The organism is Herbaspirillum sp. CF444 (genome assembly GCF_000282135.1).
Classification (GTDB): Bacteria; Pseudomonadota; Gammaproteobacteria; order Burkholderiales; family Burkholderiaceae_D; genus Herbaspirillum.
Window position 1 is genome coordinate 1 of sequence record NZ_AKJW01000015.1, and the last position, 56747, is coordinate 56747.

56 protein-coding genes (1 of these 56 running past the window's edge) are annotated in these 56747 nt (G+C 59.3%); 40 read left to right on the plus strand and 16 right to left on the minus strand.

The window, feature by feature from the left end; genetic code table 11:
- Positions 1-118: 118 nt before the first annotated feature.
- From PMI16_RS02405 to PMI16_RS02445, 9 genes are all read left to right on the plus strand, one after another.
- Positions 119-985 (plus strand): branched-chain amino acid ABC transporter permease, encoded by an 867-nt coding sequence (locus PMI16_RS02405; RefSeq protein ID WP_007876048.1) that lies wholly within the window; start codon positions 119-121, stop codon positions 983-985.
- Between the two features lie 33 nt (positions 986-1018).
- Positions 1019-2068 (plus strand): branched-chain amino acid ABC transporter permease, encoded by a 1050-nt coding sequence (locus PMI16_RS02410; protein WP_007876050.1) that lies wholly within the window; start codon positions 1019-1021, stop codon positions 2066-2068.
- The gene (locus PMI16_RS02415) at positions 2065-2778 is read left to right on the plus strand and encodes an ABC transporter ATP-binding protein (protein ID WP_007876052.1); all 714 of its coding nucleotides are present in this window, start codon (positions 2065-2067) and stop codon (positions 2776-2778) included. Before PMI16_RS02410 ends, PMI16_RS02415 begins: the two co-directional genes overlap by 4 nt.
- Positions 2778-3485, plus strand: coding sequence for an ABC transporter ATP-binding protein (locus tag PMI16_RS02420; RefSeq protein ID WP_007876054.1), 708 nt, complete (start codon positions 2778-2780; stop codon positions 3483-3485). Before PMI16_RS02415 ends, PMI16_RS02420 begins: the two co-directional genes overlap by 1 nt.
- A 13-nt stretch (positions 3486-3498) precedes the next feature.
- Complete coding sequence (locus PMI16_RS02425) at positions 3499-4275, plus strand: putative hydro-lyase (protein ID WP_237719769.1); 777 nt, start codon at positions 3499-3501, stop codon at positions 4273-4275.
- Positions 4276-4365: 90 nt separating this feature from the next.
- Positions 4366-4968: a hypothetical protein gene (locus PMI16_RS02430; protein WP_007876058.1), complete on the plus strand. Its 603-nt coding sequence runs from the start codon at positions 4366-4368 to the stop codon at positions 4966-4968.
- Between the two features lie 210 nt (positions 4969-5178).
- On the plus strand, positions 5179-6255 hold the full coding sequence (locus PMI16_RS02435) for a porin (RefSeq protein WP_007876060.1): 1077 nt from the start codon (positions 5179-5181) through the stop codon (positions 6253-6255).
- 242 nt (positions 6256-6497) lie between these two features.
- Positions 6498-8162, plus strand: a complete 1665-nt coding sequence (locus tag PMI16_RS02440) for a methyl-accepting chemotaxis protein (RefSeq protein WP_007876063.1) — start codon at positions 6498-6500, stop codon at positions 8160-8162.
- Between the two features lie 82 nt (positions 8163-8244).
- Positions 8245-8814 carry a winged helix DNA-binding protein gene (locus PMI16_RS02445; protein ID WP_007876065.1) on the plus strand — a complete coding sequence of 190 codons (570 nt, stop codon included), beginning with the start codon at positions 8245-8247 and terminating at the stop codon, positions 8812-8814.
- 28 nt (positions 8815-8842) lie between these two features.
- On the opposite strand, the gene pdxR is transcribed toward PMI16_RS02445, so the two are convergent.
- A complete protein-coding gene (gene pdxR, locus PMI16_RS02450) occupies positions 8843-10291 on the minus strand; it encodes a MocR-like pyridoxine biosynthesis transcription factor PdxR (RefSeq protein ID WP_007876066.1) in 1449 nt (482 codons plus the stop codon).
- A gap of 92 nt (positions 10292-10383) precedes the next feature.
- On the opposite strand from pdxR, the gene PMI16_RS02455 reads away from it, so the two are divergent.
- The 3 genes from PMI16_RS02455 (at position 10384) to PMI16_RS02465 (ending at position 12969) form a co-directional block, all read left to right on the plus strand.
- Positions 10384-10866 (plus strand): GNAT family N-acetyltransferase, encoded by a 483-nt coding sequence (locus PMI16_RS02455; RefSeq protein ID WP_007876067.1) that lies wholly within the window; start codon positions 10384-10386, stop codon positions 10864-10866.
- A 37-nt stretch (positions 10867-10903) separates the two neighbouring features.
- Complete coding sequence (locus PMI16_RS02460) at positions 10904-11533, plus strand: FMN-dependent NADH-azoreductase (RefSeq protein WP_007876068.1); 630 nt, start codon at positions 10904-10906, stop codon at positions 11531-11533.
- Between the two features lie 188 nt (positions 11534-11721).
- Positions 11722-12969, plus strand: a complete 1248-nt coding sequence (locus PMI16_RS02465) for an HD-GYP domain-containing protein (protein ID WP_007876069.1) — start codon at positions 11722-11724, stop codon at positions 12967-12969.
- A gap of 60 nt (positions 12970-13029) precedes the next feature.
- On the opposite strand, the gene PMI16_RS02470 is transcribed toward PMI16_RS02465, so the two are convergent.
- Complete coding sequence (locus PMI16_RS02470) at positions 13030-14667, minus strand: methyl-accepting chemotaxis protein (protein WP_007876070.1); 1638 nt, start codon at positions 14665-14667, stop codon at positions 13030-13032.
- 249 nt (positions 14668-14916) lie between these two features.
- On the opposite strand from PMI16_RS02470, the gene PMI16_RS02475 reads away from it, so the two are divergent.
- Positions 14917-15549, plus strand: a complete 633-nt coding sequence (locus PMI16_RS02475) for a TetR/AcrR family transcriptional regulator C-terminal domain-containing protein (RefSeq protein ID WP_007876071.1) — start codon at positions 14917-14919, stop codon at positions 15547-15549.
- A 63-nt stretch (positions 15550-15612) separates the two neighbouring features.
- Here the strand turns inward: PMI16_RS02475 and PMI16_RS02480 are convergent, their stop codons facing one another.
- Both PMI16_RS02480 and PMI16_RS02485 read right to left on the minus strand, forming a co-directional pair.
- The gene (locus PMI16_RS02480; protein ID WP_007876073.1) at positions 15613-16401 is read right to left on the minus strand and encodes a siderophore-interacting protein; all 789 of its coding nucleotides are present in this window, start codon (positions 16399-16401) and stop codon (positions 15613-15615) included.
- Between the two features lie 29 nt (positions 16402-16430).
- The gene (locus tag PMI16_RS02485) at positions 16431-17258 is read right to left on the minus strand and encodes an oxidoreductase (protein ID WP_007876075.1); all 828 of its coding nucleotides are present in this window, start codon (positions 17256-17258) and stop codon (positions 16431-16433) included.
- Positions 17259-17579: 321 nt separating this feature from the next.
- Here PMI16_RS02485 and PMI16_RS02490 point away from each other — a divergent pair, with 321 nt between their 5' ends.
- Entirely contained in the window at positions 17580-18161 is a 582-nt protein-coding gene (locus PMI16_RS02490; protein ID WP_007876077.1) for a PadR family transcriptional regulator, read from the plus strand.
- 31 nt (positions 18162-18192) lie between these two features.
- Positions 18193-18504 carry a DUF3861 domain-containing protein gene (locus tag PMI16_RS02495; protein ID WP_007876079.1) on the plus strand — a complete coding sequence of 104 codons (312 nt, stop codon included), beginning with the start codon at positions 18193-18195 and terminating at the stop codon, positions 18502-18504.
- Positions 18505-18578: 74 nt separating this feature from the next.
- Here the strand turns inward: PMI16_RS02495 and sbcB are convergent, their stop codons facing one another.
- The 4 genes from sbcB to PMI16_RS02515 all read right to left on the minus strand — a co-directional run bounded on the left by sbcB (position 18579) and on the right by PMI16_RS02515 (position 22254).
- A complete protein-coding gene (sbcB, locus tag PMI16_RS02500; protein WP_007876087.1) occupies positions 18579-20024 on the minus strand; it encodes an exodeoxyribonuclease I in 1446 nt (481 codons plus the stop codon).
- Between the two features lie 148 nt (positions 20025-20172).
- Entirely contained in the window at positions 20173-20829 is a 657-nt protein-coding gene (locus PMI16_RS02505) for a hypothetical protein (RefSeq protein ID WP_007876089.1), read from the minus strand.
- 308 nt (positions 20830-21137) lie between these two features.
- Positions 21138-21683: a DUF3828 domain-containing protein gene (locus PMI16_RS02510; RefSeq protein ID WP_007876091.1), complete on the minus strand. Its 546-nt coding sequence runs from the start codon at positions 21681-21683 to the stop codon at positions 21138-21140.
- A 268-nt stretch (positions 21684-21951) separates the two neighbouring features.
- Entirely contained in the window at positions 21952-22254 is a 303-nt protein-coding gene (locus PMI16_RS02515; protein ID WP_007876093.1) for an antibiotic biosynthesis monooxygenase family protein, read from the minus strand.
- Positions 22255-22477: 223 nt separating this feature from the next.
- Between PMI16_RS02515 and PMI16_RS02520 the strand changes: the two genes are divergently transcribed.
- The 4 genes from PMI16_RS02520 (at position 22478) to PMI16_RS02535 (ending at position 26228) form a co-directional block, all read left to right on the plus strand.
- Positions 22478-22996 (plus strand): hypothetical protein, encoded by a 519-nt coding sequence (locus PMI16_RS02520; RefSeq protein WP_007876095.1) that lies wholly within the window; start codon positions 22478-22480, stop codon positions 22994-22996.
- A 333-nt stretch (positions 22997-23329) separates the two neighbouring features.
- A complete protein-coding gene (locus PMI16_RS02525) occupies positions 23330-24625 on the plus strand; it encodes a solute carrier family 23 protein (RefSeq protein WP_007876096.1) in 1296 nt (431 codons plus the stop codon).
- Positions 24626-24852: 227 nt separating this feature from the next.
- Positions 24853-25089, plus strand: a complete 237-nt coding sequence (locus tag PMI16_RS02530; RefSeq protein ID WP_007876097.1) for a hypothetical protein — start codon at positions 24853-24855, stop codon at positions 25087-25089.
- Positions 25090-25214: 125 nt separating this feature from the next.
- Positions 25215-26228, plus strand: a complete 1014-nt coding sequence (locus PMI16_RS02535; protein WP_007876098.1) for a transporter — start codon at positions 25215-25217, stop codon at positions 26226-26228.
- 113 nt (positions 26229-26341) lie between these two features.
- On the opposite strand, the gene PMI16_RS02540 is transcribed toward PMI16_RS02535, so the two are convergent.
- From PMI16_RS02540 to PMI16_RS02555, 4 genes are all read right to left on the minus strand, one after another.
- Entirely contained in the window at positions 26342-26881 is a 540-nt protein-coding gene (locus tag PMI16_RS02540) for a YXWGXW repeat-containing protein (RefSeq protein WP_337469003.1), read from the minus strand.
- Positions 26882-27016: 135 nt separating this feature from the next.
- Positions 27017-27526 carry a DUF1993 domain-containing protein gene (locus tag PMI16_RS02545; RefSeq protein ID WP_007876102.1) on the minus strand — a complete coding sequence of 170 codons (510 nt, stop codon included), beginning with the start codon at positions 27524-27526 and terminating at the stop codon, positions 27017-27019.
- A 69-nt stretch (positions 27527-27595) separates the two neighbouring features.
- Positions 27596-27919: a hypothetical protein gene (locus PMI16_RS02550; RefSeq protein WP_007876104.1), complete on the minus strand. Its 324-nt coding sequence runs from the start codon at positions 27917-27919 to the stop codon at positions 27596-27598.
- A 72-nt stretch (positions 27920-27991) separates the two neighbouring features.
- Entirely contained in the window at positions 27992-29746 is a 1755-nt protein-coding gene (locus PMI16_RS02555; protein WP_034378979.1) for a glutamine--tRNA ligase/YqeY domain fusion protein, read from the minus strand.
- 225 nt (positions 29747-29971) lie between these two features.
- On the opposite strand from PMI16_RS02555, the gene PMI16_RS26640 reads away from it, so the two are divergent.
- From PMI16_RS26640 to PMI16_RS02570, 4 genes are all read left to right on the plus strand, one after another.
- Positions 29972-30100 (plus strand): hypothetical protein, encoded by a 129-nt coding sequence (locus tag PMI16_RS26640; RefSeq protein ID WP_007876107.1) that lies wholly within the window; start codon positions 29972-29974, stop codon positions 30098-30100.
- 67 nt (positions 30101-30167) lie between these two features.
- Positions 30168-30392 (plus strand): hypothetical protein, encoded by a 225-nt coding sequence (locus PMI16_RS02560; RefSeq protein WP_157212500.1) that lies wholly within the window; start codon positions 30168-30170, stop codon positions 30390-30392.
- A gap of 24 nt (positions 30393-30416) precedes the next feature.
- Positions 30417-30620: a hypothetical protein gene (locus tag PMI16_RS02565; RefSeq protein ID WP_007876118.1), complete on the plus strand. Its 204-nt coding sequence runs from the start codon at positions 30417-30419 to the stop codon at positions 30618-30620.
- 182 nt (positions 30621-30802) lie between these two features.
- Complete coding sequence (locus PMI16_RS02570; RefSeq protein WP_007876120.1) at positions 30803-31267, plus strand: DUF2269 family protein; 465 nt, start codon at positions 30803-30805, stop codon at positions 31265-31267.
- Positions 31268-31276: 9 nt separating this feature from the next.
- On the opposite strand, the gene PMI16_RS02575 is transcribed toward PMI16_RS02570, so the two are convergent.
- Genes PMI16_RS02575 through PMI16_RS02585 form a run of 3 tightly spaced genes read right to left on the minus strand, consistent with a single transcriptional unit; the run spans position 31277 to position 33480 of the window.
- Positions 31277-32092, minus strand: a complete 816-nt coding sequence (locus PMI16_RS02575) for a LytR/AlgR family response regulator transcription factor (RefSeq protein WP_007876122.1) — start codon at positions 32090-32092, stop codon at positions 31277-31279.
- A gap of 15 nt (positions 32093-32107) precedes the next feature.
- Positions 32108-33202: a sensor histidine kinase gene (locus tag PMI16_RS02580; protein WP_007876124.1), complete on the minus strand. Its 1095-nt coding sequence runs from the start codon at positions 33200-33202 to the stop codon at positions 32108-32110.
- Entirely contained in the window at positions 33199-33480 is a 282-nt protein-coding gene (locus tag PMI16_RS02585) for a 2TM domain-containing protein (RefSeq protein ID WP_007876126.1), read from the minus strand. The genes PMI16_RS02580 and PMI16_RS02585 overlap by 4 nt, the downstream gene beginning before the upstream one ends.
- 158 nt (positions 33481-33638) lie before the next feature.
- Between PMI16_RS02585 and ugpQ the strand changes: the two genes are divergently transcribed.
- The 6 genes from ugpQ to PMI16_RS02615 all read left to right on the plus strand — a co-directional run bounded on the left by ugpQ (position 33639) and on the right by PMI16_RS02615 (position 39150).
- Entirely contained in the window at positions 33639-34400 is a 762-nt protein-coding gene (ugpQ, locus tag PMI16_RS02590; protein WP_007876127.1) for a glycerophosphodiester phosphodiesterase, read from the plus strand.
- A gap of 45 nt (positions 34401-34445) precedes the next feature.
- Positions 34446-34964, plus strand: coding sequence for a hypothetical protein (locus PMI16_RS02595; RefSeq protein ID WP_007876129.1), 519 nt, complete (start codon positions 34446-34448; stop codon positions 34962-34964).
- A 175-nt stretch (positions 34965-35139) separates the two neighbouring features.
- Positions 35140-35364 (plus strand): hypothetical protein, encoded by a 225-nt coding sequence (locus PMI16_RS02600; protein ID WP_007876131.1) that lies wholly within the window; start codon positions 35140-35142, stop codon positions 35362-35364.
- Positions 35365-35627: 263 nt separating this feature from the next.
- On the plus strand, positions 35628-38252 hold the full coding sequence (alaS, locus tag PMI16_RS02605; RefSeq protein WP_007876132.1) for an alanine--tRNA ligase: 2625 nt from the start codon (positions 35628-35630) through the stop codon (positions 38250-38252).
- A gap of 17 nt (positions 38253-38269) precedes the next feature.
- Positions 38270-38821, plus strand: coding sequence for an NUDIX domain-containing protein (locus PMI16_RS02610; protein ID WP_007876133.1), 552 nt, complete (start codon positions 38270-38272; stop codon positions 38819-38821).
- Between the two features lie 95 nt (positions 38822-38916).
- Positions 38917-39150 (plus strand): sulfurtransferase TusA family protein, encoded by a 234-nt coding sequence (locus tag PMI16_RS02615; RefSeq protein WP_007876134.1) that lies wholly within the window; start codon positions 38917-38919, stop codon positions 39148-39150.
- Between the two features lie 166 nt (positions 39151-39316).
- Here PMI16_RS02615 and PMI16_RS02620 read toward each other — a convergent pair whose 3' ends face one another.
- Entirely contained in the window at positions 39317-40927 is a 1611-nt protein-coding gene (locus PMI16_RS02620) for an FMN-binding glutamate synthase family protein (protein ID WP_007876135.1), read from the minus strand.
- A 489-nt stretch (positions 40928-41416) separates the two neighbouring features.
- Between PMI16_RS02620 and PMI16_RS02625 the strand changes: the two genes are divergently transcribed.
- The 11 genes from PMI16_RS02625 to rbfA all read left to right on the plus strand — a co-directional run.
- Entirely contained in the window at positions 41417-42313 is an 897-nt protein-coding gene (locus PMI16_RS02625; protein ID WP_007876136.1) for an ABC transporter substrate-binding protein, read from the plus strand.
- Positions 42314-42415: 102 nt separating this feature from the next.
- The gene (locus PMI16_RS26645; protein WP_007876137.1) at positions 42416-43933 is read left to right on the plus strand and encodes an amino acid ABC transporter permease/ATP-binding protein; all 1518 of its coding nucleotides are present in this window, start codon (positions 42416-42418) and stop codon (positions 43931-43933) included.
- 41 nt (positions 43934-43974) lie between these two features.
- Complete coding sequence (locus PMI16_RS02635; protein ID WP_007876138.1) at positions 43975-44619, plus strand: GntR family transcriptional regulator; 645 nt, start codon at positions 43975-43977, stop codon at positions 44617-44619.
- Positions 44620-44744: 125 nt separating this feature from the next.
- Positions 44745-45599 (plus strand): urea carboxylase-associated family protein, encoded by an 855-nt coding sequence (locus PMI16_RS02640; protein ID WP_007876139.1) that lies wholly within the window; start codon positions 44745-44747, stop codon positions 45597-45599.
- Positions 45600-45866: 267 nt separating this feature from the next.
- Positions 45867-48002: a putative bifunctional diguanylate cyclase/phosphodiesterase gene (locus PMI16_RS02645; protein WP_007876140.1), complete on the plus strand. Its 2136-nt coding sequence runs from the start codon at positions 45867-45869 to the stop codon at positions 48000-48002.
- 462 nt (positions 48003-48464) lie between these two features.
- Positions 48465-49421, plus strand: coding sequence for an SMC-Scp complex subunit ScpB (scpB, locus tag PMI16_RS02650; RefSeq protein WP_007876141.1), 957 nt, complete (start codon positions 48465-48467; stop codon positions 49419-49421).
- A complete protein-coding gene (rluB, locus tag PMI16_RS02655; RefSeq protein WP_007876142.1) occupies positions 49408-51366 on the plus strand; it encodes a 23S rRNA pseudouridine(2605) synthase RluB in 1959 nt (652 codons plus the stop codon). Before scpB ends, rluB begins: the two co-directional genes overlap by 14 nt.
- Positions 51367-51618: 252 nt before the next feature.
- Complete coding sequence (gene rimP, locus PMI16_RS02660; protein ID WP_007876144.1) at positions 51619-52107, plus strand: ribosome maturation factor RimP; 489 nt, start codon at positions 51619-51621, stop codon at positions 52105-52107.
- Entirely contained in the window at positions 52104-53666 is a 1563-nt protein-coding gene (nusA, locus tag PMI16_RS02665; RefSeq protein WP_007876145.1) for a transcription termination factor NusA, read from the plus strand. Before rimP ends, nusA begins: the two co-directional genes overlap by 4 nt.
- Positions 53667-53716: 50 nt before the next feature.
- Positions 53717-56590, plus strand: a complete 2874-nt coding sequence (infB, locus tag PMI16_RS02670) for a translation initiation factor IF-2 (RefSeq protein ID WP_007876147.1) — start codon at positions 53717-53719, stop codon at positions 56588-56590.
- A gap of 123 nt (positions 56591-56713) precedes the next feature.
- Positions 56714-56747, plus strand: the start of a protein-coding gene (rbfA, locus tag PMI16_RS02675; protein WP_007876149.1) for a 30S ribosome-binding factor RbfA. Its footprint extends 356 nt past the window's final position; 34 of the gene's 390 nt are visible here — the first part of the coding sequence; its start codon is at positions 56714-56716; its stop codon lies beyond the right edge, outside the window.

The window sequence follows — 56747 nt, forward strand, 5'->3', positions numbered from 1 at the left end:
GGCGGGCCGCCGCAACCGGATCAACAGCGCAATAGTGCAATAGCGCGGCGGCCCGCCATTCGGATTCAATTTTTATCGCAGGTATTTACGGCGCGTAAATATCGTTAAGGGGAAATTTATGACTTGGGAAATTTTGGTGCAGACCCTGGCGTCCGGTTTGTTGATCGGACTGATTTATGCGCTCGTAGCGATTGGTCTGACGTTGATCTTCGGCGTCATGGACATCGTCAATTTCGCGCACGGCGAATTTCTGATGTTCGGCATGTACTCCAGCTTCTGGCTGTTCGCGCTGTATGCGCTGGATCCTATTTTCACCTTGCCGCTGACAGCCTTGTTCCTGTTCGCGCTGGGCACCGTGTTGTACAAGCTGGTGATCCGCAAGATCACCAATGCGCCGATGGTGTCGCAGATATTCACCACCTTCGGGCTGATGATCCTGTTCCGCGGCATCGCGCAGTTTTTCTGGAAGGCCGATTTCCGCACCGTCGAAAACTCGATGGTCGCCGGCCACGTCTCGATCGGCGGCATCCAGATCGGTTCGCCGCAGCTGACCGCCGGCCTCGGCGCGATCATCGTGACCGCCGTGATCTACCTGTTCCTGACGCGCACCAAGCTTGGCGCCGCGCTCGAAGCGACCGCGGCCGACAAGGAAGCGGCGCAGCTCATGGGCATCGATTCGCAAAAAATGTTCGCGCTGGCCTGGGGTGTCGGCGCCGCTTGTGCCGGCGTGGCGGGCGCGTTGCTGTCGACCTTCTTCCCGATCTTTCCGGAAGTCGGCGCCAACTTCATTCTGATCGCTTTCGTCGTGGTTAACCTGGGCGGCTTCGGCAGCGTGGTCGGCGCCTTGATTGCCGGCGTGCTGGTGGGCGTGATCGAAGTGATGGGCGGTCTCTTTCTGGGACCGCAATACAAGATGGCGATCGTGCTGGTGCTGTTCCTGACGGTGCTGATGTTCCGTCCGCAGGGATTGATGGGCAAGGCCTGAGCCTGACCACGATATTTATTCAGAGAGGATTCCATGCTCAAAACAACTTCCAGCCTGCCGCTGACGCCGGGCGCGTCAACCGGCGGCTTTAACAAGATCCACGCCTTGCTGGTCGCGCTGCTCGTACTGGCGCTGGCCTTGCCGCTCTATATCACCAGCCCGTCGCATCAGAACCTGGCGATCCTGATTCTGATGGCCGCGCAGATCGGCGTGGCCTGGAACATCGTCGGCGGCTATGCCGGCCAGGTGTCGCTCGGCCATGTCGCGTTCTACGGCATCGGCGCTTACACCTCGGCGATTTTGTTTTCGATCTACGGTATCAATCCATGGATCGCCATGATCGTCGGTGGCGTCATCGCCGCGCTGGTCAGCCTGGTGATCGGGTGGTCCTGCTTCCGCCTCAAGGGCCACTACTTTGCGATGGCCACGATTGCGGTGGCGGAAATCATCCAGATCGTCTTCACCAACTGGGACTTCGCCGGCGCAGCCGTCGGCCTGACGATACCGATGGGAGAGGGCGGCTGGGCCAGCATGATCTTTGCCGGCAAGGAGCCGTACTACTACATCGCGCTGGGTCTGCTGCTGCTCACGCTGCTGGCCAATTTCATCATTGAGCGCAGCTTCCTCGGTTATTACTTCCGCGCCATCAAGGATGAGCCGGATGCAGCGCGCAGCCTCGGTGTAAGCCTCAGCAAGTACAAGCAGATCGCGTTCGCCGTCAGCAGTTTCTTCACGGCGATGGGCGGCAGCCTGTATGCACAGAAGGAGCTGTACATCGATCCGGCCTCGGTGCTCGGCACCGGCATGTCGATCAAGATGGCGCTGGTCTCCATCCTCGGCGGCATCGGCACCCTGTTCGGCCCGCTGGTCGGCGCCGGCCTGCTGACCGCCATTGAAGAAGGCACGCGCACCATGTTCGGCGGCTCCGGCCGCGGCACCGACCTGATCATTTACGCCGCGCTGATCATCGTCATCGCGGTGTATTACCCGAACGGCATCCTCGGCTACATCAAGAGCACGTTCGCACGCCGCAAAGCGGTCAAGGCGCAAGCTGAAAAAGCGGCAAAGGAGGAGTCCAAATGAGTCTGCTACGCGTTGAAAACGTCTACAAGAAGTTCGGCGGCCTGACCGCCAACCAGGATATCTCCTTCACGGTCCAGGCTGGTGAAATCGTCGGCCTGATCGGCCCCAACGGCGCCGGCAAGACCACCATGTTCAACTGCATCGCCGGTTACTCGCCGCCGACCACCGGCGACATCTGGCTGGAGGACATGAAGATTTCCGGCATGACGCCGGAGCAGTGCGCCCGCGTCGGCATCGGCCGCACCTTCCAGGTGGCGCGCACCTTCACCAGCATGACCGCGCTGGAAAACGTCATGGTCGGCGTTTTCCTCAACGAGCGTGGCGTGGGCGCCGCACGTCGCACCGCGCAAGCGCTGCTGGACTTCGTCAACCTCGGCCGCTTCGCCGACAAGCCGGCCGGCAGCATGACCATCAGCGAACAGCGTCGCCTGGCAGTGGCGCGCGCGCTGGCGGTCAAGCCGAAGCTGTTGCTGATGGACGAAGTCATGGCCGGTCTCAATCCGACCGAAGTGCGCGAGACCGTCGACGTGGTGCTGAAAATCCGCGACCAGGGTATTTCCTGCCTGATCGTCGAACACGTGCTGGAAGGCATCATGCCGATCGCCAACCAGATCGTGGTGCTCGATTACGGCAAGAAGATTGCCGACGGTTCGCCGCAGGACGTATCCAACGATCCGCATGTGATCGCCGCCTATTTGGGAGATGAATGATGCTACAGGTGAGAAATCTGCGAGCCAGCTACGACGGCGTGCTGGCCCTGTCCAAAGTCGATATCGACGTCAAGCCGGGCAGCCTGGTGGCGCTGGTGGGCGGCAACGGCAACGGCAAGTCGACCACGCTGCGCGCGATTGCCGGCCTCAATAAAGTCGACGACGGCAGCATCGTGTTCGACAACACCGATATCGGCAAGGTGCCGGCTTTCGACCGTGTCGGCCTCGGCCTGTCGCTGGTGCCGGAAGGCCGCCGCCTGTTCGGTCGCCTGACCGTGCAGCGCAACCTGGAGCTGGGCGCCTATACGCGCAGCGACAAGCACGAGATCGCCGAGTCGATCGAAGACATGTACGCCACCTTCCCCATCATCAAGGAGCGTCGTCACCAGCTGGCCGGCACCATGAGCGGCGGCGAGCAGCAGATGCTGGCGATCGCGCGCGGCCTCATGGCCAAGCCGCGCCTGCTGCTGCTGGACGAACCGTCGTGGGGCATCGCGCCCAAGTTCGTGACCAAGGTGCTCGACACCATCCAGCAGGTCAACGCCAAAGGCGTGTCGATCCTGCTGGTGGAGCAGAACCTGCACAAGGCGCTGGCGATTGCGCATTACGGCTACGTGATCCAGACCGGCCGCATCGTGATGCAAGGTACCGGCGACGAGCTGCTGCACAACGAAGACATCAAGAAGGCCTACCTCGGAGGACTGTGAGATGAAGATGAACATGGCAATTTTCGACGATGCCCTGTCCGCCGCCGACCTGCGCGCGCTATGCCGTAGCGGCGAATTCGACGGACCGACCGCAGGCTACGCCGACAATCACGTGCAGGCCAACCTGATGATCGTGCCGAAGGAGTATGCCTTCGACTTCCTGCTGTTCTGCCAGCGCAATCCCAAGCCTTGCCCGCTGGTGGAAGTGCTGGAGGCCGGCGCGGTCGAGCCGCGTACGGCGCCCGGTGCGGATTTGCGCAGCGACCTGCCGGGCTATCGCATCTTTGAGAACGGGGTGATGACCAGGGAAGTCGCCGACATCAGCGAATATTGGCGCGACGATTTGGTGAGCTTTCTGATCGGCTGCAGTTTCTCTTTCGAGAGCGCGCTGATCGAGGGCGGGATTCCCCTGCGTCACATCGAGCAGCAGCGCAACGTCGCCATGTACAAGACCAACATGCCATGCGTGCCGGCCGGGCGCTTCACCGGTAACGCGGTGGTCAGCATGCGTCCGGTCAAGAGCCGCGACGTCTCACGCGCGGTGGAAATCACAGCACGCCTGCCGCAGGTGCACGGTGCGCCGGTGCACATCGGCAATCCGCACGCCATCGGCATCGCCGATCTGAGGCATCCCGATTTCGGCGACGCGGTCGAGATCATGGACGACGAGTTGCCAGTGTTCTGGGCCTGCGGCGTGACGCCGCAATACGTCGCCGAACTGAGCAAGCTGCCGTTCTGCATCACACATGCTCCCGGCAAGATGTTCGTTACCGACCGACTCAACGAATAGCCATGTAAACACTACCGAAGCGGCGACCGCGATCGTGGCCGCTGCAGATCCCCAAGCGACGGGAATGTCCGTCATGAACCAAGGAATTTTATGTTGACGCATAAATCCCTGTTGGAAGCGTACGTCCATGCAAAAGACAAATGCTGTCCTTCACTGATCCACGACATCTACGAGCCGAATGCCGTGCTCAGCATCTCCACCTCCGCCAATGCGGTGGCTTTTCCGCCGCTGGTGGTGGGCGCCGAAGGCATCGCACAGACGCTGGTGACGGATTTCGCGACGCGCTTTACGCATTGCCGCACGTACTACGTCTGCGACGACCTGAAGGTGGACGGCGAGCGCATCGAGCAACTGCCGTGGCTGGTGCTGATGCGGGAAGAAGAGACGGCGTCGCTGCGCATCGGCCGCGGCTATTACAACTGGCAGACGACGCATCACCCGGAACAGTTGTGGCGCGTCAGCGAAATGCACATCCGCATCGATCACATGATGCTGATCGCGGATGTCGCCGGCGATCTTCTGACGACCTTGCATTCCTTCCTGCCGTATCCGTGGCTGCCGCCGCGGGTGCTGGATTCATCGTTCGGCTTCATTGCCGAGAGCAGTCCCGATTTCGCCTTCCTGCGTGAATTCAGGAGCAACAAATTCGACTTGCCGCGCGAGCGGCTGATGCCTTGCACCTCTCACGCCTGAGGGCGTACTCGGAGCAAGGGCATCCACAGAATGGCGGCGCGCAGCGCAAGAAAAGCGTTGCACGTCCGGCAGTTCTCTTTGACAGCGGCAGGGCAAAAGGCCAATTGCCTTGCCGTTGCCGAAGAGCAGGCGCGTACCGGCAAGGGGCAGGGCGCGCACAAGCTTTGACCGGTACGCGGTTTTTCGTTTTCATTCAATTGGGGAATCACAATGAAACATAAAGTCTTGGCTGCGGCAGCTCTTGCCGCCGCCGGCATGTACGGAGCACCGGCGCTGGCGCAGTCTTCCGTAACCATCTACGGGCTGATCGATACCGGCCTCGTGGTCGAAAGCGGCGGTTCTGCAGGCCACGTCACCAAGCTGACCAGCGGCATCAGCGGCGGTTCGCGCATCGGCTTCAAGGGCACCGAAGATCTGGGCGGCGGCATGTCGGCGCTGTTCCTGCTCGAAAGCGGCTTCCAGAACGACACCGGCGCATTGGGACAGGGCGGCTTGCTGTTCGGCCGTCAAAGCTATGTCGGCCTGGGCGGCGGCTTCGGTACGGTGACCGCCGGTCGCCAGTACACGCCGCAATACCTGGTGCTGTCGGCCGTCGATCCTTTCGGCACCGGCTACGCCGGCGATGCTGCAAACCTGATGCCGAATACCGGCAACGGCGCCAGCCGCATGGACAACACCGTCAAGTACGCCACGCCGAATTTCGGCGGCGTGACGGCTGAACTGGCTTACGGCTTCGGCGAAACCGCAGGAAGCACCAAAGCCTCGAGCCAGATCGGTGCAGCGGTCGGCTATGCCAACGGTCCGTTGAATGTTCGCCTGGGTTTCCACGGTCGCAACAACGATACGACAACCACCGAGACGGGTACGGGCCGCAGCACCTTGCTGGGCGCAACCTATAACTTTGGTCCGGTCAAGTTGCATGCCGCCTACGGCATCAACAAAGGCCTCAACAGTTCGCCGCTGCGCAATACGGTCAATCAGTACGGTACCGGTGCTGTCGTTGCTTCCACCGACAGCGCGGACATGCTGGTCGGCGTGACCGTTCCGTTTGGCGCGCAACATACCTTCCTGGCGTCTTACATCCACAAGAACGACAAGACCGCATTGAACCAGGATGCAAATCAGTATGCGCTGGGCTACCGCTATGCCCTGTCCAAGCGTACTGACCTGTATGCGATGTATGCGCACATCACGAACAAGAACGGCGCGAATTACACCGTGGGCAGTTCGATTGAAGCAGGTAGCGGCAACAGTGCCTGGAACGCTGGCATTCGCCATACGTTCTAAGCGTCCTTCCGGCGACGGGGCGCGGGCCGGGTGGCTCCTGGAAAAACACCCGGCTTGCGGCCTTGTTCTCCGGGCCTGATTGCCGGCGGCTTTGAGATTTGTCGATTGTGGTCGGGCCGGTATCCCGATGGCAGTCGACGGATTCTTTCTTGAGGGAAGCCGCCGGCCAGGCAGCCGGATTGCGGGCATTGCAACGCGCAGGACTCTGCAAATAAAAATTTGCGAATCGAAGGGAGTGGCAAATGAAGAAACTGACTCGCCTCAATATTGGACAACGCCTCGGTCTCGGCTTCGGCGTGGTCATCTTGCTGATGCTGGCGCTGACCGTGATCGGCGTATACCGCCTGAACCAGATCAACGGCAACATCCGCAGCATCGCCAACGATTCTTATCCGCGCACCGTGATGGCGAACACCGTCAAGGGCGCGCTCGACGAAACGGCGCGCAGCATGCGCAACCTGCTGTTCATGAGCACCGTCGACGAGATCAAGGGCGAGCTGGACGCCATTGCACGCGCCGGCGGCGTCATCGACGAGACGCTCAAACGCCTCGCCGGGGACACGACTTCCGCGGAAGGAAAACGCATGCTCGATGCGGTCAATGCCGCGCGAGCGCAGTACACCCCCGTGCTGAATAATTTCCTGGCGGCGGTCAAGGACGGTCAGGTGGAGCAGGCGCGCGACCTCATCCTGCCGGAGATCGCCCCTTATCAGGCCGCCTACTTCAAGGCGCTGGACAATCTGATCGCTTTTCAAGGCCGTGGCATGGAGCAGGCCGGGCAAGAGGCGGAGCATGTCTCCGGCGCCGCCAGCGTGCTGATGATCGCCATGGCGATCATCGCCACCTTGCTGGCGGTGCTGGTCGGTTATTCGGTCATGCGCAGCATCACGCGTCCGCTCAACGCCGCCATCAACATCGCAGAGCGCGTCGCCGGCGGCGATCTGTCGGTGCGCGTCGAAAGAACGGCGCAAGACGAAACCGGCAAACTGCTGGCCGCGCTGCAGGACATGCGCGACGGCCTGGTCAGTGCGGTGACGCAGGTGCGCGACGGCTCCGATGCGATTTCCGTCGCTGCGCGCGAGATCGCCGACGGCAATGCGAATCTGTCGGCGCGCACCGAACTGCAGGCCAGCACGCTGGAGGAAACCGCCAGTTCGATGCTGGAGCTGACCGACGCCGTGAACCACAATGCCGACAATGCGCGCCAGGCCAACCAACTGGTGCTCAACGCTTCGCAGGTGGCAATGCAGGGCGGCGAAGTGGTGACCCAGGTGGTCAGCACCATGAAGGAAATCAAGGACAGCTCGCGCCAGATCGTCGAGATCATCGGAGTGATCGACGGCATCGCCTTCCAGACCAACATCCTGGCGCTGAATGCCGCCGTGGAAGCGGCACGCGCCGGCGAGCAGGGCCGCGGCTTTGCGGTGGTGGCGGCGGAAGTGCGCGGACTGGCGCAACGCAGCGCCTCGGCGGCGAAGGAAATCGCCGGCCTGATCCAGAATTCGGTCAGGAAAGTCGATGCGGGCAGCGAGCTGGTGGACGCCGCCGGCAACACCATGCAGGACATCGTGCGCAGCGTGAAACACGTGGCCGACATCATGGTCGAGATTTCGGCCGCCAGCGAAGAGCAGAGCGCCGGCATCCGCCAGATCAACGACGCCATCGAACAGATCGACGACATGACGCAGCAAAACTCGGCGCTGGTGGAGCAGGCCGCCGCCGCGACGCAAAGCATGCACGACCAGTCGGTGGCGCTGGGACGGGCGGTGGCGATTTTCAAGATCGATCCGCGCAGCGAGTTGGCGGAGGACGGCAAGGCGCCGGTGGAATTGAAGACGCTGGAGGTCCCGGAAGGCGACAAGCGTGGATTGCTGCGTATGGCGTCGACGCGTCGCCTGCGCGGCTAATGCCTGCACAGCCGGCGGAACGGGACGCCATGTGCGCAGTATCGACAATCCATTTTTTAAAAATGCAGATTCAACATCAACTATGCCTACCGACAAAAAAAGCGTGAAGGCCGGCGTGAAGGCCAATTTTGCCCAGCCAGGCAGTACCCGCAAGGTGCCCATCGTGTCTTCATTGCACCTGGCCTCGGGCAGAAGCAAGGAATTGAGCGAATTCGAATTCGGCATGATCATCGCGAGCAATGCCTTCAACCGCTGGATAGTGCGTTGCATTTCCGCCGCCGGCATGAAGGACATGACCGCCACCGACGTGCTGGTGCTGCATCACATCAATCACCGTGCGCGTGAAAAGAAGCTGGCCGACATCGCTTTCATCCTCAACATCGAAGATGCGCACATCGTCAACTACTCGCTCAAGAAGTTGCACGCGCAAGGTCTCGTCAACACAGAACGGCGCGGCAAGGAAGTGTTGTATTCGACCAATGAGGCAGGACAGGATCTGTGCAAGCGCTACTACGAAATCCGCGAGCGATTGCTGGTGTCGGGGCTGACCGGCGACGATGCAGAAAGCTTCGAACTGGCGGAACTGGCGCGCTTCCTCCGGATTCTCTCGGGCCTGTATGAACAGGCCGCGCGTTCGGCGACGTCGATGTAGGCAAGCGACGCCGATGCCGGCGTCGCGGTCAGGCTTCGAGGAGTTTCAGGATGCGTCGTCCCAGCGCCTCCATGGTTGCGGCGCTGTCGATATTGGTGAAGCTCAGCAGCAGCGCCGGCGGCGTCTGATAGCGGACGGCGCGCTGCGACAAGGCATGCACGAACATGCCGTCCTTACGCATGGCTGCCGCCAGCGCCTTGTCCGAGCGCCTGCCGCGCACGCGCAGGATCAGGTGCATGCCGCCGGGTTGCGGGTCGACGCGCAGGTATGTGCCGAGCAGGCCGTCCAGTCCGTCGGCGGCGATCTTGCGCCGCTCGCCATAGAGCTTGCGCATGCGCTGCACGTGGCGCGCGAAATGTCCTTCCGCGATGAAATCGCTGACGATGTTTTGCGTCAGCACCGGGCTGCCGCTGAACATGGTCCGGCCGGCGGCGGCGAAGCGTTCGATTTGCGACTCCGGTACGACCAGGTAGGCCAGGCGGATGCCGGGAAACAGCACCTTGCTGAACGTACCGGCATACAGCACGCGACCGTCGCGATCTAGGCTCTTGAGCGCCGGCAGGGGGCGGCCGACGTAGCGGTATTCGCCGTCATAGTCGTCTTCCACGATCCAGGCGTTGGCGCGCGCGGCCCAGTCGAGCAAGGCAAAGCGGCGTTGCAACGACAGCGATACGCACAGCGGACTTTGGTGCGCCGGCGTGACGATGGCGGCGCGCGCACGCGGCGCTTCCTGCATTCCCAGCGCAACCTGCAGGCCTTCGCCGTCGACCGGTACCGGCACCGGCGTCATGCCGGCCTGGATCAGGACTTGTCCGGTCGGCTGGTAGCCGGGATCTTCGGTCCAGACTTTGTCGCCCGGTTTGAGCAGCGGGCCGGTAATCAGCTGCAGCGTCTCGCGATAGCCGGAGGTGACGAACACCTGCTCCGGCGTGCAGGCGACGCCGCGCGACAACTGCAGATAGGTGGCGATCTCCCGGCGCAGCGCCGCCACGCCTGCCTGAGGCGGGTAGATCATGTCGCCCGGCGCGGTGGCGCGTATCGAGCGCGCCGCCAGCCGCGACCAGATTTTGCGCGGGAAGGCGTCCAGCGCCGGCAAGCCCATCTGAAACGGCATCGGCATGGATATCGGTGCCGGCGAGTCGGCTGTGGGCGCTGCAACGGTGCGATGGCGCATCGTCGGCGTGGCATGCACGCCGGGTTTCAGTCCCAGCGTCACGATCGTGCCGGCTTGCCCGCGCGTCTCGACATAGCCTTCCGCAGTGAGCAGCGAATAGGCGGCTTCAACGGTGCCGCGGGCGACGCCGAGTTCTTCGGCCAGCGCCCGCGCCGAGGGAATGCGGGCGCCGGGCTTGAGCAAGCGGTCGGCGATGGCGTTGCGGAACCGGGTGTAAATCTGCCGGTAAAAAGCTTCGCCGACCGATGAATCCAGCGCCAGCAAATCCGGCGGCAATGACGCGCGCAGGGAAGGTTTTATCATGGACTAGTCCATATGTCGTTTCTTGGATCTGTGCATTATGCCATCGGCTAACTAAGATGCAGGTTCGATCAGCTTTATGGAAAGGAACATTTATGCAACAGAACCGGCAGGCCATGGAACAGGGCGACGCCGCCTTGCGTCACGCCGACACGCAGGAGACCTTGCGTTCCTGCTACGCGGTGATGAAGCAGCTGCGACCGCACTTGCAGGGCGAGGAAGATTTTCTCGACCGCATCGCGCGCATGCAGACGCAGAGCTATCGCCTGCTGGCGGCGTGGGACGACGACGGCCAGGCGGTGGCGCTGGCGGGTTATCGTTTCCAGGAAAATCTGGTCTACGGCAAGTTCCTCTATGTCGACGACCTGGTCACGGCCGAGACCGCGCGCGGCAGCCGCTGGGGCGCGCGCCTGCTGGATGCGCTGACGGCGGTCGCGGAACACGCCGGTTGCGTGCGGCTGGTGCTGGACACCGGACTGGCCAATGCACTGGCGCAGCGTTTTTATTTCCGACAGGGATTGCTGACCAGCTCGATGCGCTTCGGCAAGCCGATTACTCCCGCGACGGCAACAGCCTGAGAGCGGTCTCCATCAATATTGCGAAGAAGGAAGTTTCATGAAACTGTTTCACGTCGACGCCAGCGCCAAGCGCGAATGGTCCAATTCGCGCGCGCTGTCGCGTCACTTCATCGACTTGTTGAAGGCGCACAAGCCTGAGCTGGAAGTCGACTATCTCGACGTCAGCGTCGACACGCCGGCGCACGTCGACGAACTCTTCACCATCGCCACCTACACGCCCGAAGCGCAGCGCACGCCGGCCATGCAGCAGGCGCTGGAAGCATCCGATGCACTGTGCGCGCGGCTGCTGGCGGCGGACGCCTATGTGTTCGCCATGCCGATGTACAACTTTTCGATGCCGTCGTCCTTCAAGGCCTTCATCGACAACATCGTGCGCACTAATCTGACGTACAAGATCGGCGAGGACGGCAGCTACGTCGGGAAGATGGCGGACAAGGCGCTGTTCATCACCACGCGCGGCGCCGATCTGCGACCGGGCAAACCATTGGGCGGGATGGATGCGCTGACGCCGGCATTGCGCGCGGCGTTCGGTTTCCTCGGCGTGGCCGCGCCGACCTTCGTCGATGCGCAGCCGTTGACGTTCAGCGCCGCGGAAGAGCGCGAAGCGGCGCTGGTGCGAGCAAAAACTGAGCTGGCGGCGATCGCCGGCCGGTGGGTCGGCACCTGAGGAAGTCGGCGGATGTCCCGGTCTTGAGCCATCGAGGTCGGTTTGCGTCTTTTCAAAGAGCAAGTTCGCCAAGGAGGTTGCAAGTCCAGCAACAACATCCGGCCGCGACTTTCATATTTACAATAAAATTTTGGTCTGGGAGAAAATGACGCCATAATTCGCCTGATAGCCTGATTAATTGCAGAAAAATGAGCCGCCTGAAAAAAATAAAAGTCGAACAACTTGAACTGGGAATGTACTTCTGCGGTTTCGAAGCTTCCTGGATCGACCATCCTTTTTGGAGAAATCGTTTCCTCCTGAAAGATGCGGCTCATTTGCAGCAGGCGCGCGCCAGCGGGATTTCGCATTGCTGGATCGATATCGACCAGGGCAAGGATATCGTCGAAGAGGCGGTTGAGGACGAAGAAACCGCGCCCTCGACCGAGGTGGAAGTGGCGAATGCGGCAGAAGAGGCGGCGCCGGTCGTCGTTGAGGCAGATCCTTTTTTTGCCGAGCTGGAGCAGGCGCGCATGCTGTGCGAAAGCGCCAAGGACACCACCAAGGCCATGTTCAGCGATGTCCGTCTGGGCAAGGTTCTCGACATGGACCGCTGCCTGCACCTGGTCGCCCAGGTCACGGCATCGATCTTGCGCGACAGCAGCGCACTGACAAGCATCGTGCGCCTGAAGATCGCCGACGATTACACCTACATGCATTCCGTCGCCGTCTGCACGCTGATGGTGGCGCTGGGACGCACGCTGGGAATGGACGAGGTCGCCTGCAAGGAGGCCGGGCTGGCGGGGTTGTTGCATGACGTCGGCAAGGCCTTCATCCCGGTGGAGATTTTGCACAAGCCGGGCGGCCTGACGCCGGCGGAGTTCGAGGTCGTCAAGCGCCACACCGTTCTCGGCTACGACCATCTGGTCAAGAACTCCAACATCCCTGACTACGCCACCGACGTGTGCAGGCACCACCACGAAAAAGTGGACGGCAGCGGTTATCCGGACGGCCTGAGCGGAGCCGGGATTGCACTGCTCGCGCGCATGACCAGTATTTGCGACGTCTACGACGCGGTAACGTCGGAAAGGCCCTACAAAAAAGGCTGGGATCCTGCCGAGACGCTCACCCGAATGGCGACGTGGACCGGCCACTTCGACAAGACCATTCTCTCTGCCTTCGTCAAGATGCTCGGCATTTATCCGATCGGTTCTTTGCTGAAAATGGAGTCTGGACGACTGGGTCTGGTAATCCGGCAGAGTTCGGTGGCGTTGACCAAGCCGGTCGTGAAGGCGTTCCGCTATACCAGCGAGGGCGAGATCACCGACACCGAGGTGATCGATCTTTCCAGTCCCGACGCGACGGACAGCATCCGTCAGCGCGGCGGCGAAGAGTGGCTTAAATACAATGGGCTGGACAAACTGTGGATGCAGAGGACGCCGCAGCCTCAACCTCAATAACGACGACCGGGAAATCCGGACGCAAGTTTAGTCAATCAACACTTTCACGACATACAGACATTACTCCGGCAGAGCGTGGACTCGGGGAGTGATGTCGACTGTACGTCGAGACGTTGGAAAAGCTTGCGTCGATTCTGCAATGCCGCGGCTATCGAGTTTGAAGACGCTGACTACTTCCGTTAATCTGCCTGCCTGATGCTGCAAAGACTGGGCTGCCGCTGCAGCTTCTTCAACCAAGGCCGCGTTTTGCTGTGTGACCTCGTCCATTTGCGTGATGGCTTTATTGATTTGTTCAATGCCATCACTTTGTTCCTGGCTTGCGGAGCTGATCTCTCCGACGATATCCGTAACACGTTTGACGCTGTTGACGACGTCGCTCATTGTATTGCCGGCCTCTTCGACCAACTTGCTGCCGAGGTCGACCTGCGCCACCGAACTGTCGATAAGAGCCTTGATTTCCTTTGCCGCCGCCGCCGAACGTTGTGCCAGGTTGCGCACTTCTGAAGCAACCACCGCAAAGCCTCGCCCTTGTTCGCCGGCACGGGCAGCTTCCACTGCTGCGTTCAAGGCAAGGATATTGGTTTGGAATGCAATGCCGTCAATGACGCTGATAATGTCCGCGATCTGCCGGGAAGAGCCGTTGATTGAGCCCATGGTGTCGACGACCTTGCCGACCACAATACCGCCGGCGATGGCGACTTCAGAGGCAGAGACAGCCAGCTGATTGGCTTGACGCGCATTATCCGCATTTTGTTTCACGGTTGACGTCAATTCCTCCATGGCGGATGCGGTTTCTTCCAGCGATCCGGCCTGTTGCTCGGTACGGCTGGAAAGATCCAGATTCCCGGAAGCTATCTCGCCGGAAGCCGTGGAAATGGTTTCCGTGCCTGTTCGCACTTGACTGACGATATTGAGCAAGCTGTCGTTCATCTCTTTCAGTGACCGCATCAACTCGCCGGTCTCATCTCGACTGCCGGGTCGAATTTGTGCAGTCAGATCACCCGCAGCGACTTGCTTTGCCACGCCAACGGCTACCGTCAAAGGCGTCGCAATGGCGCGGGCAACGAATACGGCAAGCATGAATCCTGCCGCCAGCGCTCCGATTAATATTCCAACGATCCATATTCTCGCGTTGAGGAAGGTCGCGTTGGCATCGCGTAACGAGGTATCGCTACCGTCGGCGTTGACTTTGGTCAGCTTATCGAAATCGCGCAGCAGTTCAAAATAGACGTTGTTTGATGCACCTAAAAATATCTTCTTGGCGTCATCAACTTTTTTTGCATAAATCAGGTTGACGATCTTTCCATGTTCTGCAAGAAGAACCGCCATCCTTTTTTGCACCTCGGGATAAAGCGCGCGCTCTTCAGGTTCGGATATCTGGGTTTCGTACAGCTTGAGGGCTGCGTTGAGGTCCTTCACAACTTCTTCGGTCCTTTTGCCCAGCGTATCGATGGCAGCCTGATCTTCATCGTATAGCGCCATTTGCGATTCGTTGCTGCGCAAGCGTGCAAGGAGGAGCTTGATGTCGCCAAGCGTCTTGATGCTGGGAAGCCAATTGGTCGCCATTTCCGTCGAGGCGTCGTTGACTTTTTGAAGTTGCACGATGGAAAAAATCCCCAGGATTGCTGTTAATAGCAACACGCAGCTAAACGACAGCAACAGCTTTTTTGCGATCTTGAGATTAAAGAACCACTTCATTATTTCTCCCTGTGAAGATCATCGATCACTGTAAAAACTTGCAGCACCCCAAACATCTGAGCGAACCATATCTGTTCGCAGGAAACTTGGCGTAACAAGAAGTTTCGTTTTTTAACGACTTTTATTGCTAACCACATCCCTGTCAAACGCGCTCAGGGCGAAGCCAACGTACAGAGTTGTCGAGATGGGGCAGGAGTTGTTCGAGTGCTACACTAACGTCGTTAGTTAAAACTTCAACGAGAAAATCTTATGGGAATCCAGCGTGATCAAGTCATTGCCACCGCGTTGTCCCTGCTGGAAAAAGACGGTCTTGAAGGCCTGAGCATGCGCAAGTTGGCTCAGGCTTTGCAGATTCAGGCGCCGTCACTGTACTGGCATTTCGACAGCAAGCAGGCCCTGATCGATGGCATGGCAGATGCGCTGGTTCAAGATGTCGCGCGGGACATCGCGTCCACCCAGGACTGGGATGCGACCCTTCGGCAAGTGGCCGGCGAGCTTCGTCAGGCCTTGCGGGCGCACAGGGACGGGGCGCGTGTTTTTGCCGGGACCTATGTGGTGACGGACAATGTGATGCGCACGGGCGAGGCCATGATTGGTGCTTGCGTCCAGGCCGGCGCGGACACGGCCCTGGCCACTACCACGGCTTTCAGCGTGCTGTACTACGTCCTGGGCTTGGTGATGGAAGAACAGGCGCTCGGCCCGGAAGGGGGCATTGACATCGCCGCGCGGAAAGCCGCTTTCGTGACGCTGGCCAAGGAAAAGTATCCGCAGAGTCTGGCGGCGCGTGACGTGATGTTCGATACCGACTTCGACGCGAGATTTGCGACGGGACTGGAATTGCTCGTGGCCGGACTGAAGTCGAAGTTGCGTGGAGCTGGGTAGTCTGCCCGGCTGGACCCGGCCGATGATGGCGATATCGCTGCGTCGTCCTCCGGCGCGAGCGCATCAGTCGAGTCCCTTCCGGCCAGGCGCCCAATGCACCTTGGCGACGATCCGGTTCGAGAGTACGTTGAGCGTCTTCAGTTGGCGTCGCATGCGTTGGATGAATGCACTGCGACCGGTGAGGACAAACGCGCAGTCTTGTGCCGCCCACGCACGCAGGTGCGAGTCCGCCTGGACCAGGTGGGCATCGTCGGGTGCGCGCGACAGCAATGCAACGGCCTCCAATCCGAGCGCTTGCAGGACCTGTTCGGCTTCTTCGACCGAGGCGACCTCGAACACATGGCGAGGCGCCACAGCACCTCCTGCATGCAGCGCCGCCTCCCGCAAGGAAACCGCCTGGCCGAACGAGGTCTCATCGCCCAGCAACACCAGCGGTGCGGGCAAGGAGGCCAGCGTCAAGGCGTTGCGTGGGCCGAACACCTGACACGTATCGCCGGAGGCCACCGTGTCGCCCCACCTGCCGCCAGGGCCGGCATCGTCGTGCGTATAGACGAGAATCGACGCGGTGCCGCGTGACTGGTCCCAGCGAACAGGGGTGTAGGTGCGGGAGGTCAGGCCCTGGCCCACCAGAATCTGGAGCTTCTGGCCGCATGTGAAAGCGGCTGTCTTGAAGGCATCGCTGTGCAGTTCGAGCAAGCGAAAGCGATGGGACAGCGGTTGTACCGACGTGACGGTAGCGCTGTGCATGAACCAACGGATCAGCGTTCTGGCAACCGGACCTGCCGTCACGGCCGACGCAGTGCGCCGGCTCGCCGACACAAGGTCATCGATATCGACATCACGTTCATGCATGGGAGTAGGCTCCGATCGAGAATTCAACGTCAGGCTGCCATGTTCTGGGCGGCGCAGGATACTTCCTCCCACTGCTTCCAGACAGCCACCCGGTCGGCATAGGTGCGTGCCGCGATGTCGACGGCATTGGCCCCGAGCAGGATGCGCAACGGCGGTTCCTTCGCATCAACCACCTCCAGAATGGCCCCGGCAGTGGCCGCGGGATCGCCCAAGGTCCGATTGCCCATCGCAGCGGCAAGTTGGGTACGCAGACCGGCATAGGCTTCCAGCTTGCTGGTGTGTTGCGCGGAACTGCCGCGCCAGTCGGTGTCGTAGCCGGCGGGTTCGATCAGCGTCACCTTGATGCCGAAATCCGCGACCTCTTTGGACAGCGTCTCGCATAATCCTTCGAGCGCCCATTTGGACGCGCAGTACACACTGGCGGTCGGGAAGGTCGTGATGGCGCCGATGCTGGATACCGTCAGGATGTGCCCCGCGCCTTGTGCACGCAAGATCGGCAACGCCGCCTGCATTCCCCAAAGGGCGCCGAAGAAGTTCGTTTCCAGTTGCGCGCGCGCCTGCGCCTCCGTGGTTTCTTCCAGCGTGCCGACCAGCCCGTAACCGGCATTGTTAATCACTACGTCCAACCGGCCGAAATGGCGATGCGCTTGGGCGACAGCGGCAAAGACGGCATCACGATCCGTCACGTCCAGCGCCAGGGTCAGCACGCGATCGCCGTAAGTCGCGCCAAGGTCGCGCAGATTGTCCAGGGTTCGCGCGGTTGCGACGACCTTGTCGCCACGCTGTAACGCGGCTTGCGCCCAGGTGCGGCCAAAGCCGCGTGAAGCACCGGTGATGAACCAAATTTTTGCAGTCATGGGTATTCGAGCCTTGTACGGGCCGACTGGGTCGGCAGGTTGATAAGCCAGTGATCGGGAGAAGACGGTTGCTGACAATGACGCGGTATTTGAAAGTCAAACCTAACACTGGTAGTCTTTTGCGAATTATAGACTTACAGTGTTAGGTGTCAAGACCTCGCTGCGGGAGCTTGGGCCCTGGCGCCCCCGATCCGCGTGGTGAGCGCAGGTCATTGTTGCTTCCCGAGCATCGTTGACAGCAAAATAAATTCCTGGATAAGTATTGACTTAGTAATTTCTAAGATATATCTTATAAAACGTCTTAACCAAGAAAGGAACATCATGTTCGGACGTTTTATCGGTGGCCACCACGGCCCCACGCATCATCGCCATGAACGAGCGCATCACGGCGGCGGATTGTTTGACGAAGGCGGCCGCGGTCGCGGCGGCAGGGAAGGCGGACGCGGTCCGCGCATGTTCGAGCAGGGCAGCCTGCGTCTGGTGATTCTGCATTTGCTGCAGGACAAGCCTCGTCACGGCTATGAAGTCATCAAAGCCATCGAGGTGCTGGTCGGCGGCGATTACAGCCCGAGCCCGGGTGTGATCTACCCGACGCTGACGTTGCTGGAAGAACTGGGATATGCCGCGGTGGAAGCGGAAAACGGCGGCAAGAAGCTGTATCGCGTGACTGCGGAAGGCGTGGATTTTCTGGACCAGAACAAGGAAGCGCTGGACGTCGTGCTGCAGCGTCTGGAAATCAAGCAGCGCGCCAGCGGCACCGACGCGCCGGAACTGCGCCGCGCTATCCAGAATTTCAAAATGGCATTGCACACGCGACTGGGCAAGGGCGAACTCGACCAGCAGCAATTGCACGCGATCATCGACATCATCGACCGCGCCGCCGTCGCCATCGAACGCGCCTGATCCATTCATTGACGAAACGAAAGGAGCAGCAATGAGAGAACATCGTTATCGCATCACCATGGAACATCTGGCCACGACCTCGGAAAGCCAGACGCAGCATGCGCCGCTGCAATTTGAAACCGGCAATCACGACGATATTTTCCACATCGTCGACAGGCTCGCGAGCAAGAATCAGTTTGACGCCGACACCAGCGCCTCGCTGGCGGTAGGGCTCAAACTGTTCGCCGAAGTCATGCTGAAAAACCGCAAGCATCCCTTGTTTGAAGACATCCAACTGCCGTTGCGCGACTTCATCGGCAAACTCAAAGCGCTGCCGGCGACAGGCGACGCATCGTCGCAATAAACCGACGCCATGTCGTTACAGAGGACACACCCAGTCATGCAGCCAGGCCGTGTTCTGTCGTCGAATACGTCCGATCAGGACCGTTCCGGCGCAATCATTTCTGCATAGTCATACAGCGCGCCGAGGATTTCCTCGCCGCGCTCATCCACGCTTTCGGACAACTGGTCGATCTGTTCGAACAGCGCGTCCAGAGTGCGCGCCCCGCCTTCGCCGTCGAACAGGCGCGCGGCGCGATGGGCTTCCCAGCGTTGCGTTTCTTCTGCCGACAGCGTGTCGGGGAAGTTGCGCGCGCGATAGCGGAACAGCAATTCTTCCAGCCTGACATCGTCGAACGTGATGCGCGTCTGCGCCGCTTGTGCCAATTGTTGCGGCGACAGCGCGCGCAATTGCGTCAGCTGGCGGCGGTCGTTGTTGCCGACGAAGCCGCCGTACAAATCTTCGTCCACGTCCGGCGCGGCTTCCTTGGGACGCTGGAACACCTTGGCCCAGACCGCGCCCATTTCGGGCAAGGCTGCCGCGGCGGCAGCGTTTTGCAACGCGGCGTCGATGTCGAGACCGAACTCGGCGGCGCGCGCCGCAGTGAGCGTTTTCAGGCTGGAGATCACCATCGGCGACTTGTTCAGGTGGATGGTCTTGACCGGCAGGCGCGAGACGCCTTCGGGCAGGTCGTCGGTCTTGCTGAACATGCGCGTGCGGATCGTGTCGACGTCCAGTCCGGTCAGTTCGCCGGGATCGCGGCTCAGGTCCCAGGCGATGATTTCGTTCTTGTTGGTCGGATGCGTGCCCAGCGGCCACATCACGGCGAGGCAACCCTGCGCGGCGGGGAACATGCCGGACACATGCAGGAAGGGCTTGGGTGTCGGCAAACCGATTTCGGCGGCGACGCGGTCTTTCTTGTGCAGGGCCAGACAGAAGTCGAACAGGCGCGGCTGCTTTTCCTTGATCAGGCGCGCAAAGGCGATGGTCGCTCGCACATCGGACAATGCATCGTGGGCTGCTTCGTGGGCAATGCCGTTTTGCTTGGTCAGATGTTCGAGTTTGAAGCTGGGCGTGACGCCGTCTTCCTTCTTCGGCCACGCGATGCCTTCGGGACGCAAGGCATAGGTGGTGCGCACCACGTCCAGCAGATCCCAGCGGCCGCAATTGTTTTGCCACTCGCGCGCATACGGATCGATCAGGTTGCGCCAGAACATGAAGCGCGTGATCTCGTCGTCGAAGCGGATTGTGTTGTAGCCGACGCCGATGGTGCCGGGTTCTGACATGGCCTGTTCGATCTGCGCGGCGAACTGGTATTCGGGGATGCCGCGTTCAAGACAGTCTTGCGGCGTGATGTGGGTGATCAGGCAGGACTGCGGATCGGGCACGAAATCCGGCGCCGGTTTGCAGTAGATCATGATCGGGTCGCCGATCTCGTTGAGTTCGGCATCGGTGCGGATCGCGGCGAACTGCGCCGGGCGATCGCGGCGCGCCTGGGCGCCGAAGGTTTCGTAGTCATGCCAGAGGAAGGTGTGATTGGACATCGTGACAGTGAAGAGTCGGTGATTGCTGAGCAATGGGTGATGAGCGGCGAGGCGCGGCCGAAGCCGGCCGGGACACCGCGATTTTAACCGACGATCGCCGTCACGCGAAGATTGCTGCCGATCGCGTGGCGATTCTGGATGATGAGTTCTACTGAACGATGCGTCGTTCGTTCTTGCTGAGGATCGCCTGCAGGTTCTTTTGCAGGTCGCCCTGATGCATGCCGCTGTTGGCGCTGCCGCCGCCGTATTCGATGTTGTCGATGACCCAGCCGCGCGCATCGCGTGCGAGCACGACGCGGTCGACCGACTTGAACGGCGATTGCAGTTTGGCGTCGCTGTAGATCACTTCGACCGAGCAGGTGCTGTTGTTTTCCTTGACCTCGCAGCCGAGCACGCGATAGGTCGAGGCGCCTTTGGGATGCGTGGTGAACAGGTCGCCGTCGACCAGCGGCGGGGCCTGATTATCGGTCTGCGCCAGATGCGCTTCTTCGGCCACCGAGACGTCCTTGAGCAGGTCGAACAAGGGTACCGACAAGAAGTGGCGGAAGGTGATCAGCTCTTTGAGCGATAGCGCGCCGACAGGGCGGTTGGATTGATGGGTCTGGTAGAAACTGTTGACCAGGTCCTTGGCCTCTTGTTCGCGGCTGGCGCTGCAGCCTGCAATCAGCAGGCTTGCTGCAAGGATCAGAATATTGCCGAATTGCTTCACGATCTTTTTCTCCCCGGCCTGGTCGTCTTCGTCGTTGGCGGCGGCGTTGCCGTGATGACCGACGACGCGGATGTCTGTCCGGATAACCAGGTCCATTGTTTGCTTGTTTTATTGTCGTATTGTCATGGTGTCGATGTCTTCGGATTGCAGATTGCCATGAGGAAATACATCCGACATGATAAATCAACCGCGATCAAACTGCTCTGGTCATCGCGCGCCCGGATTGCAGCGTCCGTCTGTTGCGGTATCTATCCTACCTCAGCGCGTCGGCGCTGCCGACAGGGAGATTATCGGAAGAAGTTGCGGATTTCTTCAACGCATTTCTCCAATATGTTCAGCTGTGTCTTCGCTGAGGGAACGCGATGTATCGTCGCCGGCCGCGAAGGCGGTCCGGCGATCGGGAGTCAGTTGTAGTCCTGCACGATGCTGCCCAGCGTGTCGGTCAGGTATTCGCGTTGAGAAGACTGGCCGCTGCCAAGAAACTCGATGTCGTCGATGCGCCATTGATTGTTCTCCTTGATCAGCAACAACTTGTCCTTCCAGTTTTCGTCGCCGCCGCCATTAGCGCCGGCGTGGCGGAATTTCACCTGGCAGGAGGCGCGGTTGTCTTCGCTCTCGCAACTATCCACCTTGAACGAGGTGGCGCCTTCGAACAGCGACGTGAACAGGTCGCCGTCCACCAGCGGTGGCACCGGTTGTTCGGCGGCGGCGTGATATTTGACTTCGGTTTCCGACGCCTTGCTCAGCAAGGCGAACAGCGCCTGCGAGAGGAAGGGTTGCAGTTGCTTGAGTTCGTCGGCATTGGGAATGCCGGGCGTGTGCGTCTTCAGGTGCTGTTGGTAAAACCCGGAAATCACCTGCTCCTGCAAGTGCGTATCGTCCGGCGGCTCGCTGCAGGCCGTCGCACAGGCGACGATGAACAACGCGGCGATGCGGGTAAAAATCTTCATGCAATAAGGTCCGGGTAAATCAGTGATGAGAGTTCGCGATGATGTACATGCCGGGATGCGTCAATGGCAACTGCAACGCCGGGTCATGTCAGAGTAGCCCACGCATAATGCGTTCCCGCATGTTGCCGTATGGGATCGTCATTGCGGCAGGATGATGACCTGCTGCAATGACGGGATTGTGACAACAGCAAATGCGGCGCCGGAGCGGTTGCGCTCTATCGATCGAGTGCAACCAGACGGCGATATTCTCTCGATCTTGCTGCTATTTTTATGTCGATTCGGTCAACAGGGCAAAGTGTTCGACATGCGGCGCGCTGGCGAAGAAGGGGCCGACGATGCCGCGCCATTCGGTGAAGGCCGGCGATTCGCGGAAATCGACGGTGTGGTTTTCCAGCGTCGCCCAGTACACCATCAACAGATAACGTTCCGGCGCTTCCACGCCTTTTTGCACCTTGTGACCGAGATAACCCTTGGCCTTGGAAATGGTCTGCGCGATGCCGCGCTGGATGGCTTCGTCGAATTCAGCTTGTTTGCCTGGTTGAATGCGGATGTCGGCAAGTTCCAGAATCATTGTTGTCTCCGTAGGGATGGAAAAGCGGGTCTCGATTATTGCATTTTCCCGCCGGCATTGCGTGACTCGTCCCGCCCCGTCGCGCATGCCGCATGAAAAGCCTTCAAGCCGGACCTGTACTTTATTGTGCAAATGACTATGCTGAAAGCAGAGGGGCCTGCACCGCCGGTCCTGGCTTTCCCATGTCGCGGCGGTTGGTGGCGCCTTGCTCAAGGAGGCGATCATGTTAGGCAGACAAAGGCTGTACTTCATGCTGCCGGATATTTCCAGTGCGCGCAGCATGCTCGATGAACTCTTGCTGGCGCGCATCGAAATCCGGCGCATTCATTTCTGGGCGCGCGACGGCGACTTGCCGGACGACATGCCCGATGCGACTTTCTTCCACAAGACCGACCTCACGCACGGCGCCGAAATGGGACTGCTGGCCGGCGGCCTGATGGGCCTGGCGGGCGGTTTGTGGCTGGTGTTGTTTCCGCCCGAGTGGGTGCAGCTCAACATGTTTGCCGTGCTGGTCACCACCGTCGTCGGTGCGGTGCTGGGCAGTTGGATGTCGGGCATGGCGGCGGCTGCGATTCCCAATTCGCGGCTGAAAAACTTTCATGCGGATATTGCAGCCGGCAAGGTGTTGTTGCTGGTCGACGTGCCGTTCAAGCGCATTGAGGCGATTGAGGAGCTGATTGCCAGCCGCCATCCCGAAGCCAGCTTCAAGGGTATCGAGCCGCATATTCCGGTTTTCCCCTGACAGAGGTTCACGTCAGCCGGCGCACCGCTTTGCCGGTGCGCTTTTTTTTATCGCTGATCGGATGCCGGTGCGCGCCGATGGCGATTGTCGGCGCATGCCAAATTGGGGCAGGCGATGCCCCATGCCGGCAAATCTGCACCGCGAAAAAGCAGCGCCGGCGGTATCCGTAAATTTTTTATCCATTTCGGTCGTTTCCACCTTGCAGGCAATTGTTATTTTTGCCGCCTCTCAATACACTAGCTCCCGGTCATCCAATAACAAGGCGTGCCGCCGTCTATTCGATTCATGAGATTTGTCAGGCGGCGCGTTCCAATAACATCCGGAAGGAAACTCATGGCAGGTTCTTATTTTCCACAGTGGCGCGTACGCAGCAGCACCTCCGACGGACAAGGTCAGGTCATCGCAACCGATGAACGCTTGCCGATGCCGCAGACCGTCGCCATGGGTGTGCAGCATGTGGTGGCGATGTTCGGTTCGACCGTGCTGGCGCCGTTGCTGATGGGTTTCGATCCCAATCTGGCGATCCTGATGTCGGGTGTCGGCACCTTGTTGTTCTTCCTGCTGGTGGGCGGCCGCGTGCCGAGCTACCTGGGTTCCAGTTTCGCCTTCATCGGTCTGGTGATTGCCGTCACCGGCTATGCGGGACATGGCCCCAACATCAATCTCGGCGTCGCGCTGGGCGGCATCGTCGCGTGCGGGGTGGTGTACACGCTGATCGGTTTCCTCGTCGGCGCCATCGGCACGCGCTGGATCGAGAGCCTGATGCCGCCGGTGGTCACCGGCTCGGTGGTCGCGGTGATCGGCCTGAATCTGGCGCCGATCGCGGTCAAGGGCGTGACCGGCAATAACTTCGATGCATGGATGGCGCTGGGCACGGTGTTGTGCGTCGGCCTGGTGGCGGTGTTCACGCGCGGCATGGTGCAGCGCCTGCTGATCCTGATCGGCTTGCTGCTGGCCTATGTGATTTACGCGATCCTGACCAACGGCGCCGGCCTGGGCAAACCGATTGATTTCAGCAGCGTCGCCAATGCCGCCTGGTTCGGCATTCCGACGTTTGCGACGCCGGTGTTCAAGATGGAGGCGATGGCCTTGCTGGCGCCGGTCGCCGTCATCCTGGTGGCGGAGAATCTCGGCCACATCAAGGCGGTCAGCGCCATGACCGGCCAGAATCTCGACAAGTACATGGGACGCGCCTTCATCGGCGACGGCCTGGCGACGATATTGTCGGGCAGCGTCGGCGGCACGGGCGTGACGACTTATGCGGAAAACATCGGTGTCATGGCGGTCACCAAGATCTACTCGACGCTGGTGTTCGTGGTGGCGGCGGTGATTGCGATCGTGCTGGGCTTTTCGCCCAAGTTCGGCGCGGTGATCCTGACGATTCCCGGCGCGGTGCTGGGCGGCGTGTCGATCGTGGTGTTCGGCCTGATCACCGTGTCCGGCGCGCGCATCTGGGTGGAGAACAAGGTCGACTTTTCCAACAACACCAACCTGATCGTGGCGGCGGTGACGCTGGTGCTGGGCGCGGGCGACTTCACGCTGAAGCTGGGCGGTTTCGCCCTGGGCGGCATCGGTACCGCCACCTTCGGCGCGATCATTTTGTACGCGTTGTTGAAAAAGCGGGGCTGATGACATCCTGTGGTCATAAAAACGCGGCCTAATGGTCGCGTTTTCATGTTATTCATGTTGCTCAAGGGAATTTTGTCAGATTTCCATTGAGCAATTTTTATCGACTTACTATACTCATGCGTTGCAGTCGCATTGCATCTGATCGGACCCGGGAAGGGGACTGGCGATGCGTAGTGGCGATTGCGGCAATGTCGGCCGCCATTACTCAAAAAACAGGAATACGCCGTATGAATACCGTTCTCAAACACTCCCTCGCACTGCTGTGTATCGCCGCGCCGTTGCTGTCCGGCTGCGACGCCTTTGCCGGCAAGAAGGACTACGCCTATTTCCGCCAGCATATCGATGAGGCCAAGTCGGTTTCCGACCAGTGCCAGATGAACGGCACCTCCGGCATGGAGAAGGATCAGATTGCACAATGCGGTGCGGCACGCGACGCCTACGCCAATCGCAACTACAATTATTGATGCTGTTGTGACATCGGAAACCGGCAGGCGGTCTGCAGGTGACGGTCGGTCTGCAGGCGATTTGTCACAAAATTGTCAAAGTCGATCGGTAAAATCCGGCGTTTCCTTGTGGAGTACGCTGCGCCATGCATAATCCCCCAGAAACGCCTCAAGCCTTACATCTGCTCTACGAGCCTGCGGGGTTTATCTGTGCATTTCGTTTCGACGAAGGACGCGCCACGCCTTTGAAATGGCATGAAATCCTGGCCAACAAGGTCGCTTCTCCCGCGTTCAGTTGGCTGCACGTCAAGACCGCCGACGTCAAGGTGCGCCACTGGATGGAAAACAGCGACGAGATTCCCGAGCATATCGCGGAATTTCTTGTGAGCAGCGATACCCATCCCTGCCTGCACACCACCGCCAACGGCGCCTACGGCACGCTGGCCGATCTCAAGATGGAAATCGGCGACACCGGCACCGAAAAGGGCGCGCTGCATTTTTTCCTCGACGGCAACCGCCTGCTGACCTTGCGCACGCAACCGCTGTGTTCGACCAACATGCTGCGCCAGAAGGTGCTCGACGGCGCGCTGTTCGACAACCCGATGGAATTGTTCGCCGAGTTGCTGCGCTGCCTGGCGGACGGCTTCGATGCGCGCGTCGCCTCGCTCAACGACAAGGTGGACGACATCGAAGAGTCGGTGCTGTCCGATCGTCGACCGGAAGACCGTGCCGAGCTTAGTGCAATCCGTCGTCAGTTGGCGGAATTGCGACGCCACATCACGCCGGAGCGGCGCCTGCTGAGCCAGCTCAATCGCCTGCGTCCGGCCTGGGTGCCGACCGCCGCGCTGGAGGAACTCAACCACGCGCTCGATGAACTCAATGAGTTGCACCTGACCCTGGAAGCGCTGTACGAACGCGCCAAACTGCTGCAGGAAGAAATCGCTTCGCAGATGTCGGAGCAGATGAACCGCAACCTGATGGCCTTGTCGATTCTGACCGCGTTGCTGATGCCTGCCACGCTGGTGTCGGGTATCTTCGGGATGAACGTAGCCGGCTTGCCGGGGTTGCATGACGAAGCCTCGTTCACCATGGTGATGTGGGTGATGATCGGCCTCGGCGCAGCCACGGTCGGTTTGCTGAAGTGGCTGAAGATCTGGTGATCACCAGTCGTTTCTAGGAGTCATACTGACGCCACGTCGGAGAGGCGCACAAAGCGTTGTGGCGCGCTTTGTGCAGTCGTCAGACGACAGGTTGTCGGTCGACGATACCCGGATCAGCAATTTCCCTTTTTCGCCTGCCCCGGTGGGCAATGATAGCGCGGTCCGTCGTCACGATCGTCGTTGTCATGTTCGCGATGTCGTTCTTCACCCCGGCGCCAGCCACCGCGATGCAGTTCCCATCCACGTGGCCCTTCACGCCATTCGGGGCGGTCGTATTCATAGCCGCGGCGCATGCGTTCCCAGTGTCCCTGCACCCATACATGGCGATACCCATCCCAGTTCCAGTATCCGGGTGCCCATATATAACCACCGCGTGGCGGAGGAGGGGCTTCATAGCGTGGCGCAGGTGGAGGTACGCCGATATTGATGGCGACGCTGACTTGTGCCGCAACCGGGCCGGACAAGAGTGCCGTGAGGCAGCCGAGGACGAGTGCGGAAGCGTAGAAAAAGCGTTTCATCTGGTGACCTTTTTTCGATTCTGGGAGAGTCGCACTATACAGAGAATTTTTCGTTCGCCAACGGATGATGCATTTGATTACATTTGAAATTGCTTCTTCCTCAAGCAGATTTTGCTGAGGCATCAGCGGAAACAAGCATGCTCATTTTAGCTCCGGAGCAGGTCCACCCATCAAAAAAAATCCTTCCGCAAATAATGACGGAAGGATTCTCGATATTCCACACTCCATTCGAAGGCCCGACGTAAACAGCGGGCGCTTTCTGCTGAAAGATCAGTACGTGCCGATGTAATCGCCCTTGCCGATTTCCACGCCGTTGTGGCGGAAGATGTCGTAAGCGGTGGTGACGTGGAAGAAGAAATGTTGCACGCCGTAGTGCAGCAGGTAGGCTTCGCCGGTGAAACGCTTTTCTTTCGGCGTACCGGGACGCAGCACGATCTCGCGGCCTGCGGCGCCTTCGAATTGTTCCGGCTTGAGGCCGTCGATGAAGGCGATGGTCTTGTCCAGGCGCGCCTGGAGGTCGGCGAAGCTGGCTTCGTTGTCTTCGTACGGCGGCACTTCCACATTGGCCAGACGCGCAGGCACGCCCTTGGCGAAGTCGGCGGCGATTTGCACCTGACGGGTCAGGTTCAGCATGTCCGGGAACAGGCGGGCCTTGAGGAAAACATCGGCGTCGATGCTTTTGGCGGTGGCGTGCGCTTCCGCCTTTTTGAGGATGTCCTTGAGCGCGTTCAGTGCTTGCTTGAAAACGGGGACGGACGCAGCGTAGTAAGAGATGGTCATGATTTTCCTTTGGTGTATTTCCGGTATGCGCGTGGCGCGCGTACGCAGGTGAGGCAGTCGTGCTTTGAATTATGAATATTTCTGGAATTCGCTTTTTTGAAATTCAATTTCTAGCGGTCGGAATTTGGAGTACAGCCACAGGCCGCAGGCGAACAGCGTGCCGAGGAAGCCGGTGAAGATCAGCGCCAGCATGATGCCGACGAAAGGCGAGGCGATCAGTCCCATCAGACCGGTCAGATGCTGGCCGTTCCAGACGATGGTTTCGGCGCCGAAGAAGGCGAACAGGCCCATCAGGATGGAGATCGGCACCATCGAGAAACCCGAGGCGATCGCCAGGATCTTGTAGACCGTGCCGAAGGAGAAGCGCTTGATTTCCATTGTTTCAAACATCATTGACCCGCATAAAAATGCCGGCGCTGTATATGCAGTGATGCAGTGCCGGCGTGAAGAACATGGATGGAAGTATTACTTTGCGACCCAACTGTCTTTCAGCGTCACCGCACGATTGAATACCGGTTTGCCCGCCACTGAATCGACGCGGTCGGCAACGAAGTAGCCATGGCGTTCGAACTGATAGATCGCGCCGGCTTCGGCGGTCTTCAGCGTCGGTTCCAGGTAGGCGGTGATGATTTCCTTCGAGTTCGGATTCAGGGCCAGCTTGAAATCCTTGCCGCCGGCGTCCGGATGCGCGTCGGTGAAGAGGCGGTCGTACAGGCGCACTTCAGCCTCCAGCGCATGGTCGGCGCTGACCCAGTGCAGGTTGCCCTTGACCTTGTAGTTGGCGCTGCCCGGCGTGCCGCTCTTGCTGTCCTCGAAGTAGTTGCAATGCACGGCGATGACGTTGCCGTCCGCATCCTTGTCGCAACCGGTGCATTCGACCACATAGCCGTAACGCAGGCGCACCTTGTTGCCCGGGAACAGGCGGAAATAACCCTTGGTCGGCACTTCCATGAAGTCTTCCTGTTCGATCCACAAATCTTTGGTGATCGGGAACAGGCGGTGCTCGCTGTCATGCAGCGGGTGGGCGGGAGGATAGACCGGCGCGCTGCATTCGACGCTTTGGCCTGCGGGGAAATTGTCGATGATCAGCTTCAGCGGACGCAGTACGGCGACGGCGCGCGGCGCCTTCGGGTCGAGGTCGTCGCGCAGCGCGCCTTCGAGGATGCTGTAGTCGATCCAGCTGTTGTTCTTGGAGGCGCCGGTACGGTCGCACATCAGGCGGATCGCTTCCGGCGTGTAGCCGCGGCGGCGCAGGCCGACGATGGTGGGCATGCGCGGATCGTCCCAGCCGCTGACGATTTTTTCATCGACCAGTTGTTTCAGCTTGCGCTTGCTGGTGATGATGTAGGTCAGGTTCAGGCGCGCGAATTCGTATTGATGCGGCAGCGGCTTCTTGAAGAAACCTTCTTCGGCCAGGCGCTCCAGCACCCAGTCGTAGAACGGGCGCTGGTCTTCGAACTCCAGCGTGCAGATCGAGTGGCTGATGTTTTCCAGCGCGTCTTCGATCGGGTGCGCGTAGCTGTACATCGGATACACGCACCACTTGTCGCCGGTATTGTGGTGGGTGGCGTGGCGGATGCGGTAGATGGCCGGATCGCGCAAATTCATGTTGGGGCTGGCCATGTCTATCCTGGCGCGCAGGATCAGCGTGCCGTCGGCATGTTTGCCGTCGCGCATTTCTTCGAACAGGCGCAGCGATTCGTCGGCCGGGCGGTTGCGCCACGGCGAATCGGTGCCGGGTTCGGTCAGCGTGCCGCGGGTTTCGCGCATCTGGTCGGCGTTTTGTTCATCGACGTAGGCCAGGCCCTTGCGGATCAGCGCCTGCGCGCCGGCGTACATGACGTCGAAGTAATTGCTGGCGTAGTACAGGTGCGGCTGGCCGTTGTGGTCCCAGTCGAAGCCCAGCCATTTGACCGAGTCGATGATGGTGTCGACGTATTCCTGGTCTTCCTTCTCCGGATTGGTGTCGTCGAAGCGCAGGTGGCAGCGGCCGTTATAGTCGCGCGCCAGTCCGAAATTGAGGCAGATCGACTTGGCGTGGCCGATGTGCAGGTAGCCGTTGGGTTCGGGCGGAAAGCGGGTCACGACCTGCGGCAGGGCCTGGCCCTGCTTGTCGCTGCGATCGGCATAGGCGCCGGAAACGAGGTCGGCTTCGATGATGCCGCGCAGGAAATTGGTGGATGGTGCCGGGGTGTGACCGTTTTTCAGTTCGTTGCTCATGGATGCTTTGTGGGAGGCATATTTTATATAGACGGACATTTTACCGCAGCGCGCCAACATTGAATGGGTTTCCCGGCGGCTATGGAGGCAGGCGGCGGGACGATTCGTCCAAATTGCAGTGGAAATAATTGATTACACCTGATACGGATGGGAATTACCTCGTCTTTCGCTTTGCGCGCAAGCTGTGCTTCATCGTCAGATTTTGACAAATCCAGGGAGAACGTCATGAAGAAACTCATCAAACTCGCCATCGCCGGCGTGCTTGTCGCCACCACCTTGTCTGCCTGCATTGTCGTGCCGGTCGGACCGCCGCATGGCGGCTATTATCGCCATGATCCCTACTATGGACGTTAACCGCAACGCTACGGCATGGAAGTAATACAGCAAGTTATTCACAAGGGAGTCCATAATGAAAACGAACATGAAAAAAATACTCACGGCGCTAGCCATCACTACATCGGCGTTTGCCGCTGTTGCGGCGCATGCCGACGAACCCGGTCGCCATCCTTTCTATGCGCATGCCAAGGCAGATCTGGATCAGGCCCGATGGCTGATCGATCATCGTCCCGGCGATAACTGGCAAATGGGGCGCAGCGAGCAGGCTGCCCTGCGCGAAATCGATCTGGCTGAGCGTGATGTAATGTAACTGGGCCTGGACGTGGGCAAGGACATGTTCCGCCCTGAACGCGCCGATGTGCATCCTGACCGCCGCGGCCGCCTGCACGATGCTGTGGCGACGCTGGAGAAGGCGCATCAGGATCTGGCGCATGAAGAAGACGATCCACGCGTGCGCGGCTTGCAGCGCGATGCCTTGCGTCATGTCGACGTTGCCTTGCACGCGACCAGAGAGGCCATTCGCGACGCCGGTTACTAAGCGTTCGCTGTGAAGATGCCCGCCGGTTGATGATTGACTATCGGCCGGCGGGCATTTTTCTTTTCCGAACATCGCCTCTGAACGGCATTTCGTCCTGAACCCGGAGCGTTTCGTCGCATTCCGCTTGGTGTGTAGAGCGGGACCGGCGACACTGGCCTCCTGTTTTCATCCGGAGGATAGTCATGTCACCCAGTCTGCTCAAGACCTTGCACCTGCTCGGCGTTGTTCTCTTTCTCGGCAACATCATCGTCACCGCATTTTGGAAAATCATGGCCGATCGCACGCGCGATCTGGCCGTGATCCGTTTCGCCGTGCGCACGACCAACTGGGCCGACGTGGTGTTTACATTCGGCGGCATCTTGGTGTTGGGGGCTGCGGGCCATGCGATGGTGGCGTTGGAAGACGGCTTGACGCCATCCGGCTGGCTGCGCTGGGCCTATGGCCTGTTCGCCGTCACCGGTTTGCTGTGGGTTGGCATCCTGATTCCGGTGCAAAGGGCGCAGGCGCGTTTGCTGCATCCCTTGCCGCGCGAAGCGGAGATCCCGGCGCGTTATTGGCGGCTGGCGGCGATCTGGGCCGTGGCCGGCTCGGTGGCGACTTTGTTGCCGCTGGCGATTCTGTATCTGATGACGGTCAAGCCGATATGACCTCCATGCCTACATTTGTTTGAACAAATGCGTGAAGAGGCGGCTGACGGCCAGCGTTTCCGGACGCGAGCGCAGCCGCAGCGACAATTTTCCGGCTTCGTCGCGCTGCGCCGATTGCACCTGCGCGATACGCACGATGGTGCCGCGATGGATTTGCCAGAAGACGTCGGGATCCAGCTGCGGAATCAGCTCCTTGAGGCTGGTGCGGATCAGCGATTCGCTGTCGGCGGTGACGACGTTGACGTACTTGTCGGTGGCCTCGAAATAAATCACTTCTTCGATCGGAATCAGCTTGATCTGATTGCCGACGGCTGCGCGTATCATGCGCAGTCGCTCCTGCGCTGCGGGCGCCGGCGCGAGGGTTGGTGCGATGCCGCGCAACTGTTGCAGCACGCGTTCCAGTTCGCTCCCGGGGTTGCCGGACTTGCCGCTTCGGTCCAGCCGGGCTTGCAGGCGTTCCACGGTTTTCGCCAGCCGTTCGTCGTTGGCGGGCTTGAGTACATAATCGATGGCGGCGTGTTCGAAAGCTTGCACGGCGTAGTCGTCGTAAGCCGTGACGAACACCAGCAGCGGAAACGGACGCTGTTCCGGCCATTCTTCCGCCAGTTCGCGCGCCGCTTCCAATCCGCTTTTACCGGGCATTTTGATGTCGAGGAAAACGACGTCCGGTTGCGTCGCCAGCGCATGCTCCACCGCTTCGATGCCGTTGGCGGCGAAGCCGACGATCTCCAGTTCTGGCCACAGGCGTTGCAGGCTGGCGGACAAGGCCGTCGCCAGCAGGACTTCGTCTTCGGCAATCAGGGCGCGGGCTGGGAGTGAGGTCATCGCGGATGGTCTTGATTATCGGGTTGGATCGGGATACAGCGCAGCCATGGGAATGGTGATCTGCGCTACGGCGCCTTCGGGGATATTGTGCGTGAGCGTCAATTCCGCCAGCGGGCCGTACAGGGCGTCGAGGCGGGCGCGGATATTTTCCAGGCCGAGATGGGTGCTGTCGGGTTTGTTGTAGCTGGTGGAGGTATTGAGTCCCATGCCGGTGTCGAACACGCTCACGATCAGCATGCCGTCATGGACGGTCACGCGCACGGTGCAGTCGCCGCCTTCCACCTTGGGTTCGAGACCGTGGCGAATGGCGTTCTCGACCAGCGGTTGCAGCAGCATCGGCGCGATCGGCGTGGGCCTGAGTTCATCCGGCAGCTGCAGGCTGTAGGTCAGGCGCAGCCCCATGCGCAGCGACATCAGGCCGAGATAGGCCTTGGTCAGTTCGAACTCCTGCCCCATCGTGGTCTGGGCGCTGCGCGAGGTCGACAACGTGGCGCGCAGGTAGTGGATCAGTTGGTCCAGCATTTGCTGGGCGCGGATGGGTTCGGTGGAAATCAGGGTTTGCAGCGTCGCCAGCGTGTTGAACAGCATGTGTGGTTCGATCTGCGCCTGCAGCATTTGCAGCTGCGCCTGGACGGCTTGTTTTTCGATGACGACGTTGCGGGCTTCCAGCGCCGCCATTTTTTCGCGATTCCAGTAAAACAGCGTGGCGCCGACGCAGACCAGCAGGATCAGGACGATGACGCCGATGGTGTTGTTGGCCTGGCCCAGCGCGAGTAATTCAACCGGTCGTCCGATCAGGGTGCCGGCGATCACGTTGCCGATGAAAAAGGACAACGGCGCGAAAATCAACAGCATGAGGAAGAAGCCGGGCTTGTTCGGTTCATCCTTGCCCCATAACAAAATACGGCCGCAGTCGATCAGCATCATGGCGGTGGTGCCGATGCACATCGAGAACACCAGATTCTCCACAAAGCCGGCACCGATGCGCATGAGGTAAGTGACCACCACTGCGCACAACAGGTTGATGACCATGGTCGGCACCAGGCTGCGTAGCAGTTCCGGTGCGATGAGGGGTAAGCGTGAAGCGATGGTTGTTGCGTTCGTGGTCATTGCCGGTGATTTTTCAATTCCTGTTCGATCATGCGTTGTTTCCATGCCGGAGGTACCTGCATGAATACTTTCAAGCCGTGAAATAGTAACCCGATTCCCCATCCCAGTAACGGCGCCGCCGCCCAGAACGGCTTGTGCGTCTGCAGCAGGTTCAGTGTGATCAGGCCGGCGTTGACGATGAGGTAGACGCCGAGATGGGAGAAGAAACGAAGCTTGCGCTCGATGCGCCGGGTGGCGTTGAGCAGGGCCGAATCGGACGATGGCAGGGAAGTGGACATGACGGTTTCCTCGTTGCGGGTATGGCGGCATGATGTATCACCCGCTTTGGCGGCGACAGCAGTTTGCGACGAAGCGTCAACATCGGCGGACGAAGTGCTGCCAAGTTGTGCGCCTCGGCATAGAATGGCGGCAATAAATTTTTTGTCCGGAGAAAAACATGTGGCCTTACCCGAAAGTTGCAGCACATCGCGGCGGCGGCACGCTGGCGCCGGAAAATACGCTGGCGGCGTTTCGCTGCGGCATGGAATACGGTTTCAGGGCGGTCGAATTCGACGTCATGCTGACCAGCGACGAGCAGGCCATCCTGATGCACGACGCCTCGTTCGGCCGCACCTTGCCGGGCGAGGGCAAGATCGCGGAGCACACGCTGCAGGATTTGCAGAAACTCGACGCCGGTGGTTGGCACAGCCCGAAATATGCCGGCGAGCCGGTCTGCACGTTGGCGCAGGTGCTGGAGTTCTGCCGCGGCAACGGCATCTGGATGAATATCGAAATCAAGCCTGCCGGCGACGCCTATGCGGTGCGCACCGGCGAAGTTGCCGGAGAAGCAGTCGCGCGTTTCTTTGCCGACGAAATCGCCGCGCATGTGCCGGGGCGGAACGACCGCAGCCTGCCGCTGTTTTCGTCGTTCTCTTTCGATGCGCTGATGGCGGCCAAACGGAGCGCGCCGGGGATTCCGCGCGGCTTCCTGGTCGACCGGATTCCCGTTGACTGGGAACAGCGTTTGCAGGCGCTGGATGCGGTGGCGCTGCATACCAGCCACAAGAATTTGACGCCGGAACTGGCGCAGGCGGTCAAACAGGCGGGATATGGTTTATTCTGCTACACCGTCAACGAACCGGCGCGCGCGGAAGAAATTCTGGGCTGGGGCGTGGACGGATTTTGTACCGACCGTATCGACCTGATCGGCCCGGCATAAAAAAGAAAAACGGTAAAAACGAAAAACAGAGGGAAGCAAGGAATCATGAAAATCAAGGGCATGCTCCGCATGCTGGCGGCCACGGCGGCCATCGCCATTGCGATCACCGGCAACGCCGGCGCACAGCAGGGAAATCAGGGAAGCGGCCAGCAAAAATACACCGATGACGCCATCGTCCGTGATCTGAAGGCCGGCAAGCTGACCGTGCGCGAAGCGCAAATCCTGCAGGACAGGCGTGATCGCGCGGAGGCAAAAACAACGCCCAAGGCGACTGCTCCCGCAGATGCCTCGAAATCGATCGCAAAGAAGGCGCATGCCGCCAAACCGGTAAAACCGGGTAAAGCCGTCAAGAAAAAAAGCAAGGCGCCCGTCAAGCATCTGACCAGCCCGCATGCTAAACATGGTCAGCATGCGCCGAAAGGCAAGGCGGCTGCCAAGCCGCATCACGCGGCAGCGGTGAAGGAAGAACCGGGTAAGGCAAGCGGGCCGGCAAAGAAGAAAGACAAGACTGCCACCAAGAAGCCGGAGCCAGTCCGCAAAACTGCGGTGAAATACATCAGGTAATTCCTGAATAGACGGAGCCTGCGCAACGCTTAAAATGTGTCAACGCGAATCGAAAGCACAGCGTTAAACACGCACAGGTGGTCGTATGTCAGAACGGATTCGCCGAAATGACGTGGCGAATTCTGGATAACAAATCGTCAGCGCACTTGTGATGAACCAACTTAAGAGGAAAAAGATGAAACTGAATAAATTACTGGCAGCAGTCCTGGTCGCCGCTTTCGCAATGCCTGTCCTGGCTCAGAACGTTCCTGCAGCAGCCCCGGCGGCTCCGGCTGCAAGCGCACCGGCAGCAGCGCCGGCAGCAAAGCCTGCCAAGCACAAGAAACACGCCAAAAAGCACAAAAAGCACAAGAAACACGCCAAGAAGAGCAAGAACGGCAAGCTGTATCAAGGCGCCTGATTTACCGGAGGGGGTTTTAGCCACGCAAGCCGTGATGGGGCCAGGTCGGAAAGCAACGAGACCGGTCTGATTCAGATTGCAGGTTGACATCACCATTAACCCGTTTGGAGCGATCCGAACGGGTTTTTTTGCGTCCGTATTTGCGTTTGCACATGGAGACATGCGGCAGGCGCGCCGCAGACCATGATTGTGATAGGGCTTATCACGTATAATCATCGGTTCGCAACATCTTTCTTGCACCGTTTTCTTTACAGTCCTCGAACATGAACTCAGCCGAAATCCGCGACAAGTTTTTGAAATTCTTTGAATCCAAGGGACATACCGTCGTCCGTTCGTCCAGCCTGGTGCCGGGCAACGACCCGACCTTGTTATTTACCAATTCCGGTATGGTGCAGTTCAAGGATGTGTTCCTCGGCACCGACAAGCGCAATTACGTGCGCGCCACTTCGGTGCAGCGCTGCCTGCGCGCCGGCGGCAAGCACAATGACCTTGAAAACGTCGGTTATACCGCGCGTCACCACACTTTCTTCGAAATGCTGGGCAACTGGTCTTTCGGCGACTATTTCAAGCACGATTCGCTGGTCTGGGCCTGGGAGCTGCTGACCAAGGTCTACGGCCTGCCGGCTGAAAAGCTGTGGGCGACCGTCTATGAAACCGACGACGAAGCCTACGACATCTGGCACAAGGTGATCGGCCTGCCGAAAGAGCGCATCGTGCGCATCGGCGACAACAAGGGCGCGCCTTACGCCTCCGACAACTTCTGGCAGATGGCCGACACCGGTCCGTGCGGTCCTTGTTCGGAAATTTTCTACGACCATGGTCCCGACGTCTGGGGCGGTCCTCCGGGCAGCCCGGAGCAGGACGGCGACCGCTACATCGAAATCTGGAACAACGTGTTCATGCAGTTCGACCGCCAGATCGATCCCAAGACCGGCGAAGCCACGCTGACGCCGCTGCCGGCGCCTTGCGTCGACACCGGCATGGGGCTGGAGCGTCTGGCTGCGATCCTGCAGCACGTGCACAGCAATTACGAGATCGACCTGTTCCAGCGCCTGATCAAGGCTGCGGCACGCGAAACCAACGTCACCGATCTGGAAAACAATTCGCTGAAGGTCATCGCCGACCACATCCGCGCGACGTCCTTCCTGATCGTCGACGGCGTGATTCCCGGCAACGAAGGTCGCGGCTATGTGCTGCGCCGTATCATCCGTCGCGCGCTGCGTCATGGCCACAAGCTGGGCCAGACCCAGCCGTTCTTCTACAAGCTGGTCAAGGATCTGGTCGCCGAAATGGGCGCCGCTTATCCGGAACTGCCGGAAGCCGCCTCGCGCGTCGAACAAGTCCTCAAGCAGGAAGAAGAACGTTTCGGCGAAACGCTGGAACACGGCATGAAGATCCTCGAAGCAGCACTGGCCAAGAACGCCGCCAAGCTCGACGGCGAAACCGCCTTCACGCTGTACGACACCTACGGCTTTCCGCTGGACCTGACTGCCGACATCTGCCGCGAGCGCAATGTCGAACTGGACGAAGCCGGTTTTGCCACCGCCATGGAACGCCAGAAATCGACGGCCCGCGCCGCCGGTAAATTCAAGATGGCTGCCGGTATCGAATACAGCGGCGACAAGACCAAGTTCGTCGGTTACGACGCGCTGGCGCAGCAATCCAAGGTGGTTGCCTTGTACGTCGACGGCAGCGCCGTCACCAAGATCGACGCCGGCCAGGACGCCATCGTCGTGCTCGACACGACGCCGTTCTACGCCGAGTCCGGCGGCCAGGCAGGTGATGCCGGGGTGCTGGAATCGTCGGGCGCATTGTTTGCCGTGGCCGACACGCAAAAGATCCAGCCGGAAGTGTTCGGCCATCACGGCAACCTGATCAGGGGTTCGCTGTCGGTGGGCGATGCCGTGGAAGCCAAGGTCGATGCGGAGCAACGCGCGCAAACGATGCGCAACCATTCGGCGACCCACCTGATGCACAAGGCGTTGCGCGAAGTGCTGGGCAGCCACGTGGCGCAAAAGGGTTCGCTGGTCGACGCCGACAAGACGCGTTTCGACTTCAGCCACAATGCACCGGTCACCGCTGAAGAAATCCGCCGCGTCGAAGAAATCGTCAATCGCGAAATCCTCGCCAACGCCGCTACCGAAGCCAGATTGATGGGCTTCGACGATGCCGTCGGCGCAGGCGCGATGGCCCTGTTCGGCGAGAAGTATGGCGACGAAGTGCGTGTGTTGTCGATCGGCTCTTCGCGTGAACTGTGCGGCGGTACGCACGTGTCGCGCACCGGCGATATCGGCCTGTTCAAGATCGTGGCCGAAGGCGGCGTGGCGGCAGGTATCCGTCGCGTTGAAGCCGTCACCGGCGAAAACGCGCTGGCCCTGGTGCAGTCGCTCAGCAACCGCGTCAACGAAGCTGCGGCGGCATTGAAAGCGCAGCCGGAAGAATTGATTGCGCGTATTGCTCAAGTGCAAGATCACGTCAAGTCGCTGGAAAAGGAATTGACTGCACTGAAATCGAAACTGGCGTCCAATCAAGGCGACGAGTTGCTGACGCAAGCGGTCGACGTCAACGGCATCAAGGTGCTGGCTGCTACGCTGGAAGGCGCCGACGTCACCGCGCTGCGCGAAACCATGGACAAGCTGAAAGACAAGCTCAAGACCGCCGCTATCGTGCTGGCTTCGGTCAAGGACGGCAAGGTCAGCCTGATTGCGGGCGTGACTGCCGATGCAACGGCCAAGGTCAAGGCCGGCGAACTGGTCAACTTTGTCGCGCAACAGGTCGGCGGCAAGGGTGGCGGACGTCCCGACATGGCGCAAGCCGGCGGCACCGATCCCAGCGGCTTGCCGAAGGCGCTCGCAGGCGTCGCGGCCTGGGTCGGCGACAAAGCTTAACCGACCAGGCAGCATCCGTGAGCGACTTCAAGTTCTGTCCCGTCTGCGCCGCATCGCTGGTCATGCGGGCGGACGAACAAGAGGCGGGCAAGCTGCGGCTTGCCTGTCCCGACGGTCACTGGACGCATTGGGACAACCCTCTGCCAGTGCTGGCGGGCCTGGTCGAGATCGACGGCAGGATGTTGCTGGCGCGCAATGCGGCGTGGGCGGAAGGCCGGTTTGCCTTGATCACCGGCTTCATGGAGCGGGACGAAACGCCGGAGCAAGGCATCGCGCGAGAAATCAAAGAAGAAACCAATCTCGATGCCAACCAAATCACCCTGATCGGCGTTTACGAGTTCATGCGCAAGAATGAATTGATCATTGCGTATCACGTCAAGGCGACGGGCGAGATCAAGCTGTCTCCGGAATTGCTGGAGTACCGCCTGGTGGCGCCGCCGGACTTGCGACCCTGGCCTGCAGGGACGGGATACGCGGTGGCGGACTGGATGCGGCGTCATGATTTGCCGGTGCAGTTTGTCGAATTTGCAGGTTCATCCACTCCGCTAGTTTCCCCTGCACAACATTAGTGCACGAAATACAACAGAGTATGTTGCGACGCACCAACGCGGTTCATGTTGGGGTAGAATTCTCGAACGATCACTAGGAATTTTTGATTCACAGTATGGTTATTGAATTTCACAGAGAGTTGGATGCGCGGGGCCTGAATTGTCCGCTGCCGATACTGAAAACCAAGAAGGCATTGGCGGATATGTCGAGCGGCCAGGTATTGCGCGTGACGGCCACGGACACCGGTTCGGTGCGGGACTTCCAGGCTTTTGCCAAGCAGACGGGCAACGATTTGCTGTCGCAATCGCAAGAGAATCAGGAATTCATTTTCTTCATGAAGCGTAAATGATTTACGCATTTTTCATGACCTGCTTCTGATCTGTTCCTGATCAGTTTGTACGCAAGGACCCGGATATAAAAAAACGCCCGCTGATGCGGGCGTTTTATATTGGTGCGTCCCTTGTCTCTCGTTGTTTCCATTCGATGCATGAACATCCGCGCATCGCATATCTTGTTCAATGAAAGCGGCTGCCGATTTCCGGATGGAAACTCTCGGCGCGCGCGATCGGCCAATATTTTTCGTAGACCTGATAGCGGTAATTGCCGGTGATCAGGTCGCCGGGTTCCAGATACTTGAGCATCTCCGACAGCAACTGAATTTCGTGATCGTTGATGCGATGGACGATGTGGAAAGCGCGCAGCGCCGAGGTATGCGGCAAGCCGGCAGCCTGCACCAGTTCCTGCAATGCATGCAGCGTGCTTCGATGGAAGCGGTATACGCGCTCCGCCTTGTCAGGCACCACCAGTGCGCGGGCGCGCGTGGCATTTTGTGTCGCCACGCCGGTCGGGCAGCGATCGGTGTGGCAGCTTTGCGATTGTATGCAGCCCAGCGCAAACATGAAGCCGCGCGCCGAGTTGCACCAGTCGGCGCCGATGGCCAGCGTGCGTGCAACGTCGAAGGCGGTGATGATCTTGCCGCTGGCGCCGATCTTGACGCGATCGCGCATGCCGATGCCGGTCAGCGTGTTGTGCACCATCAGCAAACCTTCCTGCAGCGGCATGCCGACGTGGTCGACGAACTCCAGCGGCGCTGCGCCGGTACCGCCTTCGGAGCCGTCGACGGTGATGAAGTCGGGCACGATATTGGTTTCCAGCATGGCCTTGGCGATGCCGAAAAATTCCCATGGATGGCCGACGCAGAGTTTGATGCCGGTGGGTTTGCCACCGGACAGCGTGCGCAGCTTCTCGATGAATTGCAGCAAGCCGATCGGCGTCGAGAACGATGAATGCACCGCCGGCGAAATGCAATCGATGCCCATCGGGATGCCGCGCGTGGCGGAAATTTCGGGCGTGATCTTGGCCGCCGGCAGCACGCCGCCATGGCCCGGCTTGGCGCCTTGCGACAGCTTTACTTCAATCATCTTCACTTGCGGCGCATTGGCTTGCACGGCAAATTTCTCTTCGTCGAAGCTGCCGTCCGGATGGCGGCAACCGAAGTAACCCGAGGCGATCTGCCACACCAGATCGCCGCCGAATTCGCGGTGGTAGGCGGAGATCGATCCTTCGCCGGTGTCGTGTGCGAAGTTGCCTTTCTTGGCGCCCTGGTTGAGCGCGCGGATGGCGTTGGCCGACAGCGAACCGAAGCTCATCGCCGAGACGTTGAAGACCGACATCGAGTAAGGCTGGGCGCGGCCTTCGCCGACGACGACACGGAAGTCGTGGCTGGCAATTTTGGTCGGCGACAGCGAGTGGCCGATCCATTCGTAGCCGGCGACTTTGACATCCAGTTCGGTGCCGAAAGGGCGGCTGTCGACGTCGGCCTTGGCGCGTTGATAGACCACGCTGCGCTTTTTGCGCGTGAACGGCGCGCCGTCGTTTTCGCCCTCAAAAAAGTATTGGCGGATTTCCGGACGTATCGATTCGAACATGAAGCGGAAATGGCCCATCAGCGGGTAATTGCGCAAGACCGCGTGACGTCGCTGGACGACGTCGCGTATGCCGATGATGCTGAACGCCAGCGGTACGACGGCCCACCACCAGCTCACCATATGTCCCGACGCGAGGATAGTCAGCACCAGCGTCAGAAAAATCACGAACCACAAAACCAGGTAACGAGTTGCCCACATACCAGCATCCTTTTTGTTGTTTGTCAGGCGGTGTTGCGATTCTACTGCTGCCGTTGTCCGGCGATAGGGCGAAAAGAGTGGTTTTTATTTTAATTGCAGGGGATTCAAATGTGCACTGAATTGGTGCGATGAGAGGGCCTGAATGGCTTCTTCGCTACCAGCGTTGCGCACCAGCTGCAATAAAAGAAATCACCACAAAATAGCACTCGCACCGTGTTAGCCCGCCTGCGGCAATTCCTTCTGCGAATCGCATTTGATAACGGCGCTCCTTAAATACGGTTTCTCCTCTGGCAGGCCATCCTCGTTGAGATTCTGGATAAGTGGCATGGCTTGTGCTTATACAAAGTCAATTGTTCAACAATTATTTACTTATTGTTGAACAATGTGTATTGTTCGTTCCAACACGTGATTCGCATGCGTGGTTAGAACAGACTGCCAGGCAGTACACATGAGTTTGTCGTATCTACCCTTAACGTATTGGAGACCGAAATGAATGCAATCCCCAACGTAACACCGGCAACATCGTTCATCCGGAATAGTGTGGTGACGCTCTTGCGTAATATTGTGCTGGCGGCGATCGTCGCAAGTGTCGGCGTCCAGACATCCACAGCGTCTGCAGCAACAGCCGCGCCTATTATTACCCCTGGCGTATTGACTGTTGGTGCCGATTTGACCTACCCACCCTATGACTATTTTCAGGGGGATCAGCCAGTTGGCTTTGACCCTGCATTCATGAAGCGTCTTGCGGGTCACCTTGGTTTGACGGTTCGGTTTTTGGACACGCGTTTTGCAAATCTGATCTTGGGCGTGAATGCGCGGCGTTTCGACGTGATTGCTTCTGCGCTTTATGTCACCCCCGAGCGTGCCAAGCAACTTGACTACCTTCCGTACCTGAAAACGGGCGGCTCTTTGATGACGTTGCAAGACAGCGACTTCAAGCCACAGACGCCGGAAGATCTATGCGGTAAAAAAATCAGTTCCATCAAAGGAGCCTCATGGATCCCGCGTCTGCGCGAGGTCTCGCAACAATATTGCATACCGGGCGGCAAGGCTGCGATTGACGTTCGCGAGTTTGAAACTTCTCCAGGTGCGGCCCAGGCAGTGCTTGCACACGCCGTCGACGCGCAGTTCGAAGACTCTGCCGTAGCAAAAATGACAGTTAACAAGATGGCCGATCGCTTGCGTATCAGTTCTACCGAGCCTCTGTATCCGGTGGTGATCGGCTTGGGCGTCGTCAAAGGCAACAAAGAATTGCTGACGATTTTGCAAACTGCTTTCGAATCGATGCAAAAGTCGGGGGAATATAAAGCTTTGCTGAACGAATACAACGTCAAGGAACCTAGCGCGCAAGACATCTCGCGAGCGCTTGGCAACACCGCGAAATAATGTCCGATAAAGAGTGATGCAGGGCGCCGCCGGGCTGATCGGTGATCAGTCCGCACGCTTCGGATATCACTGGCTGGTATGTATGTGCAGCAAGGGATCGATATGATATTTGACTGGCAATACGCGGCGTCGCTGCTGATCGATGCGGCCTTCTGGAAGGCTGTTTTAGTAGTCATCGAGCTTAGTCTTGCAACCTGGCTAATCGGCATCGTGCTGGGATTTTTTCTGGCGCTGGGTAAGCAATCTCAACTGGGCCCGGTGCGTGTTGCATGCACCACCTACATCTGGTTTTTCAGAAGCCTGCCGTTACTGGTGCTTTTGATTTTTGTCTATAACTTGCCGCAGGTGTATCCGGCTTCAAGTGTTGCGCTATCGGATCCTTTCTGGGCTGGACTGTTGGCGCTGTCGCTCAGCGAATCTGCTTATATTGCGGAAATCCACCGCGGTGGATTGCTGTCGATTCCCAAGGGGCAGATAGAAGCCGGCAAGGCGCTCGGCATTCAGTACGCGGGTCTGCAACGATTGATCGTGATGCCGCAGGCGTTCCGGATTGCCTTGCCGTCCTTGGCAAACGAATATGTCACCATCGTCAAGTTGACGTCGCTTGTGTCGGTGATTTCCTTGGCAGAAATTCTTCTGGTCGGGGAGCGTCTCTATACGCAGAATTTTTTGGTCCTTGAAACCATGCTGGCGGTGGCTTTCTATTACATCTTGATTGTTACTGTTTTCGGCTATGGCTTGAAAGCTATTGAACGACGCCTTGACGTAACTTTGCGTACCGTCGCCGCGTTGCTTCCTGCGACGGAGAGGAGCCCGTCTCCGGTCGCATCAGTCGCGAACGCCGCAGCAAAGTTCGCGCCGGAAATCATCCTGGAAGCGACCGGTGTCAAAAAGCGCTATGGCAGTCATGAAGTATTGAAGGGAATCGATCTGGCGGTGCACGCCGGCGAAGTCGTAGCGATCATTGGTCCCTCGGGTTCCGGCAAGACTTCGCTGATACGGACCGTCAATGGCATGGAAACGCTGGATGATGGGGAGATAAGGGTCCGAGGGCACAGTTTTCTCTGGGCGCCTACTGGTCCAAAGGGAAAGGTTTCGCACCGATTGCATATGCAGGGCATCCTCGATATCGGCATGGTATTTCAGAATTTCAACTTGTTTCCACACCAAACCGTACTCCAGAACATCGTGCTTGCACCACGCTATCACCGGCGTGCAAAGCGCGCTGAGCTGGTCCAGGCCGGGATGGAAATGTTGCAGAAGGTAGGTCTTGCCGAACATGCGAATAAATACCCGCATCAACTTTCCGGCGGCCAGCAGCAACGGGTTGCAATTGCTCGGGCTTTGGCGATGAAACCGTCCATTATGCTGTTTGATGAGCCGACTTCGGCTCTCGACCCGGAATTGGTCAGTGAAGTACTAAAAGTGATCGAAGCGCTTGCCGAAGAGGGCATGACGATGGTGATCGTCACCCATGAAATCAACTTCGCGTTTCGCATATCCGATCGCATCGTCTTCATGGAAAATGGTGTGATCGCATGTGAAGGTCCGCCGCAGGACGTCATGGCCAAGGCGGCAGGATCGCGCATAGAAGGCTTTATCAAAGATGCGCGCATGTAGTGATGACGTAGTATTTGAACCCGTATTTTTGTGAATGAAAAATGGAAATCAACGAAATCGAGCTCTCCGCCACAGATAAAATCGCCGCGCAAATCCGCGACGATATCATGCAGGGCAAGCTAGTCCCCGGTGTGGCATTGATCGAAGCCGAACTGACCCTCGCCTACAGCGTCTCGCGCAATACATTGCGAGAAGCAATGCGCCAAGTGTGCCGCGAAGGGTTGGCGCTGCACATCCGCCATCGCGGGGTTGTGGTGCGTACTTTATCGCGCCAGGACGTACGCGATATTTACCGAGTTCGCAGGACGCTTGAATTGCAAGCCCTGTCAGGAGGAGAACTTATCTCGGCGGCCTCCTTGGATGCCATGCAAGGTTCGGTGAGTGCATCAGAGGCGGCTGCGGCGCGGCAAGACTGGCGCAGCGTCGGCACGCATAGTCTCTTGTTTCATCAGCACATCGTGCATTTGCTCGGCAGCCCCTCGTTCGATGCGTTTTTCAAGACCATTCTGGCGCAATTGCGGTTGATATTTGCCTCCGCGCCGGATGAGGAGCGCTTTCAACAGCCCTGGATCGCCATGGATCGTGCAATTTTGCAATTGCTGGAGCAAGGGAGGCAGGCACAGGCGCAGGCGGCTTTAGCTGATTATTTGAGAGCATCGGAGCAAGCGATGCTCGACTATGTTTGAGTTCCCTCGATTTTCCTTCAGCATTTTTCACTTCCCGAAGAACGCATCAGGCTCGCGGTCAACCACCGCGGTGGGTCATTGGCGTCGAAGTTCAACGGGAATAACCAATGAGGAGTTTAAGCAGCATGTCAAATTATCCAGCCGCCTACCAGGTAACGAAAGGGTCGGTACTCAACGTCGATAAAGATTTTTACGGCAAGATCGCCGCGGACCAGGGACGGCGCACTTTGGTTGACGCTATTGTGATCCCGATTCGCTCAGGAAAAGCCTGGACCGTACCCGCCGGCCATGTGTTCCGGATCGTCGCAATCGACGGACCGCAAGTAGCGGATTTCAATATGTGGAACTTGCACAACCCACGCGAACGGATGTGGGCTTCCCGCACCCGCCAGTTACAGCAAGCGCATGTCAGCACGTTTGACCGAATCTGGTCGACTCTCCCCTATCTGCGTCCCATGGTCACGATCACGGACGACAGTTTGGCCGATTACGGCATCGATGAAGATGGCGGCCGGGTTCACGATTTATTGGGTACCCGTTGCGACCCGTATGTGAATCGCATGCTCACCGGTGAGGATTTTCATTTTCATTGCCACTCGAATCTGACTCGGGCGGTGGCGCCATATGGCTTGACGGAGTTCGATGTACACGATGTGCTGAATGTGTTTCAAGTTACCGGTCTGAACGATGACGACCAGTACTTCATGAAAGCATGCCCGGCAAAGCAGGGTGATTATCTGGAATTTTTTGCTGAAATTGATTTGCTGTGCGCATTATCGACCTGCCCGGGCGGCGACTTGTCCTTGCCGATGTGGGGGCCGGATGCGCAGGACCCTCTGGAAGTATGCAGGCCGTTGGGAGTGGAAATTTATAAGCTCGATCCGGCGTTGCTGGAGCAATGGCGTTCACCGGAGGTCGCTGCTTACAAGGGCGGGCATGGCATGACGCTTGAACAACCTCATTGGTACAGAGGTGAGTAGCAAATCTTGGGCGGGAGTAAATCGGTTTCACCTCTCATTAGGCATGCCTCGTTTCCCGGGCCATGATTTTCGCCTATTGGCATGTTTTCAGCTTGAAGTGCCAGAAAATCAATTTCTGGCACGATTCGTGCTAATTCTCGTTGGCAAGCTTTGGCTTTTCACGGTCTAAAGCGGACCCGCCAAATCAGGCGTTATTGTCGCCCGTTCTTCTTCCTTTTATTTTCCTGGTTGTTGCCGTCAGGCATAGATTGCGTAAGCCCCGTTTATATGAAGATTGTCGCTTCCTCGATTCCGCCTGACCATGCCGCCGCAATTACTTCCATCGCCAGGCCGCCGCGTCTGCTGGAGACACTGCTGGCGAATCTGGACGGCATGGTTTATCGCTGCCGCGACGATCAGGAATGGACGATGGAATTCGTCAGCGAAGGCTGTCTGGAGCTGACCGGCTACCAGCCGCAGGACTTGCTGTTCAATCACCGGGTTTCTTACGACAGCATTACCCATCCCGAAGACCGCGACGCGGTGCGGAAAACCATACAAACCTGCCTGCTCGCGAAAAAGCGTTTTGAAATGGAGTACCGCATCATCCGCGCCGACGGTGAAGTGCGCTGGGTGTGGGAGCGCGGCGTCGGGATTTACACCGCCGCCGGGGCGCTGGATGCGCTGGAAGGCTATGTGCAGGACGTGACGGCGCGCAAAGAGGCCGATCAGGCTTTGCTGGAAGCGGAGCGGCGCTATCGCAGCATCTTCGAAAACGCCATCGAAGGCGTGTTCCAATCGACGCCGGACGGCAGCTATATTGCGGTCAATCCGGCGCTGGCACGCATTTACGGCTACAAGTCGCCGGAAGACCTCATCGTCAGCCTGCGCGACATCAAGCATCAGCTCTACGTCGAGCCGGAGCGCCGCACCGAATTCATGAAGATGATGGAACAGTTCAACTCGGTGTCGAATTTCGAATCGCGCGTGTATCGCCGCGACGGCGAGATCATCTGGATTTCGGAAAACGCCCGCGCCGTGCATGACGACGCCGGCACGCTGATGTTTTATGAAGGCACGGTGGAGGCCATCACCGAGCGCAAATTGTACGAGGCCGAAATTCGCCATCAGGCCACGCATGACGCGCTGACCGGTTTGCCCAACCGCACGATGCTACACAACCATCTGCAGCGCGCGGTGCAGAATTCCCGACAGAAAGGCTCGCTGACGGCCGTGGTGTTCGTCGACCTCGATCAGTTCAAGTTCATCAACGATAGCCTCGGTCATCAGGTCGGCGACGAATTGCTCAAGACGGTGGCGCAGCGCCTGGTGTCGTGCGTGCGCGAAACCGACATGGTGGCGCGGCAAGGCGGCGACGAGTTCGTGCTGGTGCTGCAGAACCAGCCCGACGAAAGCAACATCACCGAAGTCCTGCAGCGCATCCTGACCGCGGTGGCGCGACCGTGGGTGGTGGGGGATCGCGAATTCCACATTACCTGCAGCATCGGCGTGAGCCGTTGCCCGACCGACGGCCGCGATGTCGAAACCCTGCTCAAGAACGCCGATTCGGCCATGTACAAAGCCAAGGAACTGGGGCGCAACAACTTCCAGTACTTCGCCGGCTGGATGGATGCGCAGGTCAGCAACCGGCTGGAGATGCTGGTGAGCCTGCGGCGCGCGCTCGACCGCGATGAATTCAAGCTGCATTACCAACCCAAGATCAGCCTGGCCAGCGGACGCATCATCGGTGCCGAGGCGTTGATCCGGTGGGTCACGCCCGATCAGGGCATGGTGTCGCCGGATCGTTTCATTCCCTTTGCCGAAGAAGCCGGCCTGATTGTGCCGATCGGCGAATGGGTGTTGCGCACGGCTTGCGCGCAAAACAAGATCTGGCAGGATGCCGGACTGGCGCCGATTCCGGTGGCGGTGAATTTGTCGCCGCGGCAACTCGATCAGAACCTGCCGGAATTCGTGCGCCAGGTGTTGCTCGAAAGCGGTCTCGCCGCCGCCTGGCTGGAGTTGGAGATTACCGAAAACGTGGTCATGCGCGACGCCGAAAAGACCGTTGCCACCCTGAATGCGCTCAAGCGCCTGGGTTTGCAGGTCTCGGTGGACGACTTCGGCACCGGTTACTCCAGCCTGAGCTACCTGCGCCGTTTTCCGGTGGATGCTTTGAAGATCGACAAGTCCTTCGTGCGCGATATCGCACGCGATGCGGACAGCGCCGCGATCGTCAAGGCGGTGATTTCGCTCGGTCACATCCTGAACCTGCGCGTGATCGCCGAAGGCGTGGAAGATCAGGAGCAATACGACTTCCTGCTGGAAAACGGCTGCGACGAAGTGCAGGGTTACCTGCTTGGCAAGCCGATGCCGGTGGAAGACTTCACCCGCCGTCTCGAGCTGGAAAAGCAGGATATGTCGTGATGCGGCCGTGATGCGGCCGTGATGCAGCCGGGCTGTCCACCGGCCAAGAATGCCCGTGGGCGTGTCTGGCAGGCGACAGCGTGTAAATAATGTATGACGCTTGCAACGAAGCGACATTCCTCCGGGGCTTTGTGCTAAACTCCGCGCAGTATATTTTGCATTTTGCCTGCGGACACCCGAAAACTCAGCTCGGCGCCGCTTGCAAGGTCGAAAGTTGAAATGGTGCGAGAATCTGGGAACTCAAGATTCTGTGTTCGCAACCAAGCCTTATTTTCCCGCTCATCTTCAACCTCCTATAAACGAGCGCCGGGAAGCAGCACCAACAGCATCAAAGCAGTATTCAGGCTCAAGAGCCTGACAGCACCGTTGGCGCTGTGATGAAACTCAACCCGTGCAGCCAGGCTTCGCTTCGTATTGGTCAAGCCTCTAAACTTTTGTTAAACAGTCGCACAAGAGTCGTACATGAATACTATTGAGGCCAAGAAAGTCCTCGAAACAGCATTGCTATGTGCTCACGAGCCATTATCAATCAACGATTTGAAGAAGCTTTATGTATCCGGTGAGGATGTCGAAAGCGAAATAACGTCGGATGTCATCCGGCAGATGCTGGAAGAGTTGCGCGAAGACTGGATTGACAAGGGTGTTGAAGTTGTCAGTTTGTCGACAGGCTGGCGCTTCCAGAGTCGGGCCGAGATGAAGGTGTATCTGGATCGTCTGAATCCGGAAAAGCCGCCGAAGTACACCCGTGCAACCCTGGAAACACTTGCCATCATCGCGTATCGCCAGCCGGTAACGCGCGGCGACATCGAAGAAATTCGCGGTGTCACCGTCAGTTCGCAAACCGTGCGCCTGCTGGAAGATCGCGGCTGGATCGAGGCCATCGGCCATCGAGACGTACCGGGGCGTCCGGCTCTGTTTGCCACGACCAAGCGTTTCCTGGACGACCTCGGGTTGACCTCGCTGGATCAGTTGCCGCCGCTGCGCACGGTCACCAAGGAAGGCGTCGTCGATCCGGGCGCATTGCTTGAGTTGCAAGCGCTGGAAGCAGGGATGCAGGCCAGTCTGATTGCCGAAGGCGAGGCCGCTGAAAGCGATGCTGCCGAGCCGGGTGCAGACGGGCAAGCTGCTGAAAATACGGAGTCCGTTGAACTTGCCGGCGCCGAAAGCGCCATAGCAACAATCGACGGCGATGTTGACGGCGCAGTTGCCGTCAGCACGGAAACAAATACGGAAGAAATTCCCGGGGAAGACATCGAGAACAACGTGGATGCGATTGCACCAAGCGTTGCCAACTACGAAGAAGTGCAGGCCGAAAGCCCTGCTGCTGAAGAAATTCACACCAAGGACCCTGCCTCCGGCCATGCAAGTGATGCCGCGCCCGGTCTGAATAACCACGATTCAAATAATGAAACCATCTAGTTCCAACGATGAGAAGCAGGTAGACCTTTTCGGTGCTGCCGCCGACAACGCCGATACAGCTGCAGCCAAGCCGGCTGCACGCAAGCGGGCCAAAAAGCTGGTGGCTGAAGAGCCGGTTGCCGAAGCTGCGCCGGTCAAGAAGGCTGCCGTCAAAAAGACGGTGACGAAAAAGGCTGCTGCCGAGAAGGCTGTGGCCGATGTTGCTGCGCCAGTGGCGGTTGCGGCTGATGCCGCACCGGCAAGCGAAGCCGTTGCGCCGAAGAAACGTGCCACCCGCGTCAAGAAACCGGCGGCCGACGCTGCGGTTGAATCGGCGCCGGCGGCTGTCGTTGCTGCTGCGCCGGAGGCGCCGAAAGTCATCGTCACCATCGGCGAAGAAGTCACTGCCGCCCCCGTTTTGCTGGACGCTCCCGCCGACAATGCGCGCACCAAGCCGGCTCGCCGTGGCGTACGCGGTCCGCGCGCCTTGCGTAACAACCGCGCAGCGCAACGCGCGGCGGAAAGCGGCGAAGCTGCTCCGGTCAATACGCCTGCTGCCGATGCGGTTGCGTCTCATGGTGCCGGCGACGCCAATGCACCGATTCCCGTCGCCGATCAGGCGATGGCGGAATCGCGCCGTGACGGTCAGGGCCAGGATCGCAATCGTCAGCAAAAGGGCAAGAAGCCTTTCGCCAAGGGCGGCAAGCCGAAGGCGCCGCAATTGGGTTTGCGCGCGCATGACGCCGGCGATGACATTTTTTCGTTCGTCACTTCCGATGCCTATGACAAGGAAGACGGCGCCAAGGGCGGCGCCCGCAACGGACATCAGCTGCGCGGCAAGAATGGTCGCCGCGATCTGACCTCCGAAGACGACGCGCCCAAACTGCATAAAGTACTGGCCGATTCCGGTCTCGGTTCGCGCCGCGACATGGAAGAGCTGATCGTGGCCGGCCGCGTGTCGGTCAACGGCGAGCCTGCGCACATCGGTCAGCGTATTCTGCCGACCGATCAAGTGCGCATCAACGGCAAGTTGCTGCAACGCAAAGTCAGCAAGAAGCCGCCGCGCGTGCTGGTCTATCACAAGCCGGCCGGTGAAATCGTCAGTCATAACGATCCGGAAGGCCGTCCGTCCGTGTTTGACCGCCTGCCGAACATGAAGGCGGCGAAATGGCTGGCCGTCGGCCGTCTCGACTTCAATACCGAAGGTCTGTTGTTGTTTACGACCTCCGGCGACCTCGCCAACCGCCTGATGCATCCGCGCTACAACATCGAGCGTGAATACGCCGTGCGTACGTTGGGCGAACTGGAGCAGGGCATGCGCCAGAAGCTGTTGCACGGAGTCGAGCTGGATGACGGCATGGCGCAATTCTCCAAGATTGCCGACGGCGGCGGCGAAGGCGTCAACAAATGGTATCGCGTGACGATCGGCGAAGGCCGCAATCGTGAAGTGCGCCGCATGTTTGAAGCGATCGGTCTGACCGTGTCGCGTCTGATCCGTACCCGCTACGGCATGATGATGTTGCCGCAAGGTCTCAAGCGCGGTCGCTGGGAAGAATTGGAAGAAAACGCCGTGCGCGGCATGCTGGCCGCTTGCGGCCTGGAAAAGGTCGGCGGCGATGCCCCGGCCGGCAACGGCAAGGGGCGCGGCAACGGCAATGCGAATGGCAATAATGGCAACAGCAACGGCCAGCCGCGCAGCAACGCCAACGCCAATCCCATGCAGCAGAAAGGTCCGCGTCGCGAGCCGTGGCAAGGGCAGGGTCAGGGACCGCGCCAGGGTCATGGGCAAGGCCAAGGCCAGGGCGGTCGTGGGCAGCCGAACAAGCCGCGTCAGCCGGATCCTTTGCAGACCGCATTGGGCTTCCCGGACGCCGGTCAGCGTCGCCACAACCGTCCGCAACGCAGCGGCGGCATGGCCGGGCAGGGCATGGGCGCAGGCGGCATGCCGCGTCGTCGGCGCGGGTAAGTCTTTGATTGCTCGGGAATTTCTTTTGTGAAACATCGGGCGGTCTGGGGTATGTCCGGCAATCTTGAATTGCCGGACATACCGTAATCGGTTATAATGCGCAAGTTAACGGGGTAATTCACGGCAAATAATGCATCGTGAAACTGCTTGCAGTTGAATAAACGATAAGAACGATGGGCAGATGCCCATTTTTTTTTTGCTGAACAAATTGACGTGACTACGTCAAAAGAAAAGAAGCGCGGAGAGATTTCCTTGCAATTGCTGGATTTGATTGAAACCACCCTGTCGGGGATGGGTTACGAACTGGTCGACCTCGAGAAGGCGGCGCGCGGACTGGTGCGCGTGTTTATCGACTTCCCGTTCGAAGACGCCGACAAGGGGCCGATCACAGTCGAGGATTGCGAGAAGGTCACGCATCAGTTGCTGCACGTCTTTACGGTAGAGAACGTCGATTACGAACGGCTGGAAGTGTCGTCGCCGGGATTGGATCGTCCGCTCAAGAAGCTGAGCGACTATGTGCGCTTCGCCGATCAGGAGGCAATCATCAAGTTGCGCATGCCGATGGCAAGTGCAGCCAATCGCAAGTCGTTTCAAGGCATCCTGCGTGCCCCTGAAGGCGAAAACTTAAAACTGGAATTTGAAGCAAACGATGGGTCGGCAGCGGTGTTGGATTTCACACTCGCCGATGTGGATAAGGCACGCCTGGTGCCGAAAGTGGATTTTAGGAGTCGCAAAGCATGAGTCGCGAAGTTTTGTTATTGGTCGATGCGCTGGCGCGCGAAAAGAACGTCGATAAAGATGTGGTCTTCGGAGCACTGGAGCATGCGCTCGCGCAAGCTACCAAGAAGCGCTACGAAGGCGAAGTCGACATCCGTGTGTCGATCGACCGCGAAAGCGGCGAATTTGAATCGTTCCGTCGCTGGCACGTGGTGCCTGACGAAGCCGGTCTGCAACTGCCTGACCAGGAAGTGTTGCATTTCGAAGCCAAAGAACAGATTCCCGATATCGCCGTCGATGAATACATCGAAGAGCCGATTGAATCGGTCGAGTTTGGCCGCCGTTTCGCGCAAGACACCAAGCAAGTCGTCCTGCAGCGCATCCGCGATGCCGAGCGCGAACAGATTCTGGCTGACTTCCTGGAGCGCGGCGATTCGCTGGTGACCGGCACGATCAAGCGCATGGAGCGCGGCGATGCGATCGTCGAATCCGGCAAGATCGAAGCACGCCTGCCGCGCGACCAGACGATTCCAAAAGAAAATCTGCGTATCGGCGACCGCGTCCGCGCTTACATCCTGCGTATCGACCGCAACGCACGCGGTCCGCAAGTGATCCTGTCGCGTACGGCTCCCGAATTCATCATGAAGCTGTTCGAACTGGAAGTGCCGGAAATCGAACAAGGCTCGCTGGAAATCAAGTCGGCGGCACGTGATCCGGGCGTGCGCGCCAAGATCGCCGTCTTTACCGGCGACAAGCGCATCGATCCTATCGGCACCTGTGTCGGCATGCGCGGTTCGCGCGTGCAGGCCGTGACCGGCGAGTTGGGCGGCGAGCGCGTCGACATCGTGCTGTGGTCGGAAGATCCGGCGCAATTCGTGATCGGTGCACTGGCGCCGGCCAACGTTTCGTCGATCGTCGTGGATGAAGAAAAGCATGCCATGGATGTCGTCGTCGACGAAGAAAACCTGGCGATCGCCATCGGTCGCGGCGGTCAGAACGTGCGTCTGGCGGCAGAGCTGACCAACTGGCAGATCAACATCATGACGGCGGAAGAATCGGCCGACAAGTCGGCGCAGGAAACTGCAGCGATTCGCATCCTGTTCATGGAAAAACTGGACGTCGATCAGGAAGTCGCCGACATCCTGGTGGAAGAAGGTTTCGCCAGCCTGGAAGAAATCGCCTACGTGCCGATCAACGAAATGCTCGAGATCGAATCCTTCGACGAAGACACCGTCAACGAACTGCGCAACCGCGCACGCGATGCACTGGTGACAGAAGCGATCGCATCCGAAGAAGGCCTGGAAGGCATGGACGAAGCGCTGATCAATTTCGAAGGAATGGATCGCGTCGTCGCCGGCAAGCTCGGCCTGGCCGGCGTCAAGACCGTGCCTGCCTTCGCTGCGCTGGCCTACGACGAATTCGGCGCCATCCTGGCGCTGTCGGCCGAGCGTGCGCGCCAATTGATTGAAAATGAATTTGAAGATGTGACCGACGATGAAATGAAGCTCATCGATGCGAAATACGACGAGCGTGCCAAGGCATTGCAAGCCAAAGCATGGAGTACCGCGGAAGCGAAGCAATAAGCTTCCGCGTACCCACATCATCTGCCGAGCCACATAGAAAAGAGGACTGAATGGCAAGTAACAACGTAGCCCAATTTGCCACCGAGCTGAAAATGCCGGCGGATTTGCTACTGACCCAGCTGCGATCTGCCGGAGTTGAAAAAAGCTCCGAGTCCGATCCTTTGTCAAAAGAAGACAAGGACCGCCTGCTGGAGCACTTGCGCCGCGTGCGCGGAGCAGCTCCGGAAGGCGAAAAGAAGAAAATCACGCTGACCCGTAAAGAAACGACTGAAATCAAGCAAGCCGATTCCACCGGCAAGTCGCGCACGATTCAAGTGGAAGTGCGCAAGAAGCGCACCTTCATCAAGCGCGATGAACCTGCTGCGGAAGAAGTCGCGGCTGCTCCGGCCGTTGCCCCTGCAACCGATCCGGCGGAAGTCGAGCGTCGTGCTGAAGAAGCGCGTCGTCACGCTGAGCTGATCGCCCGTCAGGAAGCCGACTTGCGTGAAAAGCAAGAACGTCTGGCGCAACTCGAGGCTGAAAAGATCCAGCAAGCCAAGGCGGCAGAACTGGAAGCGCAAAAAGCCGAACAGGAAGCCAAACAAGCTGCTGAAGAAGAAGCACGTCAGGCTGCTGCGGAAGCGGCTGAAAAAGCCAAGACCAGCGCCGGTACGCCTGCGCCTGCCAAGGCTGCGGAAGATACTGCCGCGGAAGAGAAGAAGCGCGCTGCCGCCGAAGAAGCCAAGAAGAAGGTTGCTCAGGTCGCCAAGGAAGCCACTGAACGTGCTGCCGCTGCCGAGCGTGCCCGCAAGGCGGTGGAGGACGAAGTTGCACAGATCAAGGCCATGATGAATGCGCCGCGCCGCGTGGTGAAGGCTCCCGAGCCCGCGCCGGCGCCTGCTGCGACCAAGACATCCGAAGGCACCTTGCACAAGCCGGCCGATAAAAAGCCTGGCGAGAAGAAGGACGACAAGAAGGCGCCGGTCGCCGTCGACAAGAAGTCGATCAAGTCGGCCAACGTTTCATCGACCTGGCAAGACGACGCCGCCAAGAAGCGCGGCACCGGCATGAAGACGCGCGGCAACACCGGTACCGGTGGCCGCGACGGCTGGCGTGCAGGTCCGAAGGGCCGCCGCAATTCGCATCACGACGACCACGAAAGCAATTTCCAGGCGCCGACCGAAGCGGTCATCAAGGACGTGCACGTTCCGGAAACCATCACTGTCGCCGAAATCGCGCACAAGATGTCAGTCAAGGCTTCCGAAGTCATCAAGCATCTGATGAAGCTGGGCCAGATGGTCACCATCAACCAGGTGCTGGATCAGGAAACCGCCATGATCGTGGTGGAAGAAATGGGCCACCGCGCGCATCCCGCCAAGCTGGACGATCCTGAGGCATTGCTGGAAGAGGGCGCCGAACATCCTGACGCCGAACTGTTGCCGCGCGCACCGGTCGTGACCGTCATGGGTCACGTCGACCACGGTAAAACCTCGCTGCTGGATTACATCCGCCGCGCCAAGGTTGCCTCCGGCGAAGCCGGCGGCATTACCCAGCATATCGGCGCATACCACGTGGAAACACCGCGCGGCATGATCACTTTCCTCGACACCCCGGGCCACGAAGCGTTTACCGCGATGCGTGCCCGCGGCGCCAAGGCGACCGACATCGTTATTCTGGTGGTGGCGGCCGACGACGGCGTGATGCCGCAGACCAAGGAAGCGATCGCTCACGCGAAGGCCGGCGGCGTGCCGCTGGTCGTGGCGATCAACAAGATCGACAAGCAGGGCGCCAATCTGGATCGCGTCAAGCAGGAACTGGTTGCCGAAGGCGTCGTGCCGGAAGAATACGGCGGCGAGTCGCCATTCATCTCCGTGTCTGCCAAGACCGGCGAGGGCATCGACTCCCTGCTGGAAAACGTCTTGCTGCAAGCCGAAGTGCTGGAACTGAAAGCCGCCATCGACGTCCCGGCCAAGGGCCTGGTCATCGAAGCCAAGCTCGACAAGGGGCGCGGTCCGGTGGCAACGATTCTGGTGCAGTCCGGTACCCTGAAGCGCGGCGACGTCGTGCTGGCCGGTTCGGCCTACGGTCGCGTTCGCGCGATGCTGGACGAAAGCGGCAAGAGCATTACCGAAGCCGGTCCGTCCATCCCTGTTGAAATCCAGGGCTTGACCGAAGTGCCGAGCGCCGGTGAAGAAGTACTGGTCATGACGGATGAGCGCAAGGCGCGCGAAATCGGTCTGTTCCGCCAAGGCAAGTTCCGCGACGTCAAGCTGGCCAAGCAGCAGGCCGCGAAGCTGGAAAACATGTTCGAACAGATGGCCGAAGGCGAGGTCAAGAACCTGCCGATGATCATCAAGACCGACGTGCAAGGTTCGCAAGAAGCGCTGGTGCAATCGCTGCAAAAACTGTCCAACGCCGAAGTGCGTGTTCAGGTGGTGCATGCGGCGGTCGGTGGTATTTCCGAGAACGACGTCAACCTCGCGGTGGCATCGAAGGCGGTCATCATCGGCTTCAACACCCGTGCCGACGCATCCGCCCGCAAGCTGGCCGAAGCCAACGGCGTCGACATCCGTTACTACAACATCATTTACGATGCGGTGGACGAAGTGAAGGCGGCGATGTCGGGCATGCTGGCGCCGGAGAAGCGCGAACAGGCCCTGGGTCTGGTCGAGATTCGCCAGGTGTTCGTGGTCAGCAAGGTCGGTTCGATCGCCGGTTGCTACGTGCTCGAAGGTCTGGTCAAGCGCGGTTCCTCGGTGCGCCTGTTGCGCAACAACGTGGTGCTGTGGACCGGCGAACTGGATTCGCTCAAGCGCTTCAAGGACGACGTCAAGGAAGTCAAATCGGGCTTCGAGTGCGGTCTGTCGTTGAAGAACTACAACGATATCCAGGAAGGCGATCAACTGGAGATTTTCGAAGTACAGGAAGTCGCGCGTACTTTGTAATTCTCTCAGTCGTCACGAGGGCGGGTGTCTGCGCTGCAAACACCCGCCTTGTTTCATTCAATAGCATCACAGAATTTTTATGCCGTCCCGCTTGGGCGAGACGGCCGAGGTCAGTTTCCCAGCATGGCAAAACACAGCAAATCCATTCCAGGGCGCG

Coding starts and splice junctions, on each gene's coding strand:
- PMI16_RS02405 (WP_007876048.1), top strand. CDS start 119: ATGACTTGGGAAATTTTGGTGCAGACCCTGGCGTCCGGTTTGTTGATC.
- PMI16_RS02410 (WP_007876050.1), top strand. CDS start 1,019: ATGCTCAAAACAACTTCCAGCCTGCCGCTGACGCCGGGCGCGTCAACC.
- PMI16_RS02415 (WP_007876052.1), top strand. CDS start 2,065: ATGAGTCTGCTACGCGTTGAAAACGTCTACAAGAAGTTCGGCGGCCTG.
- PMI16_RS02420 (WP_007876054.1), top strand. CDS start 2,778: ATGCTACAGGTGAGAAATCTGCGAGCCAGCTACGACGGCGTGCTGGCC.
- PMI16_RS02425 (WP_237719769.1), top strand. CDS start 3,499: ATGGCAATTTTCGACGATGCCCTGTCCGCCGCCGACCTGCGCGCGCTA.
- PMI16_RS02430 (WP_007876058.1), top strand. CDS start 4,366: ATGTTGACGCATAAATCCCTGTTGGAAGCGTACGTCCATGCAAAAGAC.
- PMI16_RS02435 (WP_007876060.1), top strand. CDS start 5,179: ATGAAACATAAAGTCTTGGCTGCGGCAGCTCTTGCCGCCGCCGGCATG.
- PMI16_RS02440 (WP_007876063.1), top strand. CDS start 6,498: ATGAAGAAACTGACTCGCCTCAATATTGGACAACGCCTCGGTCTCGGC.
- PMI16_RS02445 (WP_007876065.1), top strand. CDS start 8,245: ATGCCTACCGACAAAAAAAGCGTGAAGGCCGGCGTGAAGGCCAATTTT.
- pdxR (WP_007876066.1), bottom strand. CDS start 10,291: ATGATAAAACCTTCCCTGCGCGCGTCATTGCCGCCGGATTTGCTGGCG.
- PMI16_RS02455 (WP_007876067.1), top strand. CDS start 10,384: ATGCAACAGAACCGGCAGGCCATGGAACAGGGCGACGCCGCCTTGCGT.
- PMI16_RS02460 (WP_007876068.1), top strand. CDS start 10,904: ATGAAACTGTTTCACGTCGACGCCAGCGCCAAGCGCGAATGGTCCAAT.
- PMI16_RS02465 (WP_007876069.1), top strand. CDS start 11,722: ATGAGCCGCCTGAAAAAAATAAAAGTCGAACAACTTGAACTGGGAATG.
- PMI16_RS02470 (WP_007876070.1), bottom strand. CDS start 14,667: ATGAAGTGGTTCTTTAATCTCAAGATCGCAAAAAAGCTGTTGCTGTCG.
- PMI16_RS02475 (WP_007876071.1), top strand. CDS start 14,917: ATGGGAATCCAGCGTGATCAAGTCATTGCCACCGCGTTGTCCCTGCTG.
- PMI16_RS02480 (WP_007876073.1), bottom strand. CDS start 16,401: ATGCATGAACGTGATGTCGATATCGATGACCTTGTGTCGGCGAGCCGG.
- PMI16_RS02485 (WP_007876075.1), bottom strand. CDS start 17,258: ATGACTGCAAAAATTTGGTTCATCACCGGTGCTTCACGCGGCTTTGGC.
- PMI16_RS02490 (WP_007876077.1), top strand. CDS start 17,580: ATGTTCGGACGTTTTATCGGTGGCCACCACGGCCCCACGCATCATCGC.
- PMI16_RS02495 (WP_007876079.1), top strand. CDS start 18,193: ATGAGAGAACATCGTTATCGCATCACCATGGAACATCTGGCCACGACC.
- sbcB (WP_007876087.1), bottom strand. CDS start 20,024: ATGTCCAATCACACCTTCCTCTGGCATGACTACGAAACCTTCGGCGCC.
- PMI16_RS02505 (WP_007876089.1), bottom strand. CDS start 20,829: ATGGACCTGGTTATCCGGACAGACATCCGCGTCGTCGGTCATCACGGC.
- PMI16_RS02510 (WP_007876091.1), bottom strand. CDS start 21,683: ATGAAGATTTTTACCCGCATCGCCGCGTTGTTCATCGTCGCCTGTGCG.
- PMI16_RS02515 (WP_007876093.1), bottom strand. CDS start 22,254: ATGATTCTGGAACTTGCCGACATCCGCATTCAACCAGGCAAACAAGCT.
- PMI16_RS02520 (WP_007876095.1), top strand. CDS start 22,478: ATGTTAGGCAGACAAAGGCTGTACTTCATGCTGCCGGATATTTCCAGT.
- PMI16_RS02525 (WP_007876096.1), top strand. CDS start 23,330: ATGGCAGGTTCTTATTTTCCACAGTGGCGCGTACGCAGCAGCACCTCC.
- PMI16_RS02530 (WP_007876097.1), top strand. CDS start 24,853: ATGAATACCGTTCTCAAACACTCCCTCGCACTGCTGTGTATCGCCGCG.
- PMI16_RS02535 (WP_007876098.1), top strand. CDS start 25,215: ATGCATAATCCCCCAGAAACGCCTCAAGCCTTACATCTGCTCTACGAG.
- PMI16_RS02545 (WP_007876102.1), bottom strand. CDS start 27,526: ATGACCATCTCTTACTACGCTGCGTCCGTCCCCGTTTTCAAGCAAGCA.
- PMI16_RS02550 (WP_007876104.1), bottom strand. CDS start 27,919: ATGATGTTTGAAACAATGGAAATCAAGCGCTTCTCCTTCGGCACGGTC.
- PMI16_RS02555 (WP_034378979.1), bottom strand. CDS start 29,746: ATGAGCAACGAACTGAAAAACGGTCACACCCCGGCACCATCCACCAAT.
- PMI16_RS26640 (WP_007876107.1), top strand. CDS start 29,972: ATGAAGAAACTCATCAAACTCGCCATCGCCGGCGTGCTTGTCGCCACC.
- PMI16_RS02560 (WP_157212500.1), top strand. CDS start 30,168: ATGAAAAAAATACTCACGGCGCTAGCCATCACTACATCGGCGTTTGCC.
- PMI16_RS02565 (WP_007876118.1), top strand. CDS start 30,417: ATGTTCCGCCCTGAACGCGCCGATGTGCATCCTGACCGCCGCGGCCGC.
- PMI16_RS02570 (WP_007876120.1), top strand. CDS start 30,803: ATGTCACCCAGTCTGCTCAAGACCTTGCACCTGCTCGGCGTTGTTCTC.
- PMI16_RS02575 (WP_007876122.1), bottom strand. CDS start 32,092: ATGACCTCACTCCCAGCCCGCGCCCTGATTGCCGAAGACGAAGTCCTG.
- PMI16_RS02580 (WP_007876124.1), bottom strand. CDS start 33,202: ATGACCACGAACGCAACAACCATCGCTTCACGCTTACCCCTCATCGCA.
- PMI16_RS02585 (WP_007876126.1), bottom strand. CDS start 33,480: ATGTCCACTTCCCTGCCATCGTCCGATTCGGCCCTGCTCAACGCCACC.
- ugpQ (WP_007876127.1), top strand. CDS start 33,639: ATGTGGCCTTACCCGAAAGTTGCAGCACATCGCGGCGGCGGCACGCTG.
- PMI16_RS02595 (WP_007876129.1), top strand. CDS start 34,446: ATGAAAATCAAGGGCATGCTCCGCATGCTGGCGGCCACGGCGGCCATC.
- PMI16_RS02600 (WP_007876131.1), top strand. CDS start 35,140: ATGAAACTGAATAAATTACTGGCAGCAGTCCTGGTCGCCGCTTTCGCA.
- alaS (WP_007876132.1), top strand. CDS start 35,628: ATGAACTCAGCCGAAATCCGCGACAAGTTTTTGAAATTCTTTGAATCC.
- PMI16_RS02615 (WP_007876134.1), top strand. CDS start 38,917: ATGGTTATTGAATTTCACAGAGAGTTGGATGCGCGGGGCCTGAATTGT.
- PMI16_RS02620 (WP_007876135.1), bottom strand. CDS start 40,927: ATGTGGGCAACTCGTTACCTGGTTTTGTGGTTCGTGATTTTTCTGACG.
- PMI16_RS02625 (WP_007876136.1), top strand. CDS start 41,417: ATGAATGCAATCCCCAACGTAACACCGGCAACATCGTTCATCCGGAAT.
- PMI16_RS26645 (WP_007876137.1), top strand. CDS start 42,416: ATGATATTTGACTGGCAATACGCGGCGTCGCTGCTGATCGATGCGGCC.
- PMI16_RS02635 (WP_007876138.1), top strand. CDS start 43,975: ATGGAAATCAACGAAATCGAGCTCTCCGCCACAGATAAAATCGCCGCG.
- PMI16_RS02640 (WP_007876139.1), top strand. CDS start 44,745: ATGTCAAATTATCCAGCCGCCTACCAGGTAACGAAAGGGTCGGTACTC.
- PMI16_RS02645 (WP_007876140.1), top strand. CDS start 45,867: ATGAAGATTGTCGCTTCCTCGATTCCGCCTGACCATGCCGCCGCAATT.
- scpB (WP_007876141.1), top strand. CDS start 48,465: ATGAATACTATTGAGGCCAAGAAAGTCCTCGAAACAGCATTGCTATGT.
- rluB (WP_007876142.1), top strand. CDS start 49,408: ATGAAACCATCTAGTTCCAACGATGAGAAGCAGGTAGACCTTTTCGGT.
- nusA (WP_007876145.1), top strand. CDS start 52,104: ATGAGTCGCGAAGTTTTGTTATTGGTCGATGCGCTGGCGCGCGAAAAG.
- infB (WP_007876147.1), top strand. CDS start 53,717: ATGGCAAGTAACAACGTAGCCCAATTTGCCACCGAGCTGAAAATGCCG.